Below are 56,549 nucleotides of genomic sequence, written 5' to 3' on the forward strand. Positions count from 1 at the left end.
ATGCGCTTAACCCGTTCTTGGCTCCCAACTTTAGCCATTGTTGCTACGACATCCTTAACCGGAATTAATCCTAGTTTCGGTAATAACTTAAAACCCCTTTTAAATAATCCTGAGCCGGCTCCCGTTTCAAGCGAAGCCATTGAAATTTTTGTTCCACCCCCAGAAAATAATACGTCTGGAAGTTGCTCCGCTTTAATTAAACCCGTTATTGATAACATCATCAGTCCTTATCAAAAACACTGGGGAATTTTAGTGGAAAAATTAGACGATGGGACGGTTTTATACAGCCACAATGCAGATAGACATTTTATCCCTGCGTCTAATAATAAAATCTTTACCACAGCCGCTGCGCTGCAATTAAAAACCCCTCAATCTAAAATTGGCTCAAAATCCCTACAATCTTGGGTTAATGTGACTAATGTTAGAAGTAACAACTATTATGCTGATACCCTCTTACGTCATATTGGGGGACAACAAGCTGCTCAAAGTGCTTTAGGTAAGTTAGGAGTGCCTCCTAATGCTTTTCGTCAAGTGGATGGTTCGGGGTTATCCCGTCGCAATGTGGCCACTCCTCGCTCTTTGGTGACAACCCTGCGATCGATGTATTATACTCCGAACAGAGATATATTTTACAGTTCTCTACCAGTTGCCGGAGTAACAGGGACTCTTCGCAACCGTATGAAGGGAACACCTGCACAAGGAACGGTATCTGCAAAAACTGGCACATTACGAGGCGTAAGAGCTTTATCTGGTTACATGAAACACCCTAATTTTGGTATGGTAGTTTTTAGTATCTTAGTGAATAATCCCAGTGTGTCTGGTTCTTCTATGATCTCTTCTATTGATAAAATTGTGCTGCAATTGAGTAGCACTCGTCCTTGTGACTAATGAACTGTGGGGAAATCAGTTGCTAATTATTGTCAATAAGCAAGAATTGTTGCAAATAGCTCTTAAGAAAGACTATCATATTTAATTAATAGAATTAGTATAGAGCAATTTGTTATGTCTTCCTATACAGCCAATTCCCTAAAAGCTGAATTGAATGCCAGAGGTTGGCGTTTAACTCCACAAAGGGAAAAAATACTGCACGTCTTCCAGAACCTCCCAAGAGGAAACCATTTAAGTGCTGAGGAGTTGTTTGAACTACTAGAGGAACGAGGAGAAACGATTAGTTTATCTACGATTTATCGTAGTGTTAAATTGATGTCTCGTATGGGAATTTTACGAGAGTTAGAATTAGCAGAGGGACACAAACATTATGAATTAAATCATCCTCATCCTAACCATCATCATCACATGGTTTGTATTCAGTGTAATAAAACCACCGAATTTAAAAATGATTCTATCTTAAAACATAGTTTAAAACAGTGTGATAAAGAGGGTTATCAATTGATAGATTGTCAATTAACAGTAATGACTATTTGTCCTGAGGCTATTCGCATGGGTTGGCCTTCTTCTCTTCCTAGTAATTGGATTTGTACTCGCGCTATTTCTGATGAACACAATCATGAATTTAGTGATAGTGAAGGTGAATCAGAATAACCTTTTTTCTAGACAATAATATTTCTGATTAGAGTTAATAAAAAAGCAAATTGATGGACTCGATAAACAAAAGAAAACAGATAAAAGAAAAATACAGAATTCTTTTTAAGACTTTATCAGAAATATTATTTCGTCATGATCCAATGGGAATTAATTTTCAAAAGAAAAGTATCAATCTGTAGCAAGGGATGTTTGGAAGATGTGGCAAAGATTAAAAAAAACTTGTGAGTCATAATGAATCAAGTTGATGTTCCCAATTGAAAAGCTAAAGCTTTCTTTTTCATCATCTGAAATATATTATAAAAGCCATTGGCACGGGATGGGGTTAAGCTAACGTTAAGTCCAGTTTCTTCAATAAAATCTGGGGTAACTTCTATGATTTCATTAGGCGTTAACCCATTTAATCCTTCAATTAATAAGGCTACTAATCCTTTAACTAATTGAGCATCTGAGTCTCCTTTATACCAGATTTTACCATCTTGAAAGTCTGCGGTGATATAAACCTGAGAAACACATCCTTTCACCTTATTTTCTTCTACTTTACTCTCTTCTGGCATAGCTTCTAATTTTTTAGCATACCAGAGTAATTGTTCATAGCGTTTTTTGGGATCGGAACGTCTCTTAAACTTTTCAACAATACGAGCTAAGTTAGGGGGTAAGGAGGTTTCTGGAGATGACATAGATAAAAAGTAAAAATTAGAAATAGACCTAGATTAAATCTGACCTATATATTAGCAAATTTTTTTATTTAATATCAAGGGATTACCAGTCAGTTATTAATTGTAAGTTTTTATTTATTGACTATTTTAGTATCATAGTATAAATTTAGAGAAATTTTCGTTATTGATTTATTAATGGTTAATAAAATCAACTATCAGCAAACTAAACAATTATCTCTTTTGTTAAATCCAGATCATCAAAAGTTAATTAAACCTTCTCCGGTGCTAAAATGGGCCGGAGGAAAAACTCAATTATTGCCAGAAATCAAAAAACAATATCCTCAAAAACTTCAACAAGGTAAAATCACCACCTATATAGAACCTTTTTTTGGAGGAGGTGCAGTATTTTTTGATATTTATTATAATTTTAAAGTTGAAAAGGCTTATCTTTTTGATAAAAATCCAGAGTTAATTATTCTTTATAAGGTAATTCAAAATAATGTAGAAAATCTTATTAAAGAATTATCAATTTTAGAAACGCAATATCTTGACTTAGACACTGAAAAAAGAAAAAAATTTTATTATCACGTGAGAGAAGATTATAATAGGTTTGACAAAAAAACAAATCCTAATGATTATAAAAAAGAGTGGATAAAAAGAGCATCTTACACAGTGTTTTTAAATAAGACTTGTTTTAATGGGTTATATAGAGTTAATAGTAAGGGATATTTTAATGTGCCAGTGGGTCGTTATAAAAAGCCAAAAATACTAAATAAAAGTAATTTACTTGCTGTTAACAAAGCCTTTGAAATTGCTGAAATTAAACACACCGATTTTGCAGAAGTTCTTAATTATGCTGATGAATTTACCTTTATTTATTATGATCCTCCCTATCGTCCCATTAGTGAAACTGCCAATTTTAATGCTTATAGTTCCTTAGAATTTAATGATGATGAACAAAAAAGATTAAGGGATATCTTTGTGAAAGCATCTAATCAGGGTGTATTACAAATGTTGAGTAATTCAGATCCGACTAATTATATTGATGATCTTTTTTTTGATGAATTATATCAAGACTTTAATATTAGTCGTATTTTAGCATCAAGGATGATTAATTCGAGAAGTAATAATCGGGGTAAAATAAGAGAAATCTTAGTTACTAATTATTAAAATTGTGAAATATAGTTCTATTTTCTCTGATATTATTAGTTGTTATAACTCTGATCAAGTATTTGATTATTTTATCAATAATCTCCAATCATCCATTTTTAAATGAGATTATTTTATTAATTGGGAAAAAGTTAATTGTAATTATTCGAGATACAAATGTAAAAGGTTGGTTAACAGCTAAAAAACCACTATATGATGCGTTTAATACAATTGATTATATTCTTAATCTTAATATGGTTCAATTAGGAATTTTAGAAGCATTAATTGTAGAAAAAAATATAATAACGGATGTCTAGAATTAGAAAGTTAAGGATTACCAATGAACCCAAACATTTTGGCTAAACCTCCTAATAAAGCAACAATTAAACCAATGATAACCCCACGGTTAATAAACTCTTGGTAATCTAATCGTTTGGTTAAACCTTCCACTTTTTCTTCTAGTTTTGCTTGTCCTACTTTTAGATCAGTCACATCTTTTTGGAGAGTATCTAATTTTTGATTAACATCTCTTTGGTTACTCTCTAACTTGGATTCCAACTTTTCAAATCGTTGAGTAGAAGCTTCTTCCATTCTATCGAGTTTATCATCGATCTTTGTGAGGATATCTTCTAAAGAGTATTTAACTGTTACTGGTTCATTCATGGTTTAAACTTCTATCGATTAATACTATTAATGATAGCATTTATGGATTGCCAATCAACCTGAGCATTTTAGCTAAACCTCCTAATAAAGCAACAAGCAATCCTAATAAAGCAACAAGCAATCCTAATAAAGCAACAAGCAATCCTAATAAAGCAACAAGCAATCCTAATAAAGCAACAAGCAAACCGATAAGTACACCTCGATTAATAAACTCTTGATAATCTAATCATTTGGTTAAACCTTCCACTTTTTCTTCTAATTTTGCTTGTCCTACTTTTAGATCAGTAACATCTTTTTGCAGAGTATCTAATTTTTGATTAACATCTCTCTGGAAACCATCTAATTTCTGATTAACATCTGTTTGAAGAGTATCTAATTTCTGATCAAAGTCTCTTTGGTTACCCTCTAACTTAGATTCTAACTTTTCAAATCGTTGAGTAGAAGTTTCTTCAATTCTATCGAGTTTACCATCGATCTTTTTGAGGATATCTTCTAAAGAGTATTTAACTGTCACTGGTTCATTCATGGTTTAAACTATTCATAGTATTTCTTTTATTATATGGTCAAAAAAAGAGGGTAAAAAACCCTCTCAAACAATCAATAATTATGGATAGAAAACCCTTAACGGTCAACAGAACCCATAATAATATCAATGCTACCCAAAATTGCCATAATATCAGCAACCTTAACCCCTTTAAGGAGATGGGGCAGAATTTGTAAATTATTAAAGTCTGGAGCGCGAATTTTCCAACGCCAGGGGAAGACATCATTATTACCCACAATAAAGATCCCTAATTCGCCTTTTCCACTTTCCATGCGAACATAATGTTCTCCTTCCGGAATTTTAAAAGTAGGAGCGACTTTTTTGGCAATATATTGATATTCAAAATCATTCCATTCAGACTTTTTCCCTTCCATCATGCGTTTGGCTTCGAGGTTTTCAAACGGACCCCCTGGAATGCCTTTTAACGCCTGACGAATAATTTTAACCGATTCGCGCATTTCCCGAATACGAACGAGATAACGGGCAAAACAATCTCCTGCAGTTTCCCATTGTACTTCCCAATCGAAGTCATCATAACATTCATAATGGTCTACTTTCCGTAAGTCCCATTTAACCCCAGAACCCCGTAACATTGGGCCAGAGAGTCCCCAGTTAATGGCTTCTTCGCGGGTAATGGTTCCTACCCCTTCAACACGACGGCGAAAAATGGGGTTATTGGTGATTAACTTCTCATATTCATCTACTTTGGGGTCAAACGCATCACAGAAGTCTTCACATTTATCGATCCAACCGTATGGTAAATCTACCGCTACCCCACCAACACGGAAGTAGTTATTATTAATTAAACGCATTCCGGAGGCAGCTTCCCAGAGATCATAGATCATTTCCCGTTCACGGAAGATGTAGAAAAAGGGAGTTTGTGCGCCAACGTCAGCTAAAAAGGGGCCTAACCACAGTAAATGGTTAGCAATACGGTTGAGTTCCAACATAATCACCCGAATATATTGGGCCCGTTTGGGAACTTCAATATCCGCTAGTTGTTCAGGGGCGTTAACAGTAATCGCTTCATTGAACATTCCGGCCGCATAATCCCAACGACTCACATAGGGAACGTACATGATATTGGTGCGATTTTCCGCAATTTTCTCCATCCCTCGATGAAGATACCCGATCACAGGTTCACAGTCGACTACGTCTTCTCCGTCTAACGTGACGATCAAACGCAATACCCCGTGCATTGAGGGATGATGAGGCCCCATGTTCAAGACCATGGGTTCGGTTCTAGTTTCTATTTTTGACATAGGGTGGTCACTTACACTTAACCGTCATCTTTACTATTTAGGATAACGCCTTTTGAGAAAGGAAACAGGGAAAATTCAGGAAGTTAGAAGTTCCTCACTCCGTTCCGGCGCTATCGCACAGAAGTCAGAAGTTATATCTAGTTTGGGGTGTAGGGTGTAGGTTTAAACCCTTTTTATAGCCTACTTACTTACTCTTCAAATAAATTACTTAATCTATCTACTTCACTTTGCGCTGTGTACATGGGTGAACCGGATAAAATACCAGTGACATTGCGAAAGGGTTTACCGATGTGCATTCCTTTGTTATCGATCGCAAATTCTCGAATATCTTTATCGTGCATTGAACCGCGCATTTTTAAGACAGTGATACCCCGACGCATTTCCCCATACATTTCGACGTAACGCAATAGAATAATAGAATCGGTAATGGTAGAAATATGTGCTTCTGTAATGGATGATCCGCCCAATAAAGTTGGTGTCGTCGAGGTAAATAAACCGCCGATTTCTTGCTGTTTAATGAAAGAGGTTAAACCAATAATAAATTCTCGAAATCCTTTTAGGGTAGAAACCCGTTCTAAGGCTGATAAACTATCTACCGCCACCCGATTCGGTTTAAAGGTTTCGATAGTTTCCTTCATATTGATCAAGTGATTTTCTAATCCTGTGGTTTCTGGATAACGACACACCACTTTCAACTTACCTTGCTTTTCCATTTCTTCAAAATCTACACCCCAACCCGTGGCATTGCGAAATAGTTGTTCCCTGCTTTCTTCAAAGGCAAAAATTAAACACCGTTCGTCATTAACCACCCCACCAGCCATAAATTCCGTCACCATTAAGGTTTTTCCTGTTCCGGTTGCCCCAGACACTAAGATAATGGAATCTCGGAAAAATCCGCCCCCACACATTCTATCTAGTTCGTGACTGCCAGAGGTAATGCGAATGTTAGAAGATTTTTGTTCTAATACAATAGCAGATAAAGGAATAATCACCACTCCACGACCTGGAACTATGGTAAAAGGATATTCTCCTTTTTGGTGATCGGTTCCGCGATATTTCAAAATTTCAATGGTACGACGACGCTTTTCATCCGCTAAGACGTTGCGTAAAATGACGACATTATCGGCTACAAATTCTTCTACCCCAAACCGACTAATATCCCCATATTCTTGGGTTCTTTCGGCCGTCATAATGGCAGTTACCCCCAATTCTCGTAAGGCCGAAGCTAACCGAAACAGATCGCTTCTCACTTGCGCGCTATCGCTTAAATGACTAAAAATTGCCCCTAAAGAGTCCATCGACACCCGTTGGGCGTTATACTTACGGATAGCGAATTCGATACGGGCAATCAATGCACCGAGATCGTAGTCTCCTGTGACCATTATGGGTTCTCCAGGTTGGGGAGACGCATCGACAAACGCCCATTTTCGTTCCAGTTCCCATTGAGCAATATTCCAGCCAAACCCTCGCATATTCCGTCGTAAGGCTTTGGGAGGTTCTTCAAAGGTAACAAAAACACCATTTTCCCCTCGTTTAATTCCTTCGGCTAAAAACTGACAAGCAAAAACCGTTTTGGAACTTCCGGCAGTTCCAGCGACTAATGTGGCTCGTCCTTTGGGAAGTCCACCTTCAGACAAAAAATCAAACCCTGGAATGGCGGTTTCTAATTTCTCAATATAGTCTAGTTCGTTCTCTTGAGTCATCCGTATTTTTTTTAGGGAATATGAGGGTTAATTGTTCATTGTTTATTTTGCCTGTTTCTTTCCATCTTGCCAAGAAATCTGGGTTAATTTTTATCTTGGGAAACTAAATCTAACCCTAAGAGAACTTTTTGAGTGTTAGACATATCTCCGATAATACGTTGTAAGGGTGGAGGTAACTGTTTGATGAGGGTAGGAGTAACTAAAATTTTTTCTTGTTCAGCTTGTTGAGGTTGTTCAAGGACATCGATAATTTCTACGGTATATTGGTCTTGTAATTCCTCGTGACAGATACGAAACAGATTGGCGATCGCTCTTCGAGAGTTTGCTGTATTCCCTGTAATATATAGCTTCAGTCGATATTTATTCATACAATTTACGGATAATCTTTTCTGGCCGATAAGTTAATATTACTCAGTCCGATATAATATTTACGATAAAATGAAGCTAAATAGCCCATTAATTCTAAAATCATGAGTCTTCCTTCAGCAACATAAGCTTGCGCTTTAGCCACAGAAACATCTTGACTTTTTTCTTTTAAAACTTTGGTGTGAATTTCAATGGCATCTCTAGGACTTGCTTTTAAAAACCCTAATTTATCTCCTAAGGTTCGTAGTTGTTCAGAAATATTATAGTTTACTTTAAACATTCGTTGTTCTAAAGATAAATCTAATAATTTACCATAGGCTTCTGTTAATTCTTCAAAGATATCTGGTAAGCTTTCTTTGAGAGGATAAGCTCCGAACAGTCTAGCTGTGACACTGGTTTCACGACTCGATTTAATAAGATCATCTAAATCGGCAAACTCTTGTGCTTGGCGTATTTCTTCTTGGCGTTTATTAATTTTAGCACGGTATTTTTGTCGTTCAATACTCAAGCGAATTTCATGAATTAAGAGATTACTATCAATGCTTTTTATTTCTAAATAACCATCAGCACCTAATTGGAAAGACTCCACAACCGTTCCCTCCCGTTGTCCATCCATTTCCACAATAATAGGAATATTAGCTACTTTTTCTCTTAGCTTAATTAAGGTGTCTAATCCTTTACTATCTGGTAAATCTAAGTCAAGTAAAATTACATCAAACTTGTGAGCTTCTAAGGATTTTAAACTATCACTTAAAGTTCTAGTGGAAGTAATAGGAAAAGTTAAACCTTTGGCTAGAGAACTAGGTTTGCTTTGAGATAATAAATCTTGTAATAACTCAATATTCTCTAATTTATCTTCTATTAATAAAACATGACAAGTATCCTTGGGCATTGGTTAGGATAAGCTCAACTTTTCATTTAAGTGTTTATGCTGAATAGATGCTTACATCATAAACGGTATTTTCTTTACCGTATAGGGTATTTTTCCCCATTCTATGGGTTTTGAATTATATTGTTATAAAAATGTTTCATAGCTAACACTTCTCTAAGGCATTAATTAAATATGAGTCCAATCCTTAAAAATTATTAGCTCAGAGGGGGTTAATTCGCGCCATTGGCCTGGTTTCAACCCTTCTAAGGTTAAATTTATAATTTTCCCTTTTCTTTGTACCCCTATGGCGATTCTAATCAATCTTAGGGTAGGATAACCCACAGCAGCCGTCATTCGTCTAACTTGTCGGTTGCGCCCTTCGGTTAAAGTCATCTCTAGCCAAGCAGTAGGAACGGTTTTGCGATAACGGATCGGAGGATCACGAGGAGGAACTGATGGGGGACTATCTAGCAGTTTAACCTTCGCTGGTCGTGTTTTGTAATCTTTAATCCTAACACCCTGACGTAATTGATTTAACGCCACTTGATCGGGGATGCGTTCAACTTGCACTAAATAGGTACGAGGATGAGCAAATTGACGATGGGATAAACGATGTTTTAATTGGGCATTATTGGTTAAAAAAAGTAACCCTTCACTATCCTTATCCAGTCTCCCCACAGAATAAACATCGGGGACTTTAATATAATCTTTAAGAGTGGGTCGAGGGTTTTCTAGATTGCTATTATCGGTAAATTGACATAAAACATTGTAAGGTTTATTAAATAAAAGATAATGTCTATTCTTTTTAGCCATTTTCTAGCTTGATGTTAATAACGACTTAAAATTATACAAACTATTAGAGTAGGCATTGCCTACTCTAGATTGCTTTAACCAAGCATAAGATATTTACGTAGGGAACAACTATCAATTTAAAGCACCTGTTTTTGAGTCATTATTAAATCATGTTTTAAACATTCCTTATTTAGCTTTGTTATTTTTTGTCAATACCTTTTGAGTCATCTTCTTTGCTCCAAACAAGCTTAAAACACCAAGCATAGTTAATGAGTTAGGTTCTGGAACTGATGGTGTTTGTTCAGGAGGATTTTCAGGAGCATTCTCAATAATTTCTTGAACCTTGGTGTTAATAAAGTTATCAAAGAAAGGACCTGGATTATTACGGAAATCCAAAATATTAAAAGCTGCTCCGCTAAAATCATTAGCTAAAACACCGTAACGGGAGTCAGTATTACCGACTCCAGGAACACCAATGAAATTGAATAGAGCGTTACTAGCAGTTAAAGATGCAATAGCATTATTAAATTCTGTCAGATCACTATCGTCATCTTCATCCGTAACTAAGATAACATTTCTAACCGAATTGGAGCGAAAATTAGCATTAGCTAATCCGACATTAATCGCTTCACTTCCTTGCTCAAAACCACCACCAGTAGAAATAGTCATAAAAGGACTACCAGAAGCATTGAAGGTAGAAAAAGGAACAATATCTTGTGTTAAAGTTTCACCGCTACCAAATTCAACTAAACCGTAGTAAGCATCAATGCCGTTCATCATCATTACATCGTTGAATTGCCCAATTCTGGTTTGTACCTCAGCAATATCACCTGCCATACTACCAGAAGTATCTACCAACCACAAAATATCTGCAGAAATTTGAGCATTAGCTTCTGGTACTAAACAAACCATTAAAGCGATTCCTGAACCAATAGTGAGACTACTTTTCCTTAGGTTACAGGAAACTGGTCGGGTCAAAATTTTACTAAGGTGCATACCAAGCTTTGTGTGTATATATACTTAAATGTTTACAAATCTACATATAACTTTATCTAGTATCAGCTTGTCAAGGTGTCGACATATCATGTAATGTTGGTTGAATTAAGAAGAAGATTACTAATTCGTCCTAGTTTTTTGACATTATTGATCGATTATTGTATTTTGCTTTTCTAAAAGACGACTAATGGTTTGGCTATCTAAAGGCGGAAACAAGCCATAACCTTGACCGTAACTACACTTTAAAGCTTTTAATTTATCCCGTTGTACATTAGTTTCTACCCCTTCGGCTACCACTTTCATATTTAAAGTGACAGCTAAATTAACAATCGCTTTAATCATTTCACATTTATCGTTTTCTCCCACTAATCTTTTGATAAAAGAACGGTCAATTTTTAAAATATTAAAAGAAAAACAATCTAAATAACTCAAAGAAGAATATCCAGTACCAAAATCATCTAAACAAAGTTCGATCTTCCTCTGTTTAATCTCATCAAGAATATCAAGAACTGTTGGACTTTGTTCCATAACGAAACTTTCGGTAATTTCTAATTTTAATGATTTTTCTCTTAACCCTGTTTCTGCTAGAATTTTATCTAAGACTTCAATAAAATCTGGTTTAGTTAAATGTTTACTAGAGAGATTAACACTCATGGTCAAAGGTTGAATGTTGGGGAATTGTTGTTGCCAAAGACCTAATTGAGTGCAAGCATGGCGCAATACCCACTTATCAATTTTTAAGATCGCTTCTGTTTCTTCAGCAATGGGAATAAAATCAGTCGGTGCAATTAAACCTTTTTCTTGATGTTGCCAACGAACGAGGGCTTCAAACCCATCAATGCGATCGCTTTCTAAGGAAATAATGGGTTGATAATAAACAATAAATTCTTCACGTTCAATGGCCTTTTGTAACTCATTGGCCACTTGTAAACGTTTAACAACATGAGTATGCATTGAGGGTTGAAATACTTCTGACGTTCCGGGTCCTTTAGCTTTGGCTCGATACATGGCCGTATCTGCATCCCGCAGTAGTTCAGCCACTTGATCAGGGTTATTATAAACGGGTTTTTCCCCTCCGAAAACGATCCCAATACTAACACTGATAAAAATTTCCTCGCTTTGCAACAAAATAGGTTCTTTGAGGATATTATGAATGCGATCAGCAATGGCTATTGCCTCATCAATATTGCTTAAATTCTCCAACAAAATGACGAATTCATCGCCTCCTAATCGGGATAAGGTATCTTCGGCCCGCAAACATTGACTAAACCGATGACTGAGGACAATTAAAAGCTGATCTCCTGTCAAATGTCCTAAACTATCATTGATTAGCTTAAATCGATCTAAATCTAGGAAAAGAACAGCAAAGCGTCTATTATCGTCTCGTTGACACCGTTTCAACCCTTGTTCAAGTCGATCCATTAAGAGGGTTCGATTGGGTAGTCCCGTTAAATTATCGTGTAGGGCATCGTGACGCAGTTGTTCTTTAATTTGTTTATGTTCAGTGATTTCTGTAGTGAGTCCATCAATACGAATCGGGTTTTCTTGGTTATCTTTAATCAAACGGCTACGAACTCTAATCCAATGGATTGTTTGATTTGGCCAAAGGATACGATATTCAATATCTTGTATTCCTGTTTTATAAAGGAGTTGTTGCGACTCTTTAACTCGTTGTTGATCGTCTGGATAGATAATTTCTGTCCATAAATTTAAGTTATCTAGAAAGTCTGTAATGGGACGACCATAAACTGTCTCGGTTGCATGATTAAGATAAAGAATTTGGTTAGTTTGGGGAACAATTGACCACACCACATCATCAATCGAGCCAAGAATACTGTGAAGTCGTTTTTGACTAAGCCGTAAGGCTTGCTCATTCATCCTCAGTTCTTCGTCCAACTTTTGACAGTTATGGATATCTTCTGATAGCTCAATATTAGTATGGGTTAATTGATCTAAGTGAATGGTCAGTTGTTGTAAATGTTTTTTGGCCTGATCAAGTTTTTTAGCGTGTTCAGCAATTAATGTTTCGACAGAAACTAAATGGGAATTGATCGATATCGAGTTTTCTTGTGCCATATAGATAGATAAATGGGAATAAAAAATAACACATTGTTTGAGTTAAGGAACAAAAATTAGGGAATGTAGGCTATTTTAATTATATTTTTAAATATGTCAACAATTTTCTTGTCTTTTTTCCATTATATTCTCAGCTAATTGGTGAAACATGATTTCAACATTTTTTCCTGTTTTCGCAGAGGTATGATAGATCGGAATAGTTAGAAACTGGTTATAAAATTGATGTTGTTTAAGTAAAAGGTCTGGCGAATGTTCTTCAACAAGATCAATTTTATTCATAACAATGCTGAGGATAAGCCCTTTGGGATTAATTGAACGGGCTAACTCAATATGATAGGGTATATTCGCGATGGTATTTTGACGAGTGCAATCAGCAACTATGATCACCCCTTGAGCAGCTTTTAAATAACTGGGAGAAATCTCTTGGAATTTTGTTTTTCCTTCAATATCCCAGATTAATAACTGTACTGTTTGGGGATCTTGCTTTTCAGTAGAGGATGATGCGATAACTGATTTTCGAGAAATGCTTACTCCAATAGTAGATAAATATTCTTCACTAAATTGATGTTCTACAAAACGACGAATTAAGCTAGTTTTTCCTACCCCAAAATCACCAATCAGACATATTTTTTTAGTAATCATAGACCATTGAATCTTGAACGTATCTAATTAGGAGGAATCAAAATTTCAAAACGAACACACCGACTTAGCCATAAGGGTTGATTGCTTGTTACACCAGGAGGCGGTTCAAGGCTCACAGCAGTTGTTAAGCGACTAGCATCCACTTTATTTTTTAGCAACACTCTTTTTACCTCGTTAACCCTAGCCTGAGCTAATGCTTCATTTTGTACAACTGAACCTGTTGTATCACTATGTCCTATAATTATAAGATGAACTTGGGGATGTTCAGCTAAAAATTTTTCAATAGTCTTTAGTTTTTCGTTTATATTATCAGTTTTAATACTACTAGAGTTTTGATCAAAATAAAGACGAGTTTCTAAATAAGGTTGGGTTTGAAACGTAGTAATTACCTGCTCAACTCCTGGAATTTTTTGAAAGGCTTGGGAAATTTTTTTACTTTGACTAATATTAAGGACAAATCCTGTAATAGTAACATTATGATTTTGATAATTAGTCTTAATAGCTACCCCTTCAGTTTGATTGAGAATTTCCTCGATCCGTTGCACTTCTCCTGCGATGGCTTTAGCATCAGGAGGAACATTAACGGCAACAATTTGATTATTTAGGGTCAAATGAGGGGTAACTTGATGACTGATATTTTCTGCTTGTTCTTTTAAAGCCAGGTTTGGAACTCTTCCTGTTAATATTAATTGTCCTCTTTTTACTTCGGGAATAATCCGATAAACAGATAATTCTGGCGCAGCGTCTAAGGCATTTAATACTTCTCTTTCCCAGTAATCAGTTATTTTATAACGATAAATACTTGTACCGATACTAACAATAATCAGTGAAAAAATTACTATTAAAGCAATAGGTGGCTTGGATTCTTTTGATTTAATACCAAAGTTAATTAATCCCTTGAGTTGAGGATCAATAAATTGAGGGATAGTAGATTGATCTCCATTAAAATTTTCAATTGTTCGGCCACTTTTAAGAATGATATGACTTAAAGTTTTACGAATTTGATTGAGAAAAGTTTTGGAAGTTTCTCCCTTTATAATAACGGCTAAATAGCAATATCCTGCTACTTCTAAGATAATTTTGGCATCATCATATTCAATTTCATGAAGTTCAGATATTTTTCCGTCTACAGCAACACGATCATTTACAAAATCACGAATTGCAGTTAACATTGCTGCCCATAAATCTACTTCTTCTATTGGATGAGATTCAGATTGGACTTGACTTATAATTAAACCCGATGATTTATGAATTAATAAAACAGCTTGAACCGAAAAATTAATAGATTCTTGCAAAATTAATTCTGCTTCAGATACCCCTTGGATTTTAGCTTGTATTTTTCGCCTAATCCCATCAATTGAAAGTGTATTTTCTACTTTATCATTAATAGATTTAGCTAATTCTACCATATATTTAGAAATGGTGTTACCAATGACTGGATAAAGTGCATCCACCATCGCATCTCGTTCTACTTCGATTTGATTTTTAATAGCTTGTCCCATTTCTGGTCCTAAAGTTTGGGCGATCGCTTCTCGATCTAGTTGAATTTGATTTTGAATAGCTAAAGCCATTTCTGGTGCGATAGCTTTAGCTATTTCTTGAGGAGAATTTTCAATTTCTTGGGCAATGGCTATTGGTAAAATATCGGCGATCGCCTTACTCATCTTTAAGCGATCTTGTTGAAATCTTTTTGTGATAATTTGATCAATAACAGGAGTAATAACTTGCTTAATATTTTCTTCTGATACTGAGGAAGAATCTAATAATTCGGTCATTAAAGGCCATAATATATTAATGACTTCTTCAAGGTCATTTTTTTTGTCTAATTGATTAATCTTCTGTTCTAATTGACTTAGTTTTATAGCAATAGAATCTTGACACTTTATTTTTTTTGAAATTTTTGATTTTTGAGGAGATTGATAAGATTTTGAGTATCTATTTTGTTGTTTGATCCCGTCTAATTTTTTAGTAACGCGATCTTCTGTTATTTCATCTTCTGTTACTTCATCTTTGTTTTCTTTATCTAGCACTTCTAATTCTGTTAATAATCCTAACAAGTTGTTTAATACTTCTGCGGAATTATCATCAGAATCGGGCGATGATGATGGAGTCTCAAAAGAATTCTCGTCGAATAATGCCATATCTATCAATTCTCAATCATTTTCATTTATTCTTCATTACTTTCTGATTCCAAGCTTGCTTTTTGTTCTAGTAAAAATAATTCAGTATGACTATTTTGTTCAGTATTTTCTGGAAACTCTGTGACAAATTCATCTCCTTTAATTTTGACACAAAGTTCAAATAAAATGTCAGCCAAATCAGTACGAGAAACTTTATTGTCTTTAAGATTAACTAATTCATTCTGTATAATCTCAAATAGCTCTTCTCGCAAAGATTGCATTGATTTTTGTAATTTATCTTTAGTTTGAACTAGATCGTTTCTTAATAAGTCCGTTTGTCCTGTTATATTTTGATTCAAAGATTCAATACTTCGAGAATTATTTTTAGCTGTTGAATCAAGTTCTTTTTCTAATTGATTAATTTGTTCGTGTGTCGTCATGCTCAAATATTTCAGTTTTTTGTCCAAAGAACTAGCTACTGAGCGAATTTCTGTTGTTAAAGAATCTTGAATTTGATCTAGGCGATCGCGTGTTTCTGTTTCAAATAAAGAAAAGTCTCTAGTTAATTTGCCGATATTTTGCTCACACTGTTGAAAACGCTTTTCGTATTCTCGAATTGTGTTACCAAATAATAAATCACGGATTTGTTCAATATTCCCTAGACGATCACGCATTTCTTCTCTTGTTATATCTGCCATTTAAAATACTCCGCAGTGTAATTAAGGTTACCTATGTTGTCTCATCATTGTAACGTTTTTTGACTGTACTTGAATAAATTCAGGTTAAGAATGGGGTTGACCAAATAATACTAAAGAACATCTTAATTTTTTGAGAACTTCTGTGGTGATATCGCTAACAGCTAAACCGCCGGCGGTACGACGGCGAAAAGACCTTAAAATAACGAGATCAAACTGATGAGATGCTCGAATAATCACTTGAGCCGGAGCATCATGAATAATCATTTTTATTTTACATTTTTCTGATAATTCATACTCAGTGATTAAATTAGATAAGGTCGTTTTAAATTCAGTGACTTGTTGAGTTGGTGTTTGGCGATCGCAGATATGTAACAAGGTAATAGAACCCTGATTAGCATCAGCGAATAGTTTAGCAAATCGAATTGTTTCTAAAGTAACTTTACTTAAGTTTTTAATTGGCACTAAAATTCGGTGTAAGTTCACCGGATGATCCAATAATCTCGTCACGGCAACAGGACAATGGGATGCCCAAAACACTGTATCTAAAATAGTTCCAAATAGTCTCGCTTTCAACCCTGTGTTTTCACTCCATCCCATAATAATTAAGTTAGCATTTTTTTCTTTTGCTGCACGACTAATTCCATGAGAAATATCATCATCAATTCGGATCATCGGTTGAGTATCTACATTAAATTCTTGACTAATTTCTATTGCTCGTTCTAATAACATTTGACTTTGTTTTAAGTTTCCATCCAGTTGCGGATCATCCATGTGAACACCAGCATTCGCAATGGAAACCGGCACAATAATTCCTGATTCTTTTTTGGCTAATAAAGCTCCCATTTCGATTAAATCTCGTTGTGTATGGGGATTATAAATAGGAATCACAATCGTAAAATTCTCATTCTCTCTTTCAGACTTTAATTGTGGTAACCATTCATCTAAGGTACTACCAATATCTCTATAATCTTCATTATTTTTTGCTTTTGGTAAGGGTAATTTAGTCGCGAATTGGGCAGTTAATATAGGACCCAAAATTGATGTAATTAACATTAAAACAATGACGCTATTAAAAACTGCTTCATTAATCAATCGTTCCCCTGCTGTATTTTGGACTTGATACGCTGCTAAAGCTGCTGCTAAAGTAGCAGCAACTTGGGGTAATGATAAAGACCACATGGTAAATAATTCAGGCCAAGTATAGCGATAAATAAACTTAGTACCGGTTGCAGCAAGTAATTTTGCAAGGATTAAACCTCCAACAATACCAAGCACTAAAGGTAATTCAAATTGAATGGTTTTGACAAAAGCAGGAATGTCTAATAATAATCCCATTCCTACAAAAAAGAAGGGAATAAATAAAGTCCCTCCCACAAATTCCACTTTCTCTTTTACTGGTCCATTACCAACAACATCATTGACGGCTAAACCCGCTAAAAAAGCCCCAACAATTTTATCAACATTAATAAATTGTGCGCCAATAGATGCTAAAAATACGGCTAATAAGACAAATAAAAATTGGTTACTTTCTTCATCTCCGGTTCGTCTAAAATACTCTTTTCCTAACCAGTCAAAACCAAAGAGAACAACAACTGAATAAACTCCTAAAGAAACCAGTTGAATGATCAAGCTAATCGGCGAAAAATTTCCTCGATGAATAGAAACAGATATGGCTAATACTAACAAAGCAGCAATATCAGTAAAAATGGTTGCCCCTATTGTTACCATAACGGCTTCATTTTTTACCATTCCTAACCGTTGAACAATGGGAAATCCTAATAAGGTATGAGAAGCTAAAAGAGAACCAATTAAAATAGAAGAATTCCAGCCAAATCCAAAATTAAGACCGACATAAGTTCCTATGAATAGGGGAAATAAAAAGGTTAAAATACCAAATATTAAAGACCTTTCTTTTGTTTTACGAAATTCAGCTAAATCTATCTCTAATCCCGCTACAAACATGAGATAAATTTTACCAATCTCTGCAAATAATTCAATACTTTCTGAGTTAGCATCTAAGAGATATAATCCATCTTTACCTAAAATAACACCGGCAAAGAGTAATCCTACTAACCCAGGAAGACGTAACCGTTCAAAAATAGGCGGTAACGTCAGAATAACCAATAATAAGATAGTAAAGGAAACAAGAGGATTATCCCGTAAAATAGATAACAAATTTTCCATTAAGGTTAGTCTTCGCTGATTACCTTAATCATTATAGTCTCTATTTTAAATATGAGGAGAAAGACTTAAACATAGAGATAGAATTAGATGCTCGATAATTTTATATAAACTCCATAATGAGTCAATATTATCAAATTTTCACAAACTAAAAAATATTACCCTATTTTTTTATCCAGGGGATAAATGTGCAGGAAGAACACTAATAGAAGCAATGGCAACATAAACTAGACTAAATCTCGTTTCAAAAATAGCAATTGAGTGAAAACTGGCTTGACGATACCAGTTTAATACACAATTAACAATGCCAAATTTAATTAAGGCTACCGCGAAAGATAAGGCTGTAATCAATGATAAACAATTTACACTGTACAATCCTGCCACAATTACCATTGATATACCATGATAGATTATCCCTGGTTTTAATGAATGAGTTTTTTTCTTACGTAGCTTAATAGTGTAAATAGCACTACTAAAAAATAAGCTGTTCAAAATCCATATTCCTACAGCTTCAATCGAAAGATTCCCTGTGGTTGCACCATAAGCTAAAGGTGCTGCTAGAGAAATGGCCGCAAAACTGATCATTTCGTTAACAATGGATTTGTGCTTTTGGTGAAGGACAGCAATACCATCAGCAATTAAACCTATCACCACTAAGCCATAAACGGCTAACAACATGGGTGAGTGAAACCAAAGAATGATAGCGATACTGAGCGCACTTATCCCATAGATTCCCCCCCAAATCAAAAAACGAGGTTTCCAACTTTTCCTTTGTTTTAGTTGCACGACATAGGGATGTTCCATCTGTAGAGTCAAAAAGGCACAGAGCAAAGCGAGATTCGTCCATTGATTCCAATGTTGTGCCAAAGCAGCACCGGTGAAAAAAGAACCCAACAACACCAAAAATACACCCTGTTCTGGGGCGAAGGTTGGGCGAAACCAAAGAAGTATTTTGGGTGATTTTTTGGCATTATGACTATCAGTGAGAAAGGGAAAAGAGGAGAGTGCCATGAAATCAAAGCTCATTTAATTAAGAATTATTCTCAATAATAGTGAAACATACATTGATCAATTTAGAAGAAAACTTAAGGTTTTATTTCGTTTGTAGGGGATTATCTAGAATAGGAAGATGGAGGAAAAACTGATGATTGATTCATTAATAGATATTTTTGATTCAAGCAATCTAGTTGATCTTGTTTCCAACGATTCTAAGTAGTAGTAAAGAACTAGAAAAGCGTCTTCTAAGCGAGGTTATCAATGATTCATTATAATAATCCTCGATAACGAATAAAAATTAAAATTACTGCCCAAGAACCTAAAGCAACTTTAATAGCCACTAAAATATTTAAAATAGGTATGATTCCACCACTAAGTAAGCTTCCCATTTCTCCATAGGGCAACTCTAAACCAATTAAAGTAATAACCGCTAAGATAATGAAAATAAGCACAGAAATTTTTTCCCAGGTGGCTGCTTGCCAACTTTGATAGAGTTTTTGCATCCATTCAGTGGGAGAAGTAATGGCAATCAAACCAATAGCGGTTCCTCCAGCAACTCCGGCCGCAAACCCTCCTCCTGGGCTAAGATGTCCTCTAATAGCTAATTCGATACTAACTAAGGCAGCAATAGTCGCCCCCAACCGAGCTAAAACAATAGAAGGTTGATCATTAAATTGATAAATGTGGGTTAACGGTTGTTCATTGGACATCAGAAAGCGAACACCCATTACAGCAAGAGTGAAGACAACCACCTCAAAAATAGTGTCATAAAGACGGTTACGGAAAATAATCCCAGAGACAGCATTAGGAACCCCACTATCTTGTACGATGGTTTCAACTATGGAAACATCCACCATTTCTGCCATTGGGTTAGGCATAACTATCATTTTCACATATAGGGCGATTCCTGCCACTAGATAAACCCATTTCATAACTGTTTCTCCTTGATATCTGAGGGGTTAATATAAGTAATTAAAGATGAGGATAGTTGTGGTTTAATAATCTCATAAAGCCGTTGAATTCTGGTCACTGTATGATAGGAATAATCATTATCTATACTCTCTTGGCAAGTTCCATGAATATCTCGATTTTCTAAGGCTTGGTTTAGTTCATTTTTATCTTGATAACAAACCAATTCTAAACGCAGATGATATTGATTTAAAATGGTTCTTAAATGATCTACTAATTGGTTAAACTTCTCTTGATTAGCGTCTTCCTTTTCTACGATTCCTAGACGCATTACCATAGAAGAGCGAACGGCAACCCCATACAGTGTAATAGCTAACATCGTACCCACTAAGGCTTCGGTTAAACCAACATCTGCTGCCCCAAACATTGCATAAACCAAAGCAGCGATCGCCCCTAAAATTCCCCGAATAACTAAGGCATGATAGGGGTTGACTTGTAAGACAGTTAAACAAGCAGAAAGAGGTAATAAAGCAGTGATAACATAGAGATAGATGTCATTCATTTGAAAATAAGTAAAATTAATTATTATTATTGTTGATTGTCTTCACTACTAGAACAGTAAGCTAAAACATAACCTAAAACTGTGTTCCAAATAGCCAAAGAAATAATAGCTAAAATCAATAATGGCCATTCACTGGGAATTTTTAAAAAGAGTCCAAAAATAATACTCATTGACCCTAATGTATCAGCTACAGATAAACTATGAAGCTTATATAAAACTGAGCGATCTCCCACTAAAGGAAAAGTTCCCCAAAACCAAAAGATTAGACCAACCCCGATACAAAAATAACTTAAATAGGTAATCATAATTTTAGTATTTTAACAAAAAAGTTATTAATTTTCGATTATTTTCATTCGTTTTAAGATTTGTGCTAGTAACATTAAAGAAGCGTTTCCTAAGCTAAGAATAAGAACCCCTACTACTCCTATCATCCAATCATCTCTTAAGACCGAAATAACTAAGATCATAACAGAGGTTTTAGTAGCAATACTAGCAAAAGCTAACATTTTTTGCCAAATATCGTTATCTTTACAGGCTTCATAGATGGGAATTAGTAAGGCTAAAATCATAATAATTAAAATCAAGTTCACGATGGTTTCCTCCGTTTAATACGATGCACTTCGTACCATCCTTCTTCATGATATTTTAAGACAATTGTTTTTGGGGTAAAGGTAATGATAAAAATATCTAAAAAAATTAATCCTGGGGTTCTTCGCGGTTTGACCCTTTCCATTTCTATGTATTCTTGTTTGTGAGGAAATAACATAATTTCTATAGCTTCAACGTAAGCTTGAGGAATGGCAATTAAAACTTCTACTAAGGCACGAAACCAGTCTTTTAGTTTTCCTGGAGAAGTTAGTTTTCGAGGTAATAATAAACAGATGGTTGCCCCAATAATGATATTAGCCAGACTAACATCAGAAGTCAGTAAAAACCAGATAGTCAATTTTAACAATAAATCTAAATAAGAAATCATCGTATTAGTTATCAGTTGTTTAGAATCAAAAAAAATTATCTTATTCTTAGCCCAATATCTGGGAATAAGACTAACCATAATAGAAAAATTAATGTTAAACTCATCACCCCAATTAAATGATTAAATTCTTCAGAGACACGAGGTAATTTTACAACAGCTTTTTTAAAAAATAAATGATAAGCTACCCATCCTAAGAAAATCGTGATCAAAGGTTTTATAATATTTTTGATGCTATAAGCTTCATAATAAATACCATTAGCTAGAATTAACCCACTTAATAATAAAGTCATCGCTGCCCAAAACCCTAATGTCACTTTACTATTTTCTGTTTTCCCATGAGGCAAAAAGATAAATTTGGCAAAGGATATAGAAGTTCCCAAAGCAGCAACATTCATGGCAATGACTTGCCAAGGTAAAAGGTTTTTCATGGTTAATACTTTTGCCCCAAACCCTGATAATAAAGGAAACCCTGATATAGAAAAACTAGCCATCACCAAAGCGATCCAAACTGGTGTATTAATAGGAATATGTTTTAATTCTTTGAGGTTACGACTGGGTAAAATTCCTGCGATTAAAAATAAAGCAGACTTGACTAAGCCGTGGGTTAAAGCATAAAATCCTCCTACCTCTGGGGCTGCTAAAATAAACCCTAACTGGGAAACTGTGTGAAAAGCTAACATCCGTTTACTGTCTTTTTCAAACACTGCGTAACCTACCCCTAATAAAGCCGTCCCCGCGCCAAAAATGCGAACAATGGGATCGACTTCACTCACCATTAATGCACAACGGATGAGGGGATAAACTCCCGCTTTAACCACCACTCCTGATAACATGGCAGAAACTGGGGTTTCCGACTCGGAATGGGTTAAGGGTAGCCATAAACCTGATACAAAAATACCCCCTTTAGCCAAAAGTCCCAAAAAGATCAAGGCGATCGCTTCTGGGGGTGATCCTTGTAACCCTACAAAACTAAAAGAATGATGAGACTGATAGACTAATGCTGACCCCACCAGATAAAATAACATGGCTACATTGCTGACGAAGAGATAACGCAACCCTACCCATATTGAGCGATCGCTTCTTGGGTAAGAAATGAGCAAAAAGGCTGCAATACTTATCACTTCTAGGGCAACATATAAACTAATAAAGTCAGCACAAATAAACGTAGCATTAACGCTTCCGTGTAGGATGATAATTTGAGTATAAAAAAAGGCTGTTTTGTCACTCTGCCAACAGTAAAAAAGGACAGCTAAGGTAACTAAAGCATTGGTAAGAATAAAAAAGCCACTTAAATTATCAATTAATAGAATAACCCCAAAATTATCTAGTAATTGAAACTCTAAAAGAGAATCAATATTAAAAACTTTTAAAGAATAACCCAAGGAAAATATAGCTACCCCTAAAGCAAGGTAGCGGGCTATCTTAGGCAATAAATAAATACTAAATCCAATAAATAAAGGTAGGGCTATCCAAATAATTGTTAAGGCTTTCATTATAGGGTATTATTAATTAATTAAGAGTTTCATTATTAATTTTGAAATAATGTTAATTGAGCAATTCTGAATCATTAGCCCTTTGCAGGTGTATTATTTTTTTCAATTTCCTTAGTTTCCAAAGTTGGATTATTGTGAGCTAATTTCATCGCACCAACTAACATTAATGCTTGAATAGAAAACCCGATAACAATGGCAGTTAAAATAACTGCTTGCGGAACAGGATCAGCATAATCATTATTGCTACTCCTATTCATAATTGGTGTAAATAAACCATTGCTTGACGAAATCACAACGTAATAAGCAATTACCCCTGTACTCATTACATCCATAGCAATTATTTTCATCATTAAATTCTCTTTAAAAAAGATGCCAAAGAAACCAAATAAAATTGTCGCAAAAATAAACGCTTCTAACATAATCAATAATGGGTTTATTCTTAATATTTCCTAAATAATCTCTAAAAACACTTAGTTTTGGGGAAAGGGCGATCTTTGTTCATCCTTTGTTTGTTAATTAGATTTGTGATTAATAAAGCGAATTATAGCATAACTTGCTGCTAAAGCAAGACAAGCAAAAGCCAAAGCGATCAAGTCATTTTTAGCATATTTAGTAGGATCAAAAATTATAATTTTCCTAGCTACTGCTATCAAAGCAGTTACGACAACTAACTCAACTTGAACAATATGTTTTCTTAAATAAGCTGTAATATTTTCTAATAGTTCTAAAGCAATTAAGACATTAAGAAATAATCCAAAAATTTCTATTAATGTTTGATTAAAAAATCCCACTGGTTCGGTAGAAAATAGATCTCTAGCTAACACTAGAGATAAATCAAATAAAGAAACCCCAATAACAATAACTAAAGCAACGGATAGAACTTTAGAAACGATATTCTCAACAAGATGAATGCCCACCATAAAATTATCATCTTTTAATAATCTAATTGCTTTAATAATGAAACTTTTCAACCAGTTTTTCGACGGGTTCCTTTTTGTCATTTTTATTGCTTTTACTATATCGGCTTATTAGTTTACCATGAAACTTGTAAAAAAGGGACAATATATAATTTATAATTGTCCCTTTTTTGCTTTAGTTAGCTGTATCAGCATTTGGTAATTTTTCGGCTGTTTCTGAGGGTTCTTTAAAAGCAAATCTTAATAAAGGAGGTGCTATAAATGTTGTTAGAATTACCATTACAATGATAGCAGCTTCCAAAGATTGACTTAATACTCCACTAGCTGAACCAATACCAGCAAAAACTAAGCCCACTTCTCCCCTAGGAATCATGCCAAAACCGATGGCTAAACGGTTAATTTTTTCTTGTCCTGTAACTGTCCATCCTGTAATTAGTTTGCCTATAATGGCAACAACAATTAAGAAAGTAGCAATAATTAAACCTGCTCTATTTTCAGGGACAAAGGGATTTAACACACCTAAATTGACTTTAGCTCCTACACTAACAAAGAAAATGGGAACTAAAATATCGGCAATAGGAACCACTTGTTGATCCAATTCTTTGCGCTTGTCGGTTTCATCTAATACTAAACCAGCAGCAAATGCCCCTAAGATTGCTTCCAATTGAATTACATTAGCCATAAATGCCATGAAAAAGGCAAAAATCAAAGCAGGGATCACTAACTTTCCACGGGTTTGCAATAAATCAGAAACCGCCATAAAGGACTTATTAAAGAATTTTCCTAAGAAAATCGATCCTAATAAAAAGACAGTTGCACTAACGATCAAATAGATTACATTGACAACATCAACTGTTCCTGTTTTAGCTAAACTAGCGACAACAGCTAAGACGATAATACCTAATACATCATCAATAACCGCAGCCCCGACAATAATTTGTCCTTCTTTCGACTTGAGATAACCCAACTCCGACAAGACTTTAGAAGTAATACCAATACTGGTAGCGGTTAAAGCTGCACCAGCGAAAATAGCAGGAATAGTTGAAACATTAAAGAGTAACATCAAGCCCACTGTACCAGCCGTAAAAGGTGCAACCACACCAACAACCGCCACAATAGCTGCTTGATAACCCACTTCCTTTAACTCTCTGATATCCGATTCTAAACCAATTTCAAAGAGTAGAATGATGACCCCTATTTCCGCTAAAACCGAGATTACCTCGCTTTGGGTATTAAACACTTCTGGAACCGCTTCTGGGGTTAAACCCGCTACTAACTGTAGGAAACTCATCAACACAGAGTCTGTAGCAGTGGCACCGCTTTCGGGGAACACTAATAAATGTAAGGCAGAAGCACCAACAACAACACCCCCGACTAATTCTCCTAATACGGGAGGTAAATTAAGGGCTCTTGAGATTTCTCCCCCTAATTTACTGGCTAAATAAATAATAATCAAACTGAGTAATACACCGGCTAAAATCATCGGACCAAGATTTGCAGTGGTTTCTGTGGCTAAGAGTGGAATAGGTGGATAGATGAACATGGTTTTTTAACTAAGTGGACAACTGTTTAGGAGAGATGGGGAGACATGAAGAGAGGGAAGCATTAAAACTTCTCTCCCTCTATTTGGAATGGCGATCGCTGAAGACAATACCATTACTTGAGTTGGTATCATCTTCAGGGAAATGAGAATGATTGATTCCCATCTCGTTTTGAATTTGATCGATGGTATATCCGTTGAGACTGGCAACCGCTAACTGTAAGGCTGCAACACGGGTTTTAACACGGTTTTGATGGGGAACTCGATCCAAGATATTGAATTTTTGTAGTCTTTCTTTGATTTTTCCTTCGCCCCCGATAATGAACACTTCTAACCCTTTAGCGTAAGCATCATCGATGGTTTTTTCTAAGGCTAAGGTTGCAGTAACACCTAATAACGGAACATTGGTTAAGTCAATCACCAACATCTTATAGTTATCTAAAATTGCCTGACGTTGGGTAATGGCTTTAGCAGCACCAAAACTCATTGGACCAGCTAAGTCTAGTAACAGAATGCGACCATTTGCTTCTTTCATCAAGTGCTTGGCTTCTTGGGTTGCTAAGGTATCATCTTCAGGGTGATCAATAGCTTTAACGCGATCGGCTTGAATATCGGCTAATTTTTCGATGGTTAAAATGTTCGCAACGAATACCCCTAAACCAACGGCAGTAATTAAGTCATAGAAGACAGTTAGCAACATTACCCCGTACATGATAGCTGCTGCTTTCCAAGACAGGTTATGAGCGCGTCTGAGAAACTTCCAATCAATGATATCGATACCGACCTTAAAGGCAATACCGGCTAACACTGCTAAGGGAATATTTTGAGTTAAAGGAGCAGCCCAAAGTACCACCACTAATAAGATTAAGGCACGAGATAAACCTGATAGGGCAGTGCGTCCCCCGCTTTGAATATTCACAACGGTTCCCATGGTTGCACCTGCACCGGGTAAACCACCGCATAAACCAGAGATTAAGTTACCAATTCCTTGACCAATTAATTCTTTATTGGAGTTGTGTTGCGTTTGGGTTAAACTGTCAGCGATAACTGCCGTTAATAGGGCATCAATACACCCTAACATTCCCAATACTAGGGCGTTGACAATCATGGTCTGGGTTTGTGCTAGGGTAAAGGTAGGCACGACTAAAGAAGGAAGTCCTGTACTAAACTCAGGGATGGTTTTAATGTTTTGTCCTGAGAAGAAAAACATCGAAACTAAGGTACAGCCGACTAAAGCTATTAACTGAGGCGGTACAAATTTCTTCAGTCTTGAAGGCATCAAGAATAAAACTGCTACCGCTAACAGTCCTAAAATAGCTTCGCCAGTATGAGAACTTAAGCTTCCAATAACGTCAGGCGCGTTTTTCAGTGCAGCAATAACGCCTCCTTTGGGGTTTTCCGTTCCCAATAATGGACCAAATTGCAACACAATTAAAATCAGTCCAATACCCGACATAAAGCCAGAAATTACTGTATAGGGCATCAGGGTAATATACTTACCCAGTTTCAGAGAACCGAGAATAATTTGAAATATTCCTGCTAACATGACAACAGTAAACGCCATGTATAATCCCTGTTCTGGGTCAGCAGCTGTCATTTTTGTAACAATAGCTGTCATCACCACTGTCATTGGCCCAGTCGGTTCGGAGATTAGGGTAGGTGTCCCCCCAAATAAAGCAGCGAAAAATCCGATTAATACTGCACCCCATAAACCTGCAGCCGGGCCGGCACCAGAGGCAACCCCGAAGGCGAGGGCCATAGGAAGGGCGATCACGGCTGCGGTTACCCCGCCAAATATATCACCCCTGATATTTCTAAAATGAATTCGATTCGTTATTTGCATGAAGAATTATTAAATCTTAATTAAGGTTTTTTCATATTTTGATTGTAGGTGACGAACGTCTTTTAGTGAGACATTTGCGTAAATTTACAGGGAACAGTCGATTGATTAGTAAGGAAGAAAAAGGTGAAAACTCTTTTGAATCCTACGCTTTAACTCCCTATAGGTCTAAAAGTCTGTTGCTAACTTATTTATAGACTAGATTCTATTTTTTTTAAATTAATCATAGCCTAATTACTATAGAAGACTACAACAAATATCAAAGATCCGTCAAGACCCTAGTTGTAAATTTTGTTAACGATTAGAAAAAGTCTGTTTTATGGCCGCGGATTGCCTGATAACTCTTGCTTTCAAGACAAAAAGCTCGGTAAAACCTACTCCAATTATCACAGGCTATCAATAAGAGTAGACACTCGGCAATACCCAAGAGACAATAGTGATATGGATTGTGTCCCATAAAAGCGAATTTTGTACTGACGTTTAGCCTAAACTTTGTAAACACTAAAAACATCTCGTGCTATACTTCTAAAAGTAATCTTAACTAATCAAATTTTTAGCGTAAATATTAACTAATATTTTTCTTATATTATGAATACCCCTTTAGCAATTTGCGCTCCAAATCTTGGGGCAATTTCTGAAACTTTTATTCAACGACACATGGAAGAATTATTGCCTAATAAAGTTGTTATTGTTGCTAATAATAACAAAAAACCTTATTGTGGCTATTGGACTGTAGATGCTCCTTCTTTAGTTATTAATAATATCGAAGTAACAGGTCTTAAATTAGGATTAAAAAATTATCTAGCCCGAAAATTATTTAAGCAGTCTAATCAAGAATCAATCAATTTAGCTATTCAAAACTTTTTTCAAGATCATCAAGTTCAAGTTATTTTAGGAGAATACTTAAACTATACTTTTTCCTACTTTAAAATAGCTCAAAAATTAGATATTCCTTATTTTGCTCATGCTCACGGGGCAGATGTTTCTATTTATTTACGTCAAGAAAAATGGCGAAAAAGATATAAACAATATCAACAAGCTGCCGGAATTATTACCATGAACAAAATCAGTCGAAAACGATTAATTGATCTGGGTATTGAAGAACATAAAATCCATGTTATTCCTTATGGTGTTGATACTCCGAATGAAGCGATAAAAAGACAAAAAAATGAGTTGATTCGTTGTCTTGCTGTGGGGAGAATGGTAGGAAAAAAAGCACCCATTTTATTATTAGAATCTTTTCGTAGGGCGACTAAAAATTATCCTAATTTACAACTTGATTATGTAGGTACAGGAGATTTACTGCCTGCAGTTCAACAATTTATTCGTGCCTTTCAACTAGAAGATAAAGTTATTCTTCATGGCAAGCAACCGAATGAATTTGTCTTGCAGTTAATGAAAAAAGCTGATATATTTTTGCAGCATAGTATTGTTGACCCTGATAGTGGCGATGAAGAAGGATTACCTGTTGCAATTTTAGAAGCTATGGGATACTGTCTACCTGTTATTTCTACTAGACACGCAGGAATTCCTGAGTCAGTTTTAGAAGGAGAAACAGGGTTATTAGTCGATGAAGGAAATGTTAAAGAAATGGCACAAAATATTTTAGCATTAGCTCAAGATTTTGATTTAAGACAACAAATGGGATTAGCAGGATGGCAACGAGTAAAAGAATGTTTTAGTTGGGAAAAAGAGAAGAAACAGTTACTAGAAGTGATGAAACTTGCTTGATTGACTTTAATTAATTGTTACATTAGAAGATTACTTACGATATCGTAAATATTAATCAATGAATATCCAATCAGACCTCAACTCAAATCAAAAAAGCCTTGATTTCCTTCTCCTAATGGAAAATTACCAAGGTTCCTATACAAAAGCTATCAAAAGAGATCCCCAAGTTTCTTCTCTTAACTATAAAGACTGTTCTCAAGCTTTATTTACTAAGCAGATTTACTATGGAGATACCTATCTAAAAGCATTTTCAGACCAGGGATATAATGTACAGCAAATTGTTCCCACTTGCGTACCCCTTCAATATAAATGGGCTGTAGAAAATGGCGTTTGGGTTCCTCCACAATGGTCAGATAAATCATATTTACAGTGGTATTGGCGACGTTTTTTAAAAAATAATCCTGAACCTTGGGCAATTAATAAAATTTTAACGGAACAAATTAAAGAATGGCGACCAAAATTTCTCTGGATTTTTTCGGGAGTTCCCATTACAAAAAAGCAGCTTCAAGAATGGCGAAATTATGTAAAACATATTATTTTATGGTGGGCTTGCCCTTTAAATATGGGAATACCATATAGTCATTTTGATTTAATTTTATCGGGCATTCCTAACTTAGCTAAGTATTTCCAAATTCGTGGTTTTAACGCGGCCCATATGCCCCATGCTTTTGATCAACGTATCTTACAAAAAGTATCTCTTCCGACAGAAAAAATTCCTAAAGTTGGCTTTATTGGTAGTTTATCGGAAAGTCATTTAGAAAGAATTTTATTTTTAGATCAATTATCTCGTCAGGTTGACATTGATTTTTATGGTTCAGGGGTTGATTTACTCTCAAAAGATAATCCTTTGCGTCAAAATTATCATCATTCGGTTTGGGGGGAAGAACTCTATAAAACTTACGCTTCCTATTTAATTGTGATTCATAAAAATATTGGTATTGCGGGCCGTTCTTTTTCAGCGAAAAGACTGTTTGAAGCAACAGGAATGGGGACTTGTGTCGTAACAGAAGCCAGTGACGATACCCGTGAACTTTTTAAACCAGATGAAGAAATTGTCACCTTTTCTTCTTTAGAGGAATGTGTAGAAAAAATCAAATATCTTTTAAATAATCCTCAAAAAGCTATCGAAATTGGTAAAAAAGCTCAACAAAGAACCCTCTCTGAACATACCTATGCCAATAGAGTTCAAGAGTTGACCAGTCATCTTAAAGATTTTGAATTATGGGACTAAAAATAAGCCCTATTGCTCTAGTTTTTAACCCGTTTTAATTTAGCTCCCAATTCCCACTTAATACGATTTAGGATTGAAGTTTTATCCAGGGATAATAAAATCCGTTTAACCACTGTTTTCGGTCCTTCAGGTCCCCAGGCTGCTCCATTGGCTAAATAACGTTTAGTCACTTGCCCAATGGCATAACAAGACACTCCGGCTACACTACCTTGAGTCATGGCAATGGAGAGATAGGGAAGTAAAGACAGTCCGGCTGTTGTCGGAATGACTAACCCTAACATTCCTTTAAGAGAACTCAAACCCAAAGAAGTCAAAAACTCAGTGGCACTAATACCCCCCATACTGACCCCAATTTTTTGTAAGAGTGCGATCGCTCCTTGTTGAGTCATGGGAATACCATAAAGACGAGATAACGCTAAAATCATAGCCACATCTACCACCGCTCCAGTTAATAAATCAACCACTGTCACAGGATTTAAAGCAATGGCCATGGCTTTAGTCATGGTAGCTTTATGAATTAATTGATTAGCTGCTTTTTCTCTAATTTCTAATTTACGGGCTACAATCTGCTCATTAACTTCATCAGCGTATAACATGGTATTGAGAGCCACTAAGGATTTACCTTCGCGATGCAAGATTTCTAAGATTTTTAACTTCAATGCCTCAACTTGAGCCTTTCCTCTTCTTTTTTGTTGCTTTATATTTCCCTGATTATCCTGACTAATTTCTGTCACCAATGGAGAAGCAGCAATCATGACAATTTCATCAGGAGAGAGTAATTCTTTAACGCGATCGTCTCGTATTTTTTGGTAAATAGCTAAGCGATCGGTTTCTGGATATTGATCAATTTTATTAAAGGCTAAAATAATCGGTTTTCCTGCTTCTCGTAACTGAGATAAAGCCTCAAATTCTACTTTGGTCATATCTCCTGAAATGACAAAGAGAATTAAATCCACTTGTTTAGCCATTTGATGGGCTAATATTTCCCTGGTTTCCCCATCAACCTCATCAATACCAGGAGTATCAATTAACTCTATTTGAGACTGTCCCCATCCTGATAAAGCGACTGTTTGTAAACCTTGTATATTATCATCTGGTTTTAATGTCCATGAAGCTGTATCAATGGCTTGAGTGACCCCATGAAGGGGCCCTGTTTTAAAAATGTCTTCCCCCAATAGAGCATTTAAAACGGAGGATTTTCCCCTTCCTACCATGCCAAAGGCAGCAATTTGTACCAGAGAATGCTCTAATTTCTCTAACATTTCTGTGAGATTATTTAACTCTCTTTCTAACCCTGTTTGTTCCTGAGCGGTTAAATCTAAATGATTAACTAAATTTCTCAGACTCTCTTGTGCTTGTTGATAGTTTAATTGTTCTTGAATTTCATCAAAATTAATTAGAGCTTCGTCTAAGTCGTGAAAGTTTAAAGGGTTATCATAACTCGCTTCAGACATTTTTTGTTAATGATTAATAGACTGAGACAATCATTGTGAACAATAAAGGTGACCCTTATGATCATACTACAAAGGCACTTTTATTATCAAAAAAAGGCTTTTTTCTCAAAAAATCTTTATTTCAATCTCAATCAACAAGAAACTTTTGAATCTTGAGAAAGGTTTAAAAATTGAGTTGCTTCGATATTAGTTAAGGGTTGACTTAATAAATAACCTTGAGCTTCTCGACAACCTAAATGTTGCAATAAATCAAGTTGTTTATGGGTTTCAACCCCTTCTACAATAACCCGTAAATCTAAACTGTTTCCTAAAGCAATAGCTGCTGAAATAATAGCGATAGTTTCTGGTTTGTCTATAAGTTCTTGAATACAAGATTGGGAAATTTTTAATGTACTAAAGGGAAATTTGGACAGATGATTCAGACAAGAATAACCGGTTCCAAAATCATCCATCGATAAATGAACCCCCAATTGTCTTAACGCTTGTAAAACTTGATGAGAAAGTTCTGAATTAGCAAGAATAGCTTTTTCTGTTATTTCCAATTCAAGCCAATGGGAATCAAGTCGTGTTTCTTGTAATATTTGTTTAATAATATTGACAAAATTAGGATCTTTTATTTGTAACGGAGAAAGATTAACCGATATAATAAAATTCGGTAAACCCATGTCTTGCCAAGCTTTAGTTTGACGGCAAGCCTCCCTTAAAATCCATTCTCCTATCATTAAAATTGAATCAGTTTGTTCAGCGATAGGAATAAATTTTTGGGGATTAATTTGACCTAAATCTGGATGATTCCATCGCACCAGTGCCTCAAATCCAGATATTTCTCCTGTCTTGATTTTAATTTGTGGTTGATAATAAAGTTCTAATTCCTGCTGGTTTAATGCTTGTTTTAGCGCAGTTTTTGCTTTTAATAATTTAGAGGCTTTAGGATCGATAGTTAAATGATGTTTTTTATTCGATAATATTGCTTTCTTTTTATGGTTGAATAACGCAATTTCTGCTTTTTGTAAAAAAGTGTGACTATCTTCGCCATCTTTAGAGTAAACAGCACAACCAAAACTATATTCTAAGTATAATGGTGTTTCAGATAATATTAGGGGTTGACTAACATTTTTCAAAATTCTTTGAGTGATTTTTTCAATATCATCTCCATGATTAATTTTCGGTAATAAAAGAATGAACTCATCATCTCCCCAACGAGCAACAATATCACTACCCCTCAAAGTAGATTTAAGTCGTTGAGCTACTTCCACTAGAATTTTATCACCAACAGGATAACCCCAGTTTTTATTGATGGCTTTGAAGTGGTTAATATCTAATAAAAGTATGGCCACTGATGTATGATATTGCTTGGCATTTTTCAGGGAATTAAATAAGTATTCTTTAAATAAAATTCTGTTCGGTAATTTGGTTAATGTATCTTGATATTCTTGAGCTTCAAGGGTATCTTTAGGATTAACGAGTTGAGATTCACAGTTGACATCAAGAGGAGGGTTTGATAGGACAGACTGACTATCAACCTCTGAAGAATCATTAGTTAATTGCTGAGGTTTATTTTTAGTAATATCAGTAACTGTATTGAACCATTCATAACTTTCGTAATAAGTAGCATTGACTTCACAACCAAAATTAATTAAGTCTCCGTTTTTTAACTCTTTGATCAAGCATTGTTCTCCATTAATATAAATGCCATTACGACTTTTATTGCCATCTAAATCTCCGTCAATAATCCAATAAGAATAAGTATTATTACGTCGATTTTTTCGTTTCATCAATGTACCATGACGACGGGAAGCTTGTTGAGAATGAATGACAATAGAATTCTTTGTGTGTCTGCCAATAGAATAGGTTTCTTCTTCTAAAGAAATGGTTTGCCGATATTTTTGATCTTCAATAACGATTAGATGGCGGTTTTGCTGAGGATCATTTTCATGAGTATTCATAATATTTTTAGTAAGAAGTGGGATAGAAAAAAATCAAAATTTTGATACCGATTAAGATTAGGGAAAAATTAAATATTTTTGTTGATTAAAACTGAGTAAATAATTTAATACTTCTTCTTGAGTTAGAGGATGACTAAAGAAATATCCTTGCATTTCTTCACAGTCCAATTGTTGAAGTAAGTTTAACTGTTCTTGATTTTCTACTCCTTCAGCAATCACTCTCATATTAAATCCACGACTTAGGGTCATAATAGCAGAAATAATGGATATATCTTCAGGATTTTGGTTAAGTTCTCTCACAAAACTTTGATCGATTTTTAGGGTATCAAAGGGAAATTTTTTTAAGTAACCTAAAGATGAGTATCCTGTTCCAAAGTCATCCATAGAAATATAAACTCCCATATTTCTTAATTCATGTAACGTTTGACTAGCTAAAGTTGTATTTTTCATCAATATCGATTCTGTTACTTCTAATTCTAACCACTGAGGCTCTAATCCAACCAAGTCTAATATCTTTTCTACAGTTTTAATTAGGTCTGGTTGCTGCAATTGTTGTGCTGATAAATTAACAGCAACTCTCACAGGAGGTAACCCCATTTGTTGCCATTTTTTATTCTGTTGACAAGCGGTTTTTAGTACCCATTCCCCCACAGGAAGAATTAAACCTGTTTTTTCTGCAATTGGAATAAATTTATTCGGTCCAACCAATCCTAGGTTAGGACTTTTCCAGCGAACTAAAGCTTCTAAACCGTAAACTTGACCTGTTTTAATATTAATTTGTGGTTGATAATGTAGGATTAGTTCTTCATTTTTGATAGCTTGATGAAGTTGAGTTTCTAGAGCAAAATTCTCAGCAATTTCTAAACTCATTTCTGGGTTATAAAATTGATAATGATTTCGTCCTGATTCTTTCGTACGAGATAAAGCAGCATCAGCATTTTTGAGAAGTATCTCTGCATTTTTTCCATCTTCAGGATAACAAGCAATTCCTATACTACATTTTAAATAAATTTGATTTCTTTCTATAGTTAATGGATGTTCAAAAGTCTTGAGTAATCTTTTAGCAAATTTAGCTGATTGGTCGGGATCTTGTATCTCTGAAAGAATAACTACAAATTCATCTCCTCCCCAGCGACAAACGAGATCACTTTTTCGGACTTGGGAGGTTAATCGTTGAGCAAAACAGTTTAAAATGCGATCGCCAATACCATGACCTAATGTATCGTTGATATTTTTAAAATTATCAATATCTATAAATAAAATAGCTAATAATTTATTATAACGTTCACAATTTTTTATTGTTAAAGAAATATGTTGATCAAAAAAAGCACGATTGGCTAATCCTGTTAAGCTATCATGAAAAGCATGATATTTCAGTTGCATTTCTGCTTGTTTACGCTGAGTTATATCAAAAATATAACTTCTGATGAGTTTTTCTTTGGTTAAATAATGGATATGCTGTTCAAAACTTTGATCTTTTATGTCAACTTCTCGAATGACTAAACTACCATTATTGTAGTTTGCCTTTTCAATCAATCCCTTTAGTAAAGGATGCCGAACTTGAGCTTTTTCTAAGTCAGGAAATTTTAAATTAGCGGAAGGATTCAAGTATGTAATAACTCCCTGATTATTAATTTCAATAATGGGAATAGGACTCAGTTCTACAACAGAAGCGAGATTGGTTATCTCGGATAAAGTTGGTTTTTTGATGGGATGCTCAATAATTTGTGTCTCAGTGGAAATATTTTTATAATCACAAGATGTAGCAGTCGAAAAAACATTAGGGGTTAAATTTTCAATAAATTCTTGACTTTTTTGATCAATAATATAATAATGGGCTGTTATCTCTTTCGTAAAGTAGATAACATCTCCATGTCTTAGTTCACATTGATTAATTTTATTACCATTAACCCTAATTCCATTTCTACTTTTCCCTCTCTCAATTGTCCCATCTATAATAAGATAAGAAAAGTGATGATCATTTGGAGTTTGCTTGATAAGAGTAGCGTGTTCTCTAGAAATTCCTTCAGCATTGATAACAATAGAATTTTTAGGATATCGTCCGATCAAATATTGAGGTTCATTAAGGTAAAAAACTCGCTCACCATAGGTCAAATTAAATACTAAGATATGTTGTATATTTTGTTTTTTTTCTGTTAAATAGGGCATGGGAACAGCAAGAAAGGAGAGAGGAATGGGATAATTACTTAAATCGCTACTCAAGTTATTATTAATTATGAATGATGAATTTGTCCTTTCCATTGATCGCAACCCTACTAAAAAGGTGATCTTGATCACATCAGATGTGTTATTTTAAGTCATAATTTCAGTAAATTTACTTTAATTTTTGCTGAGTTAACTCAGCAGCTAAATTGATGGCCGCTTTAAGACTGGTATCTCTAGCAATGCCTTTTCCAGCAATATCAAAGGCAGTTCCATGATCAGGAGAAGTACGAATAAAGGGGAGACCAATGGTAGTATTAATCGCTTGATCAAAAGCCATTAATTTAACAGGAATTAGCCCTTGATCGTGATATAAAGCTAAATAAGCATCGGCTGGATTCTTCATCGTTAATGTGGGTTGATCTCTAGAAGGATCGCCGGTTTGTCCCACTTTCAAAGAGTTGCCGTACCAAGCTTTGGCAGGTTTTACCCACATGGTGTCAGGGGGGACTAAGCCCAGTAATTCTACGTCTGGATATTCGCTTTTTGCTATTTCTAGCCAAGGCAATAACCAATCTTTTTCTTCTGTCCCTAATTGTCCATTTTCCCCACTATGGGGGTTTAATCCTGAGATAACAATTTTAGGATTGTTAATAGCAAAATCCTGTTGCAAACAGTTAATTAATAACTCTAACTTGAGAGACATTAATTCAGGAGTTAACGTCTGAGAAACTTGATTTAAAGGAATGTGGGTAGTCGCTAATAACGTTCTTAATGTCCAATCCGTATAAGGCGATCGCCCGACAAATAACATTCCAAAGCGATTAACTTTAGCTTTTTGGGCTAAGACTTCTGTTTGTCCAGGATAATGATAGCCGGCGGACTTCCAACAAGACTTGGCAATAGGGGCCGTGACGATACCCTGAAACTTACCCTCAAGGGTATGAGTGATCGCTGTCTCTAGATACATAAAACTAGCTTTTCCACTGGCAGCATTACCGCACCCTGGAATAATCTGGCGGATGGTCTGGAGGTCGAGGGGAATGTCTATCATGGATAAACTATCCGGATCAGCTAGGGATTGTCCAGTTGAGTATAATTGCTGATAGGTTTGATGAAGTAGTGATCGCGTTCCGATAACGGTTAGATCACAAGTTTGGGTCAGACTGGGATCAACTAATGCTTTGAGAATAATTTCTGGTCCAATACTGGCGGGATCTCCCATCGTTAAGGCTAAATGAGGACGTTGACGCTGTAGAGAGTCGGAAGATTGCATCTTGTGATTTTACCTTGGTGTTTTACAATACTTATAACGATGATGGGTTAAATTTAGCTAAAATTAATAAGCCTTTACTGTAAGGGTAACTTCAATGATAAGCTAAAACTGTCAGGCAATTATTAATATTTATCCATTTAATTAGGAGAACAAAAATGACTGCTGAAAGCATGATGTTTAACGGGGCCGTTATCTTAATAGTTTTAGTTCTTTTTGGCTTAGCTTGGGGCTTTCTCATGCTCAAAATTCAAGGAGGAGAAGCTGAGTAAGAGATAAGCATTAGGAGGAAACAAAATGAGTTTAATCTCTCGGTTTCCTTCTCTAATTTTAATTGATGTTTTTCATAAATAAAAAAAATTTACTATGAGTGATGTTACTCCTTCTATTGAATTTTTTGTGGGCATTTCTGAAGAATTAAGTAATGTTAGGTTACGACGAAGTAAACAAACAGGAATTCGTAATGTCTTAATGATTTTTGAGAATTTAAAATCGTTAGAACGGTTTAGAAGTTATACAACACAAACCTATGGAGATTTACGTTTAATTGATTCTGAGGGGGAAATTAGTGTTACACCATCTTCCTTGAAAATTATCTGGGGAGGGGATGAAGGGGATGAATTGAAAGAAGTTAGATGTGGATTTGAGATTGAAAAAGACGATCATTGGGATCGTTTTATGCGTTTTATGGAACGTTACGCAGAAGCAAATGGTATGGCTTATCAAGATAGTCAATAATTAATCATTAAAATTGATAATTAAGTAACCTTTGATTATGAATATTGCTGAAAAAACTAAACCTGAAAATGAGCAAAATTTGCCTTCTGACGATAAATTAAAAAATGAAAAATCCTGGAGTTTTTGGACTGTTTTTAGCTCAACTTTTATTACAATATTTTTAGCAGAAATGGGGGATAAAACCCAATTAGCAACTTTATTAATTAGTGCAGAATCTCAGTCACCTTGGGTGGTGTTTGCAGGGGCAGCATTGGCATTAATTGCTACTAGCTTATTAGGGGTATTAATTGGTTATTGGTTAGCCCGTCGTTTATCTCCAAAAACTTTAGATATAGCGGTAGCTTTGTTATTATTAATGATTACAGGGTTACTGATAGGGGATATTTTAAACAGTTAAAGGTAAATTAATTATGGATTGGCAATTATTAAGCTTAAGTTTTATTACCGTTTTTTTAGCAGAAATCGGTGATAAAAGTCAACTAGCAGCGATCGCTTTAGGGGGAAGTTCTAAGTCACCGCGTGCGGTCTTTTTTGGTTCAATTACCGCCTTGATTTTAGCCAGTTTCTTAGGGGTGATCGCGGGAGGAACCATTGCCCAATTTTTACCCACTAAAGTATTAAAAGCGATGGCAGCCATAGGCTTTGCTATGATGGCTTTACGTTTATTGTGGCCAGAATTAGAGGAAGACTAACGACTGTGAATATGAGTGGATGTAGCGACAAAGATTTCTTGTGATTTTTGTTCCTGACTTGATCGTAACGCTTGATAAAATATTGCACTACCAAACCCGATCATTAAGCCACCAAACACAATATAAAAATAGCCAGATAAGACTAATATAGAAATGCTACAAGAAGGTAAGACTTGAGTAAGACTTTTGGTACAGATACTGGACAAAATAGTAGACTTAGTCATCTTTTTCACACAAACATTAGAATTACTTTAGATACAATATCTATATAATATCCAGAATAAATTTGATTTCATTGTATGACTGTAAGCGAAATCACAAGTTAAGTGAGATTTTTAAACAGACTCTGAACAAGTGTCAATGAAAATTAATCTTGTATTATCTAATTATCTTAAATTCTTTAATAAAAAGACAAAGATTAAAGCTGCGATCGCAGGGTAAATTCATAATCTCCCCCAGGTTCTAATTGATAATCAGATCGTTCCAAAAACCGTCCCAAAGGTTCATAAATCAACGCACGTCCTAAAGACGGTTGTACTGATAATTGTCCCTGACGAAAATGCCATTTAAACCGCCATTGATATTCTGCGGCCCTTACTTCTCCTTCCATTTGCCCTTGTTGCCAAGATTGCTGAGTAATACGGACATAAGCGGTGGTTTTCGGTAGATTATTAGAACTCACAGTGACGTTAATCCTTTATGTCTGTAGACTTTTACCATAACAAATCTGTTTTCTATTGTCAGTCATCGCACAACTTGTGGATATTAGGAGAATATAACTTAAATAACTGAGAATAGGCAATAATAAAAAGGTTCATGGTTGTCTGAACAAAAATAAAATTATCGGTCATCAATTATTAAAGAGAATTTCTTTGATAGAAGGGAATTTATTTGAAACTTAGTTGACTTTTTTGTAGTCTTTAACCTTAAGATAGTCTGAGGAAAACAGTGATGAGGAAAAAATTTGTTTTATTGGTCTTAACATTATTATTAGCTGCCACTTCTCAAAATGCAAGTTGGGCTGGAGAAATTCTAGAAAAAATTAAAGAAACAGGGGTCATTACCGCAGGAACTCGTAAAGATGCTATTCCTTTTGCATACATCAATGATGAGGGGGAATGGGTCGGCTATTCTATTGATGTTTTAGAAATTATTCGTCAAGATATTGAAAAGAAATTAGGTAAACCTATTCAACTAAAATTAGTAGAAGTTACCCCACAAAATCGTTTTGATAAAGTTAAAAATAGAGAAATTGATATCGAATGTGCCTCGTCTACCTTTACTTGGGAACGGGAAGAAATGGTCGATTTTTCAGTTAGTTATTTTGCAAGTGGCACAAAAATATTTAGAAAAAAAGGCAGTGATTTAGGGACAATTGATTCTCTAGCTGGTCGGAGAATTGGAGTTATTCCGAATACCACTAATGAACAAGCCATTAAAATACAACAACCGGCGGCTATTCTTGTTCCTATTAAAGATAGAAATGAAGGATTAGAAAAACTGAATAATGGAGAAATTGAAGCGATCGCAGGAGATGGTATTGTTTTACAGGGATTAAGATTAGAAAATGGTAATGCTGATAAATTTGAAGTCGTCCCAGAGTTTCCTTATATGTATGAAGCTTATGCTTGTATGATTCCTGAAGATGAGTCCGCTTGGCGAGGAATGGTAAATTATAGTTTAGTTAAGTTTATGGAAGGGATTGTTAGTGATCAACCGCAACAAGTTCAAATGTATGAAAAATGGTTTGGAGAAGAAACAGGAGTAACACCTTATTCAAGAGAAGCGATTAATGATTATTTTCAGGGGATTGTTGATGGTTATGAATGGATTCCTTTAATTAGCTACTAAATCAGTGAACAGTTACCAGTTACCAGTCATCAGTTATTAGTGAACATTGGGAGTTCCCTGTTGCCCCTCTTTAAAAGGGGGGTTGGGGGGATAGGGGGAGTTAGAGGGGTATGAATAAACATAGAAATAAGTAGAAATAATGGGACATAAATAGAACTATGTAACCGTTTCCCTCGGTTTGGAGGGATTTTTTTTCCCTAAATTTTGGGACTGACATATCAAGTTTTGTGAACTTATACTAAGACCAGGTTATCCCGTATTTAATAACGCCATAAATATTGACCATATAAATTCTCTTCAAACCCCTCTTTTTTGTCCACCCACTCGTGTTACACCTTCCTCAAATTATGCCGTTAACTACGCTGAAAAAGCCGAATATCACGCTTCAATCCTTACCTAACCCCAAAAAAATCCAAAAGCTCAGAATTGCCCTTTATTCCCACGATACAATGGGTTTAGGCCATAAACGTAGAAATCTTTTAATTGCCCAAAGTTTAGCCCATTCTGCCCTTAATGCAGATATCCTCGTGATCAGTGGAATGAGTGACATGACCAAGGTGGGAACTCATCCAAACATTGAATATATTACTTTACCTGCTTTATATAAGACCAAAGACGGTCAATATCAAGCCCGTCGCTTGGATATGTCCCTCGATGATATCATTAAACTGCGATCACAGGTTATCCGTGCAACTATCAAGAATTTTCAGCCGGATGTCTTCATTGTGGATAATGTTCCCAGAGGAGCTATGGGAGAATTAGATCGTACTTTGAAATATTTACGTAACCAGGGTAAAACTCACTGTATCCTTGGGTTACGGGATATTTTAGATCAACCAGAGGTCATTATCCCAAGTTGGAAGAAAGCTAAAAATGAAGAGATGATCGCCCGTTACTATGATAATGTTTGGATTTATGGTGATCCTAATGTTTACGATCTCGTTAAAGAGTACCATTTTTCTGCTGAAGTTGCAGCTAAAATTCGTTACACAGGGTATTTAGACCAACGCGATCGCTTAAACTATGCAAAATCTGAGGAAAAACAGCCCATAACCCAAAAATCTGAACGTCTAGCCCTTTGTTTGGTAGGTGGAGGACAAGACGGTTATCAATTAGCAAAAGGGTTCGCCCAAGCAGAGCTACCCTACAATAGTCATGGAATTATCATAACAGGGCCTTTGATGCCTAGTCAACTTCGTCAACAGTTACATCATGAAGCAAAAAATAGACCTAATTTACAGGTATTAGATTATGTTTCTGAACCTACTTTATGGTTACAAAAAGCAGATTTTGTGGTAGCAATGGGAGGCTATAACACCACTTGTGAAATTTTATCTTTTGAGAAACGGGCGTTAATTGTTCCTCGTATTAAACCCAGAGAAGAACAGTTAATTCGGGCGCAACGGTTACAAGCATTAGGGTTAGTGGATATGTTACATCCTCATAATGTTAACGCTGAGGCTTTAAGTCAGTGGTTATGTCAAGATGTTGTTAAACCTAACGTCCATGAAAACATTGATTTTAGAGGATTACACCGTATTCCCCAATATTTAGGAGAAATGCTACGAGAAAATGACCCTAGATTTCTAAAAGTCAGCTAAAAAGTAGAACCTTTTTCAAACAGTAAACTTAGTGAGTGAGGAACTTAATTTATGCGTGTTGGTTATGTGGTTAAACGGTATCCCCGTTATTCAGAAACCTTTGTGGTTAATGAAATTTTAGCTCATGAAAAAGCGGGATTAAATATCGATATTTTTGCCCTGCGTCCCCCTTGTGACAGCCATTTTCAAAACTGTATTTCTCAAGTTTGCGCTTCTGTAACTTATATTCGTAAACCTATGCAGGGGCGGGTTAGTGAGTCTCTTAATAGTTTATCTCCGACGGCAGCTAGCTATTTTTGGGCAGAATTACAAGAGTTAGGTAAATTAGTTCCTAATTTCTGGAGTAAACTATCTATGGCACAAGGAGAAGCAGCTAGTACGGTTTATCAAGCTGCTTGGTTGGCCAGAGAAGTTAAATTAAGAGGAATTACCCATTTACACGCTCATTTTGGTTCAGTTGCTACCAGTGTAACCCGCTTGGCATCTCACTTTGCGGATGTTCCTTATACCTTTACAACTCATGCTAAAGATATTTTTCATGAAAGTGTAGATATTGATGATATGACCCGAAAACTTAGGGATGCTTCGACTGTTGTAACTGTGAGTGATTATAATCAACAATACTTGCAACAAATTTATGGAAAAGTGGCTGATAAAGTTCAGAAAATTTACAATGGATTGAATTTATCACAACTTAATTATCAATCTCCGAAAAATCGTCCTCCTCGCATCATTTCAGTAGGACGTTTGGTAGAAAAAAAAGGAACTTCTGTATTAATTGATGCCTGTTTTTTATTAAAACAGTGGGGTTGTGAGTTTTATTGTCAAATTGTTGGGACGGGTAACTTAGAAACAGAATTAAAGCAGCAAATTGAAATATTAAAGTTAGATAACTGTGTTGAAATTATTGGTCCGCGGCCTCAAAATGAGGTTTTTAAGCTAATTCAAGAGAGTGCTGTTTTTGCTGCCCCTTATATTATTGGAAAAGACGGTAATAGGGACGGTTTACCAACTGTATTATTAGAAGCAATGGCTTTAGGAACTCCCTGTATTGGAACGGATGTTACGGGGATACCTGAAATGATTAAACATGAAGAAACAGGGTTAATTATTCCTCAAAATAATTCAGAAGCTTTGGCCATAGCATTGCGAACCTTATTAACCAGTGAAAATATGAGAGTTCAGTTAGCAGAAAAGGCTAGAAATTTGATGGAAACTGAGTTTAATATTGAGGAAAATGCTGCAACTTTAAGGAAGTTATTTCAGTCAACTTCTAATAAGAAAGATTAGGTGGACATTGCCCACCCTACAGAAAGAATTAAGAGGTAATTAATGATGCGTATTGCTTATGTTTGTGCAGATTCAGGTATTCCTGTTTTCGGACAAAAAGGATGTTCTATTCATGTCCAAGAAATTCTTAGAGGGTTTTTAAAACAAAATCATCAAGTCCATCTATTTAGTCCTCGGTTTAGTGATGATAAACCTGATGATTTACAAGGCGTAAAATTACATGAATTATTACCCATTCCGAAAGTTGCTCAAGGGTTAAGAGAAAAAATTGCTTTATCCATGAATTCAGAAATAGACGCAGCCTTAGACTATGCAGAACCTTTTGATCTGGTTTATGAACGCTATTCTTTATGGAGTTATGGGGGAATAGAATATGCTAGAAAAAAAGGTATTCCTGGTATTTTAGAGGTCAATTCACCTTTAATTTTAGAACAACAAAAACACCGTAGTTTAGTGCATTTACAAGAAGCGGAAAGCGTTGCCATAAAAGTATTTAATGCAGCGACAACTATTATTGCCGTGTCTGATGCAGTAAAAGATTATGTCAGTCAATATGTTAACAACCCTGACAAAATAAAAGTTATTCCTAATGGGGTCAATGCTGATCGGTTTCATCCCAAAAAGATAACATCTCATGCTTATTTTACTGTTGGTTTTGTAGGATCATTAAAACCTTGGCATGGCTTACCTATTTTATTAGATGCCTTTGAACAATTTCATCATCATTATCCCCAAAGTAGACTATTAATTATCGGAAAAGGCCCCGAAAGCGATCGCCTACAAACCCAAATTAATCAGAAAAATTTAAACTCAGCAGTACAGTTAACTGGGGCTGTTCCTCCCTATGCTATCCCATTTTTATTAGAACAAATGGATGTAGCGGTTGCCCCTTATCCACCCCTAGATAAGTTCTATTTTTCCCCTCTGAAAGTCTATGAATACATGGCCGCAGGGTTGCCAGTTGTCGCCAGTGATATTGGGCAAATAAGGGACGTTATTAAACATGGAAACAATGGGTTATTGTGTCCCCCTGGAGATATTAACGCCTTATCAGAAGCTTTTATCAGGTTAATGCGATCGCCTCAACTGCGTCACCAGTTAGGCATATCTGCCCGTAAAACCATCCTTGCTCATTATACCTGGGATCAGGTGGTAGAGAAGATTTTGAAGTTAGCAAAAGGAGCAAGGAGCAGGGAACAGGGAGCAGAGGGAGAAGGGAAAAAAATAAATATTAAAGTTGCGTAGTGAGAGGTAGAAAGCAGTAATGACGACAAGCAAATCATTGAAAAGCACAATTCCCAGTTTAGGGCGAATTTTAGCCCGTTTTTGGCCTTATTTACGCCAGGAAAAATCAAGGTTAGGGTTAGCCATGTTAGCTGTGACGGGGGATGTGGTGTTACGCATTCTCGAACCCTGGCCGCTAAAATTTATTTTTGATCAGGTTCTCATCCAAGATCAATCCTCATTGCCCATTTTCGAGGCGATAAGCCCTCTTGCGGTGTTAACCCTTTGTGCGTTAGGAATCATCAGTATTACGGGTTTAAGGGCGTTTTCGGCTTACTGGAGTACGGTTTCTTTAGCCACTGTCGGCAGTCGGGTGATGATCCAAGTTAGAGAACAAGTGTATCGTCATTTGCAAAGATTATCTCTGACTTATCATAACCAGGCCAGAAGCGGGGATCTCATTGTTCGGGTGAGTAGTGATGCAAGTCGTCTGCAAGAAATTTTGATAACGGCAACGCTTCCTCTGGTTATTAGTATTATGACGTTATTGGGGACAGTGGGGGTTATGTTTTGGTTAAATGCCGATTTGACCCTATTATCACTGTTAACCTTCCCTTTATTCATTTTTGCATCTGGTCGTCTTAGTCAACGTATTCGGACTGCTTCTGTGACACAACGACAACAGGAGGGAGAAGTGGCGGCCACTGCTTCAGAGTCATTGGCAGCTATTAAGTTAATTCAGGCGTTATCCTTAGAAAATGCTTTTGCTGCTAACTTTGCCAGACAAAATAAACAAAGTTTAAATCAAAGCGTCCAAACACAACAATTATCTGCTTCTTTAGAACGGGTGGTGGATGGCATTATTGCTTTAGGAATGGCGATCATTTTATGGTATGGATCATGGTTAGTATTACGAGATGCCTTAACACCAGGGGATGTAATTGTCTTTTTAACCTACCTTAAAAATAGTTTTAAACCCATTCAAAATTTTGCCAAATATACCGGACGTTTAGCTAAAGCTGCGGCCTCTGGTGAACGTATTTTAAATATATTAGATGAAACCCCAGACATTCAAGATTTACCCAATGCGGTCGTTGCACCTTTTTTTAAAGGAAATATAACCTTTCAAGATGTTAGTTTTGGTTACAATTATTCTCATTCTATCCTAAATAAGATTAATTTAAACGTAAAACCGGGTCAATTTATTGCCATTGTGGGACAGTCTGGCAGTGGAAAATCGACCTTAATGAGTTTATTACTCAGATTGTATGATCCCGTGTCAGGAAATATTCTTATAGATGGGCAAAATATTCGCAATTATAGGTTAAACTCTTTACGTTCTCAGATGAGTGTGGTTTTGCAAGAAAGTCTCTTATTTGCAGCTACGATTAAAGAGAATATTTCCTACGGGATGGATAATATTACAGATGAAGAAATTATCGAAGCTGCTAAGTTAGCTAACGCCCATGATTTTATCAAAAAACTACCCCAAAAATACGATACGTTTGTAGGAGAAAGAGGGTCAACTTTATCAGGAGGCCAACGCCAAAGAATTGCCATTGCTAGGGCTGCTATTCGTCAAACTCCCATCTTAATTTTAGACGAACCCACCACAGGATTAGATCAAAAAAGTGAAAAAGCTGTTATCGAAGCCTTACAAAGATTAGCTAAGAATAGAACGACATTTCTAATCACTCATGATCTTTGGTTAGCCACGCAAGCAGACACAATTTTGTACATAGAAAAAGGAGAAGTTTTAGAACAAGGAAGCCATTGGGAATTACTACAGAAAAAAGGTTTTTATTCTCAATTGTATAAAATTCAATGTCATAAAAATAACCAATCTTTTGAACCATTAGCTATTGGCCAATAAACTTAATCTAATGCACTCCCCACCCTACAAATAAGGAAAAATTTATCATGAATATTCAAGTTAAGGACTCATTTAACCTACTCTCTGAACCTAATTTGTTCTTTCTAAAAGATGCTTTATGCCCGAATCAAGTTAAAAATGTTTTAAAACAATCTTTTCCTGATATCATAAACAATAATGTTTTATCCAGTATTCAAGTTATTCGTTACAAAGCAAAAAAACGCTGTTTAATTGAATATCAATTTAAGGGTGAAGAAGAATTTAGTTTACTTGGAAAAGTACGGTTTAAAGGGACTGATACAAAAAGTTATTACCTTCAAAACTATCTTTGGGAAAATGGCTTTGATGATCACAGTTTAGATACTGTTTCTGTTCCCCAACCTATTGGGGTTATTCCTCAGTGGAAAATGTGGTTACAGCGAAAAGTGCCAGGATACACTACCACCCTTTTATTAGGTAAACCAGATGGAATTGATCTTGCCGAAAAAATTGCTTATGCTGCTTATAAATTACATAAATTTCCTGCTAAAACAGATCATTATCATACTATTGATAATGAACTACATATTTTGTACGAAAAATTACCATTAGTTATTGAATTATATCCCTATTGGAAGAGTAGAATTAGAGCGATTTTAAAAGAATGCGATCGCTTAGGTAAAAGTTTATCTTATATTCCTTCTATAGGTATTCATCGAGACTTTTATGCCGATCAAATTATCATTAATCATTCTCGTTTATATTTATTGGATTTAGATTTATATTGTTATGGTGATCCAAGTTTAGATATTGGTAATTTTATCGCTCATATTACAGAATACAGTTTAAGGGTTTTAGGGGATTTTCAAGTATTACAAGATCGAGAAATAGCATTACAAGAAGCTTTTATTCAACTAACAGGAGAAGAAAGCAGAAAAAGAATTATGATCTATAAATTTTTAACCTTAGTTAGACATATTTATATCAGTACCAAAATAAAAGAACGCAATGCTTATACAGAAGATTTAATTAGGTTATGTGAAAGTTATTTAGAAATCGATGGTTAAAAAAAAGTTATGGCAAATCAAACACTTACTATTACCTGATTAATTATTTAAGAGATTTCAAAACATAGTGATCAGCAACAGAAATATCCTCACTTTTAACATAAAATTGATTAAGATAAGAATAAATATCACTAGATGTATAAAAGAAACCTTTAAACCTACCAATTAAAATTTGCTCAGGTTGATACTTTACTAATAATTCATATACTTGCGCTTGAGTTATTTGTTTAGTTTTAAGTCGTTTCATAGAAAAAACAGCAATTTCTGGAGGAACCACTAAATCAGCATAAAATCCATAAATAGGAACATCTGTAAACAGCCATTGTGTTGAATTTTTATTTTCGGACAGACGATCAACCAAGGCAAATTGTTCACTATAATCTTGTTGAAGACTAGGAATATCTTTAGAAACTTTAGGTTCAAGGTTGATCAATGCAAATATAATTAACCCTAGTGAAATAATTCCTAAAATATAATTATTAATTTTTATTTGTTTTGGCTTCAGTAAATATTTACGTTGTTTAAAAAAATTTACACAAGGAACCGAACCATAAGCTGCTAACCAAGCCATAGGAATAGCAATTAAACAATAATGATGTGGCCAAACTGGGTGATGATTAATAATTAGTAAAAATGCTGTTCCTAACCAAGCAACCGGAAATAAACCTTCCCATCTACGTTTTACAAAAACAACGAATACACCTAGAATAGATAAATAAAATAAATCAAAGTCCTTTTTTCTAATCATTCTACTTAAAAGCGAAAAACCGCTTTCACTTGAAAGTTCAGTTTTTATTTTGTCCCCAAAATGAGTTAAAATAAGCTGTTCATAGCTTAGTTCATTAAACAAGAATGCTAAAAATATGAAAACTATTACACAAATGATTAACCAAAGCAATCCATTAGCTAATATATCCTTTTTTTTGACTTGTTCTGGTTTGTAAATGATTATAAAAATCAAAATAATTGGAATTAATAATATTGTAAAAAACTTTATTTGCAAAGATAAAGCAAAACAAACGCTAGAAATGGCTAATAAATATTTTTTCTTTAGTTTTTTATAAATAAATAAAAAATAAATTGAAATTACAGCTAAAGATAAAGAGGGAATTCCAATCATGATAGCACTACTAAACCTTATAAATCCTGATGAAGCAGCCAATGATAAAGAACCAATGAAAGCAGGAAATATACCTAAATTAAGACGAATTATTTCAAAGAAAAACCAGATCAGTAAAGCTGAAAAGATTATCGTCAAAAGACGAGCCGATAAAATAGATTTTCCAGATATAGTTAACCAAAATGAAAGTAAAGCTGGGAAAAGAAAAGGTTGATCACTCCAAATCTCTACATGAGGCGCATAACCTTCACCGTAAAGTAAAGCCCTCATCAATACCAGTCCTTCATCAAGATTAAATTGAAATTCTTCTTTAAGAGGAACGATCATCGGAACAATAACTATTGCTAAAACCAGATAGACTAATAGGAGTGCAATATAGATTAATTTTTGTTTATTAATTATTTTTAAAAACATTTTTATTAAATTAGAAAAGAATTAGTTAATATTTATAGAGTTTAGATTAATAACTATTTTTTGACAATCTAGATAAGTAGAAAAATAGTAAACAGTCAGTTCCTTCGTAAAATCCCACGGTATAGATTATAAGCATAGTTATACTTCAAAGCTTAATTTTGTGTAATAACTTACCTATCTTCAAAAAAGTTCTCGTTAAACTAGAGACTATCGAAGGAGCCAAGAAGAAGCTTATGGTAACGCTGTTAGAAAACCCATTTCGCGTTGGACTACGCCAAGAAAGAACCCCAGAACCCTTAATACTTGTCATTTTTGGAGCATCCGGCGACCTCACCCAACGTAAACTCGTTCCTGCTCTCTACAAAATGAAACAGGAACGGCGACTCCCCCCAGAATTAACTGTGGTTGGAGTCGCCCGTAGAGACTGGAGTCATGATTATTTTAGAGAACAAATGCGTGAGGGGATTGAAGAATTTTCCGACGGCATTGGTAACGAAGAATTATGGAATGATTTCGCCGAAGGATTATATTATTGCTCAGGAAATATGGATGATCCTGAGAGTTATCAAAAATTAAAAAGCTTTTTAGAAGAATTAGACGGCAAACGAGGCACTAGAGGTAATCGTGTTTTCTATCTCTCGGTCTCTCCTAAGTTCTTCCCCCCAGGTATCAAACAGTTAGGGGCTGCAGGAATGTTAAGCGACCCCATGAAACACCGTATCGTCATCGAGAAACCCTTTGGAAAGGACTTAAGTTCGGCTCAAGTTCTTAACCGCATTGTGCAGAATGTGTGTAAAGAAGAACAGGTTTATCGTATTGACCATTACTTAGGTAAAGAAACTGTCCAAAACCTGTTAGTGTTCCGCTTTGCCAACGCTATTTTTGAACCTCTGTGGAACCGTCAATTTGTCGATCATGTTCAAATAACTGTAGCCGAAACCGTCGGGGTTGAAGATAGAGCCGGTTACTATGATACTTCTGGGGCCTTGCGAGATATGCTGCAAAACCACCTCATGCAGCTATTCTGTCTCACTGCGATGGAACCCCCCAATGCCTTAAATGCTGATAGTATCCGTAACGAAAAAGTTAAGGTCTTACAAGCGACCCATCTCTTTGACGTTCATAACCTCGAAAAATCAGCTATTCGGGGACAATACAAAGCAGGATGGATGAAAGGAAAGCCTGTTCCAGGCTATTTAGAAGAACCGGGCGTAGGCGAAAACTCCTCTACGCCTACCTACGTTGCCATGAAACTGATGGTAGATAACTGGCGATGGAAAGGAGTGCCATTTTATCTAAGAACAGGAAAACGTCTACCCAAAAAAGTCTCTGAGATATCCATCCAATTTAAAGATGTACCCTTACTCATCTTCCAGTCAGCAGCCCATCAAACCAATGCTAACGTCCTCAGTATGAGGATACAACCCAACGAAGGCATTGCCCTCAAGTTTGAAGCCAAAATGCCAGGGTCTGAACTGCGAACCCGCTCAGTAGAAATGGACTTTAACTATGGTTCCTCCTTTGGCATGGCCAGTGCAGATGCTTATCACCGTCTCTTATTAGATGCGATGTTAGGGGACCAAACCCTGTTTACCCGCGCTGACGAAGTAGAAGAAGCCTGGCGAGTGGTTACTCCTGTGCTATCCGCATGGGACGGGCCAGCCGAACCCAACAGTGTTCCCCAATACGAAGCAGGAACCTGGGAACCCACCGAAGCTGAATTTTTAATTAACCGTGATGGTCGTCGCTGGCGACGTTTATAGAAGTTCCTCACTCTGTTGCGGCGCTATCGCACAGAAGTTAGAAGTCAAAAATCAGAAGTTTGGCTTCTATGACTTCATTAACTTATTTCTCAACCTCCCTAAATAACTAAACCATTATGACTACCCAAACTCCCCCCTTAGTTTCTCTACAAGACCCTAAAGATGTCTCTATTGATGTCATTGAATCAGAATTAAGCAGCATTTGGCGAAGTTACAGTGATAATGACGATGGTATCGTTGCCACTCGTGCCACATCGTTTACCTTCATTGTCTATGAACCTGAACCCACTCAACACTTATTAGCAGCTTTGGGTTTTTATACCGGTCCTATCGATGGTATTGCCGGTCCCCGTACCGTTGCAGCCATTAAATCGGCACAAAAAGCCTATGAGATGGAGGTGACAGGTAAATCAAATCAAGATTTTATCCATAAATTACAAACCGAGTTTGAACAGGCAAAAGCTAATGGCCAACTTAACGAAGAACAAAAAGTGGCCGCTGGTTCCTATTCTCCAGACTTAGAAGGCACCGGCTTAGCGGATAGTATTGCTGCATCCAACCCCTGTCGTATTATTACCCTCTGTCCTACGGTTGGAGAAGACAAAGGCGTTAAAGCACAGGTTTCAGCTTATTGTCCTATCAATAAGCGCAGTCAAAACACCCTTATTTGTTGCGAATATATTACCCTCAGAGGAACGGCTGCAGCTTTAGAGAGAGTTGGGGGTATTATTTCAGAATTAACCATTAGTGGTTTGCCTACCTTCGTTTGGTGGAAAGCCAGTCCCGAACCTGAATACGGACTATTTAAGCGGTTGGCTTCCCAAGGAGATACGTTAGTCGTTGACTCTAGCAACTTTAGTGATCCCGAAGCCCAGTTATTACAACTCGGTCAAATGTTAGAGCAAAATATACCCCTAGCTGACTTAAACTGGGCTAGACTCAGTCCTTGGCAAGAATTAACGGCTGCTGCGTTTGACCCCCCAGAACGTCGCAGTGCCGTGTTAGAAATTGACCGTGTTACCATCGACTATGAAAAGGGAAATGCTACCCAAGCGTTGATGTTTTTAGGATGGGTGGCTAGTCGTCTGCAATGGAAACCGGTTTCCTATGAACAAGAAGGCGGTGACTATGATATTCGTCGGGTTAAGTTCCTCAATGATGAACAAAAAACCATCGAAGCTGAACTAGCAGGGGTTCCCTTAGCTGACTGGGGCGATGTCTTAGGAGACTTGATTAGTATTAAGTTAAGTTCCACTAACCTGCAAGCAGACTGTTGTACAGTGTTATGTTCTGGGACAACTGGATGTATGCGTATGGAAGCATCAGGAGGCGCACAAGCTTGTCGTATTGAACAGGTAACTCCTTTAGGCGATCAAAAAACTGAACATTTAATCGAGAAACAATTGCAACGTTGGGGTCCCGATGCGTTGTATCAAGAAAGTATAAATGTGACAATGGGAATTCTTAAGTTAGCAGAGAATAACTAACTAGAATTGTCATGATTTTTAAGGCGGGTTTTAGGGTGATAGTTGCCTTAAAACTCGTTATCTTTGCCCAAATAAAGAATGTCCACTGACCATGAAACAGGAACCATACTAGCCTATGTTTTAGGACAAAGAAAAGATCAAATGTTTCTCAAATTAAAAAGAATGCTGAAACCCTTCGGTATTAACAAATTCTATACAGATAATTGGGAAGTTACGAGCGTCATTTGTCCAATGATGAGAGAACAGTTAGTAAATAGACAAAGCGTTTGCTGATGAATTTCCGAAAAATAACCCCTGTCGGTGAAACTCACTAAAAACAGTGTTGAAAAATGCCACCTTACCTAAACGAAATAAAAGATTCAATCATCATAAATTACCAAGCACTGATTGGTTTTTGTGGTTTTTTACTTTTTACTTATTTAGGAGGTTCTCTAAAAGATCATAGTTTTGAGAAACTTTCCCTGGAAGAAAAAGAGAAAGTATCCAACTTCTCTAAAAGAATCATTAATCAAAAGTTCATAATTGTTGTTATGGTTTTGATGGTCATATCTGTTATTAGTTTGGTTTTAATAGATGATGCTAATAGCTTATCTGATGAAGATATGAAAATTGGAGTTCTAGGAGGAGGTATTTTTGGTCTTTTATTAATTAACTTACTTATCTACAAAGAACTAAAAAGCTGCAATATTGCCCAAGACTATATTAACGCTTGGATAAGCTGTGCAATACTTACATCATTAGGTTTTGTAATATGGATGATTGTTATTTAACCAACTGATAAATGTCTCACTAAAGTAGTACGATCGCCGATTTTGTAAGTTGGGTTAAGGGACGAAACCCAACAATCATAACTTTTTTGTATATTTAATGAATAAGCAATGAATAGCGATCGCCTTTTTTGTAGGTGCATTACACTATGGTTAATTCACCAAATGTTTAATAATTAATAGATAAATTCAAGGGTGGATTACGTTTCTCTAATCTACCCTACATTTTATTTGATAAGATAAAGATTATGTTTATATATTGGCTGGGTATGATGAAGAAATAGAGTTTCAGATAACACCAAATGGATAATTTGCTGATGAGTCAAATTAATTATGATGCAATGTCAACCACTGAGTTGAAACAATATTTTATCAAGCATCGTGGAGATCATGCTGCATTTCAAGCTTACTTAGATAGAATTAATCAACGTCCCCTTAAAATTATAGCTAGCCTTGATGATTCTGATTTTGATGAAAAGGTTCAAGCAGCAATTCGCCAAAAGTTAGAAACAGCAAGGAACAAGAATGATAAAGGATCTCAATGATCGCCTTGTTTAAAAAATTTTTATTAACTTATTATTATGTTGGAATTAAGTAAAGAATTTAACGAAAGATTGGAGTTAGCAATCCCTTTTTTTACTTTTTTTAGTCTATTAATTGAAACTCCATTTTGAATATGATTGTTCTGTGATTTGATCACTAGCTCAATCTCGTGACTCCCAATAACATAACTGATTACTGCTCACTGATTAACTGTTCACTGACAAAAACTTGCTTACTTTACATAAACCAGTTAAAATAGCCATTAATTTTTGTGAAGGTTATAATATACCCTGCAAAGGAATAGCCTGAAGCAAAGCTACCTAAGGAGGCACGTCATGCACCAACTCAAGCAATATTGGGTTGCTGAAAGACTTGACAAAGACTTAGGAGATCCCTGGACTCCTGAGAGCGTAATGTCGTTTAAGCAGGTCGTTGAGATCGATGAGAAAGAGGAATTTCCTCACTCAGAGATCGAATGGCTTTACAACTGGAAACTGCAACATTACTATGTTCCGGCGGAGTGTGGTGGGGAGTTTACTTCTTTTGAGGAATTTTTAGCATTTGTTCGTGTTTTGTGTCGTCGAGATCAAACCATAGGGATCGCATTTACAACCCTATTTTGGTCTTTTATCACTTGGATGGCAGGAACCGATGAACAAAAGCAACAGTTAGCCAAATACATCAAAAACGAAAACGGAGCGATGTGTTTAGGCTATTCTGAACGAGAACATGGGAGTGATCTCGTTGGCGGTGATTTAACGGCGAAAAAAGTCCCAGGAGGATACATCCTCAACGGGGAAAAATGGCCGATTAACCGCGCTACCATTTCGGGGATAACTTATATTTTGGCCAAAACCGATCCAGAGGGGGGACCAAAATGTTTAACCCTGTTCATGGTAAATAAAAGTCAATTAAACCCTGAGAATTATTACAATTTACCGAAAATCTTAACCCACGGTATTCGCGCATCGGATATGAGTGGGATCGGCTTTAAAGATTGTTTTGTGCCTGACTCAATGCGGATTAAAGAGGAAGGAGACGGATTAGAATTTGCTTTGAAAGGCTTTCAAGTGACTCGTACCTTCTGCGCTGCTTTTTCTTTGGGTGCGGCCGACACTGCTTTAAGAACTACCTTGAATTTTGCCACAAAACGGGTTGTTTATGGAAAAAAAGTCATTGATATTCCCCAACCCCGTAAAGTGCTGGTAGATGCTTTTTTAGATATTTTAATCTGTGATTGCGAAACCATTGGCGCAGCGAGAGGATTTCATATTATCCCTGAACAATTTAGCGTCTGGGCCTCGGTGACTAAATATTTCGTTACCACCCAAATAGAAACCATGATCAATAGCGTTTATACAGTTTTGGGATCACGGTTCTATATGCGCGAAGAACATGACTGGGGTATCTTCCAAAAGGTACTACGGGATAACTCCATCATTAGTATGTTTGATGGTAGTACGGTGGTTAATTTACACGCGTTGATGCTTCAGTTTCGTCAGCTAACTAAACAACGATCCCGACGCAAACCAGAAGCGATCGCAGATTTACAAAAACGTTTAGAAGCTATTTTTTCTTTAGAGCAACCCTTACCTTCCTTTCACGGAGAGAAACTCGAATTATTTGGTCGAGGGGCCGATGATCCTTTACAAGGGTTGGAAATAGCCTTACAACAGTTAGAAGCGTTAAAAGAAACGACAGATATAGATGAGGAAGTGTTAGAAAAAGTCATGGTTTTGGGTAGTTTAGTCTTAGAAGAATTAAACGCCCACGACGAGTTAATTGCTAACTCAAAGTTTGAATATGGCCATGATCAATCCCCAGAATTGTTTGAAGTTGCCAAAACATATTGTACCCTTCATGCTGCGGCCTGTTGTTTACAGATGTGGTTATACAATAGAACAATTTTAGGGGACTTTTTTGCTCAAGGGGAATGGTTAGTTTTAAGCTTACACCGACTCTTAAGAACAATAAGACCCTTACCCTATAGCATTTCTGACGCTTATGTAGAAAATACCGCCCAAGAACTGCTAAAACTTTATAAAGAAGATAAACTGTTTTCAATCGTTCCTTTTCAATTAGCTCATTCACCGATAAACGAGGATCGCTCTTATGCAACTTCAAAGCTCCAGCTACAAGCTTGATGACCAAGCAGCAGCAACTACCACACCAGTCGAAACTGTTCAAAATTGGCTGATTAAGCAGTTAGCTGAGCAGTTACGTCTTGACCCTGCTAGTATAAAAATCACCGAACCTTTTACCCGTTATGGCCTAGACTCCATCGACGCTGTTACCTTAGTCGGAGACTTAGAAGACTGGTTAGACTTAGACCTTCCTGATACTTTATTTTGGGATCATCCGACTGTAGAAAAATCAGCAAAGTACCTCGAAGAAAATTATGATCTTGCTGATGCAGTCAATAAGATTGAATCAGAAGAAACAGTAACCGAAGCACCCATTAATGAAACTCAAGATAATAACAATGATAAAAAAGGATGGGGCAATCTTTTTGGAAGATTCAAATAAAAGATAAACCATAAAACTATCAATAGGGTTAGCCAAGGATAACACTTGACTAACCCTTGTTCTTAGTTAGTAATTAGAATCAGCGAAAAAAGCTCACTTATAGGGATAATCAAGCAAAATTTACTCCTTTTAAGGATGTCCTAAACGTTACTTCACCTGGTATAGTATTAAAAATTCTATCCTTTGTTTCCCATAACTCAAGTCTTATATTTACTGGTTTAAATTTAATTAATATATGTATGAATTACTCTGATTTTTCATTTTGGTGGATTTTAATTTTATTTAGTGTTCCCTTTTTGACCATTCGCTATATCGCGCA

At 35.8% G+C, this 56,549-nt stretch carries 57 protein-coding genes; 23 read left to right on the forward strand and 34 right to left on the reverse strand.

Annotated features, from left to right (window positions below; genetic code table 11):
* Together CY0110_RS17610 and CY0110_RS17615 are read left to right on the forward strand one after the other, a co-directional pair.
* Positions 1–888: D-alanyl-D-alanine carboxypeptidase (locus CY0110_RS17610; RefSeq protein WP_008276864.1), on the forward strand; the 888-nt coding region annotated here is incomplete at its 5' end.
* A 114-nt stretch (positions 889–1,002) separates the two neighbouring features.
* On the forward strand, positions 1,003–1,542 hold the full coding sequence (locus CY0110_RS17615) for a transcriptional repressor (protein ID WP_008276865.1): 540 nt from the start codon (positions 1,003–1,005) through the stop codon (positions 1,540–1,542).
* 239 nt (positions 1,543–1,781) lie between these two features.
* Here CY0110_RS17615 and CY0110_RS17620 read toward each other — a convergent pair whose 3' ends face one another.
* The gene (locus tag CY0110_RS17620; RefSeq protein WP_008276866.1) at positions 1,782–2,222 is read right to left on the reverse strand and encodes a SufE family protein; all 441 of its coding nucleotides are present in this window, start codon (positions 2,220–2,222) and stop codon (positions 1,782–1,784) included.
* Between the two features lie 174 nt (positions 2,223–2,396).
* Between CY0110_RS17620 and CY0110_RS17625 the strand changes: the two genes are divergently transcribed.
* Together CY0110_RS17625 and CY0110_RS17630 are read left to right on the forward strand one after the other, a co-directional pair.
* Complete coding sequence (locus CY0110_RS17625; protein WP_008276867.1) at positions 2,397–3,371, forward strand: DNA adenine methylase; 975 nt, start codon at positions 2,397–2,399, stop codon at positions 3,369–3,371.
* A gap of 62 nt (positions 3,372–3,433) precedes the next feature.
* Complete coding sequence (locus tag CY0110_RS17630; RefSeq protein WP_008276868.1) at positions 3,434–3,667, forward strand: DpnII family type II restriction endonuclease; 234 nt, start codon at positions 3,434–3,436, stop codon at positions 3,665–3,667.
* Positions 3,668–3,677: 10 nt separating this feature from the next.
* Here the strand turns inward: CY0110_RS17630 and CY0110_RS17635 are convergent, their stop codons facing one another.
* From CY0110_RS17635 to CY0110_RS17750, 25 genes are all read right to left on the reverse strand, one after another.
* The gene (locus tag CY0110_RS17635) at positions 3,678–4,013 is read right to left on the reverse strand and encodes a DUF4164 family protein (RefSeq protein ID WP_008276869.1); all 336 of its coding nucleotides are present in this window, start codon (positions 4,011–4,013) and stop codon (positions 3,678–3,680) included.
* 40 nt (positions 4,014–4,053) lie between these two features.
* Positions 4,054–4,197 carry a hypothetical protein gene (locus tag CY0110_RS30455; protein WP_008276870.1) on the reverse strand — a complete coding sequence of 48 codons (144 nt, stop codon included), beginning with the start codon at positions 4,195–4,197 and terminating at the stop codon, positions 4,054–4,056.
* A gap of 42 nt (positions 4,198–4,239) precedes the next feature.
* The gene (locus CY0110_RS30460) at positions 4,240–4,539 is read right to left on the reverse strand and encodes a hypothetical protein (RefSeq protein WP_008276871.1); all 300 of its coding nucleotides are present in this window, start codon (positions 4,537–4,539) and stop codon (positions 4,240–4,242) included.
* A 95-nt stretch (positions 4,540–4,634) separates the two neighbouring features.
* Positions 4,635–5,819: an NAD(P)H-quinone oxidoreductase subunit H gene (locus tag CY0110_RS17645; RefSeq protein WP_008276872.1), complete on the reverse strand. Its 1,185-nt coding sequence runs from the start codon at positions 5,817–5,819 to the stop codon at positions 4,635–4,637.
* Between the two features lie 188 nt (positions 5,820–6,007).
* Complete coding sequence (gene kaiC / locus CY0110_RS17650) at positions 6,008–7,522, reverse strand: circadian clock protein KaiC (RefSeq protein WP_008276873.1); 1,515 nt, start codon at positions 7,520–7,522, stop codon at positions 6,008–6,010.
* Positions 7,523–7,605: 83 nt separating this feature from the next.
* The gene (locus CY0110_RS17655) at positions 7,606–7,890 is read right to left on the reverse strand and encodes a circadian clock KaiB family protein (RefSeq protein ID WP_008276874.1); all 285 of its coding nucleotides are present in this window, start codon (positions 7,888–7,890) and stop codon (positions 7,606–7,608) included.
* 5 nt (positions 7,891–7,895) lie between these two features.
* A complete protein-coding gene (locus CY0110_RS17660; protein WP_008276875.1) occupies positions 7,896–8,780 on the reverse strand; it encodes a response regulator in 885 nt (294 codons plus the stop codon).
* 165 nt (positions 8,781–8,945) lie between these two features.
* A complete protein-coding gene (locus CY0110_RS17665; RefSeq protein WP_008276876.1) occupies positions 8,946–9,572 on the reverse strand; it encodes a pseudouridine synthase in 627 nt (208 codons plus the stop codon).
* A gap of 165 nt (positions 9,573–9,737) precedes the next feature.
* Positions 9,738–10,529: a vWA domain-containing protein gene (locus CY0110_RS17670; RefSeq protein ID WP_232285749.1), complete on the reverse strand. Its 792-nt coding sequence runs from the start codon at positions 10,527–10,529 to the stop codon at positions 9,738–9,740.
* A gap of 162 nt (positions 10,530–10,691) precedes the next feature.
* On the reverse strand, positions 10,692–12,623 hold the full coding sequence (locus CY0110_RS17675; protein ID WP_008276878.1) for a putative bifunctional diguanylate cyclase/phosphodiesterase: 1,932 nt from the start codon (positions 12,621–12,623) through the stop codon (positions 10,692–10,694).
* Positions 12,624–12,719: 96 nt separating this feature from the next.
* Positions 12,720–13,265, reverse strand: a complete 546-nt coding sequence (locus CY0110_RS17680) for a Rab family GTPase (RefSeq protein ID WP_008276879.1) — start codon at positions 13,263–13,265, stop codon at positions 12,720–12,722.
* 23 nt (positions 13,266–13,288) lie between these two features.
* Positions 13,289–15,406 carry an OmpA family protein gene (locus CY0110_RS17685; protein WP_008276880.1) on the reverse strand — a complete coding sequence of 706 codons (2,118 nt, stop codon included), beginning with the start codon at positions 15,404–15,406 and terminating at the stop codon, positions 13,289–13,291.
* Positions 15,407–15,432: 26 nt separating this feature from the next.
* On the reverse strand, positions 15,433–16,083 hold the full coding sequence (locus tag CY0110_RS17690; RefSeq protein ID WP_008276881.1) for a hypothetical protein: 651 nt from the start codon (positions 16,081–16,083) through the stop codon (positions 15,433–15,435).
* An 84-nt stretch (positions 16,084–16,167) separates the two neighbouring features.
* Positions 16,168–18,267, reverse strand: a complete 2,100-nt coding sequence (locus tag CY0110_RS17695; RefSeq protein WP_008276882.1) for a cation:proton antiporter — start codon at positions 18,265–18,267, stop codon at positions 16,168–16,170.
* A gap of 168 nt (positions 18,268–18,435) precedes the next feature.
* Positions 18,436–19,275, reverse strand: a complete 840-nt coding sequence (locus CY0110_RS17700) for a YwiC-like family protein (protein WP_008276883.1) — start codon at positions 19,273–19,275, stop codon at positions 18,436–18,438.
* A gap of 254 nt (positions 19,276–19,529) precedes the next feature.
* The gene (locus CY0110_RS17705; RefSeq protein WP_008276884.1) at positions 19,530–20,192 is read right to left on the reverse strand and encodes a Na(+)/H(+) antiporter subunit B; all 663 of its coding nucleotides are present in this window, start codon (positions 20,190–20,192) and stop codon (positions 19,530–19,532) included.
* Positions 20,189–20,731, reverse strand: coding sequence for a DUF4040 domain-containing protein (locus CY0110_RS17710; RefSeq protein ID WP_008276885.1), 543 nt, complete (start codon positions 20,729–20,731; stop codon positions 20,189–20,191). The genes CY0110_RS17705 and CY0110_RS17710 overlap by 4 nt, the downstream gene beginning before the upstream one ends.
* A 26-nt stretch (positions 20,732–20,757) precedes the next feature.
* Positions 20,758–21,036, reverse strand: coding sequence for a monovalent cation/H(+) antiporter subunit G (locus tag CY0110_RS17715; protein WP_008276886.1), 279 nt, complete (start codon positions 21,034–21,036; stop codon positions 20,758–20,760).
* 27 nt (positions 21,037–21,063) lie between these two features.
* Positions 21,064–21,321, reverse strand: coding sequence for a hypothetical protein (locus tag CY0110_RS17720; RefSeq protein ID WP_008276887.1), 258 nt, complete (start codon positions 21,319–21,321; stop codon positions 21,064–21,066).
* Complete coding sequence (locus tag CY0110_RS17725) at positions 21,318–21,707, reverse strand: Na+/H+ antiporter subunit E (RefSeq protein WP_035799844.1); 390 nt, start codon at positions 21,705–21,707, stop codon at positions 21,318–21,320. Before CY0110_RS17725 ends, CY0110_RS17720 begins: the two co-directional genes overlap by 4 nt.
* A 35-nt stretch (positions 21,708–21,742) precedes the next feature.
* A complete protein-coding gene (locus CY0110_RS17730; protein WP_008276889.1) occupies positions 21,743–23,200 on the reverse strand; it encodes a cation:proton antiporter in 1,458 nt (485 codons plus the stop codon).
* A gap of 74 nt (positions 23,201–23,274) precedes the next feature.
* Complete coding sequence (locus CY0110_RS17735) at positions 23,275–23,619, reverse strand: NADH-quinone oxidoreductase subunit K (protein ID WP_008276890.1); 345 nt, start codon at positions 23,617–23,619, stop codon at positions 23,275–23,277.
* Positions 23,620–23,712: 93 nt separating this feature from the next.
* A complete protein-coding gene (locus tag CY0110_RS17740; RefSeq protein ID WP_232285751.1) occupies positions 23,713–24,120 on the reverse strand; it encodes a phosphate-starvation-inducible PsiE family protein in 408 nt (135 codons plus the stop codon).
* A gap of 172 nt (positions 24,121–24,292) precedes the next feature.
* The gene (locus CY0110_RS17745; RefSeq protein WP_008276892.1) at positions 24,293–25,660 is read right to left on the reverse strand and encodes a cation:proton antiporter; all 1,368 of its coding nucleotides are present in this window, start codon (positions 25,658–25,660) and stop codon (positions 24,293–24,295) included.
* A gap of 79 nt (positions 25,661–25,739) precedes the next feature.
* Positions 25,740–27,500 carry a SulP family inorganic anion transporter gene (locus CY0110_RS17750; RefSeq protein WP_008276893.1) on the reverse strand — a complete coding sequence of 587 codons (1,761 nt, stop codon included), beginning with the start codon at positions 27,498–27,500 and terminating at the stop codon, positions 25,740–25,742.
* 585 nt (positions 27,501–28,085) lie between these two features.
* On the opposite strand from CY0110_RS17750, the gene CY0110_RS28020 reads away from it, so the two are divergent.
* Positions 28,086–29,228, forward strand: coding sequence for a glycosyltransferase family 4 protein (locus tag CY0110_RS28020; protein ID WP_008276894.1), 1,143 nt, complete (start codon positions 28,086–28,088; stop codon positions 29,226–29,228).
* A 115-nt stretch (positions 29,229–29,343) separates the two neighbouring features.
* Positions 29,344–30,459 (forward strand): CgeB family protein, encoded by a 1,116-nt coding sequence (locus CY0110_RS17760; protein WP_157464606.1) that lies wholly within the window; start codon positions 29,344–29,346, stop codon positions 30,457–30,459.
* 17 nt (positions 30,460–30,476) lie between these two features.
* Here CY0110_RS17760 and CY0110_RS17765 read toward each other — a convergent pair whose 3' ends face one another.
* The 4 genes from CY0110_RS17765 to pdxA form a co-directional block, all read right to left on the reverse strand.
* On the reverse strand, positions 30,477–31,913 hold the full coding sequence (locus CY0110_RS17765; RefSeq protein WP_008276896.1) for a GTP-binding protein: 1,437 nt from the start codon (positions 31,911–31,913) through the stop codon (positions 30,477–30,479).
* Between the two features lie 131 nt (positions 31,914–32,044).
* Positions 32,045–33,859 (reverse strand): EAL domain-containing protein, encoded by a 1,815-nt coding sequence (locus CY0110_RS17770; RefSeq protein WP_008276897.1) that lies wholly within the window; start codon positions 33,857–33,859, stop codon positions 32,045–32,047.
* Between the two features lie 57 nt (positions 33,860–33,916).
* Entirely contained in the window at positions 33,917–36,028 is a 2,112-nt protein-coding gene (locus tag CY0110_RS17775; RefSeq protein ID WP_035799846.1) for an EAL domain-containing protein, read from the reverse strand.
* A gap of 166 nt (positions 36,029–36,194) precedes the next feature.
* Positions 36,195–37,298: a 4-hydroxythreonine-4-phosphate dehydrogenase PdxA gene (gene pdxA / locus CY0110_RS17780; RefSeq protein WP_008276899.1), complete on the reverse strand. Its 1,104-nt coding sequence runs from the start codon at positions 37,296–37,298 to the stop codon at positions 36,195–36,197.
* Positions 37,299–37,453: 155 nt separating this feature from the next.
* Here pdxA and petM point away from each other — a divergent pair, with 155 nt between their 5' ends.
* From petM to CY0110_RS17800, 4 genes are all read left to right on the forward strand, one after another.
* Positions 37,454–37,567, forward strand: a complete 114-nt coding sequence (petM, locus tag CY0110_RS17785; RefSeq protein ID WP_008276900.1) for a cytochrome b6-f complex subunit PetM — start codon at positions 37,454–37,456, stop codon at positions 37,565–37,567.
* Between the two features lie 94 nt (positions 37,568–37,661).
* Positions 37,662–38,033, forward strand: a complete 372-nt coding sequence (gene psb28, locus CY0110_RS17790) for a photosystem II reaction center protein Psb28 (protein ID WP_008276901.1) — start codon at positions 37,662–37,664, stop codon at positions 38,031–38,033.
* 37 nt (positions 38,034–38,070) lie between these two features.
* Positions 38,071–38,430 (forward strand): TMEM165/GDT1 family protein, encoded by a 360-nt coding sequence (locus tag CY0110_RS17795; protein WP_008276902.1) that lies wholly within the window; start codon positions 38,071–38,073, stop codon positions 38,428–38,430.
* A 13-nt stretch (positions 38,431–38,443) separates the two neighbouring features.
* Positions 38,444–38,725, forward strand: a complete 282-nt coding sequence (locus CY0110_RS17800) for a TMEM165/GDT1 family protein (RefSeq protein ID WP_008276903.1) — start codon at positions 38,444–38,446, stop codon at positions 38,723–38,725.
* Here CY0110_RS17800 and CY0110_RS17805 read toward each other — a convergent pair.
* Both CY0110_RS17805 and CY0110_RS17810 read right to left on the reverse strand, forming a co-directional pair.
* Positions 38,722–38,949: a hypothetical protein gene (locus CY0110_RS17805; RefSeq protein ID WP_008276904.1), complete on the reverse strand. Its 228-nt coding sequence runs from the start codon at positions 38,947–38,949 to the stop codon at positions 38,722–38,724. The two genes, CY0110_RS17800 and CY0110_RS17805, sit on opposite strands and share 4 nt — an antisense overlap.
* 194 nt (positions 38,950–39,143) lie before the next feature.
* Positions 39,144–39,407 (reverse strand): DUF3146 family protein, encoded by a 264-nt coding sequence (locus tag CY0110_RS17810; protein WP_008276905.1) that lies wholly within the window; start codon positions 39,405–39,407, stop codon positions 39,144–39,146.
* A gap of 269 nt (positions 39,408–39,676) precedes the next feature.
* Here CY0110_RS17810 and CY0110_RS17815 point away from each other — a divergent pair, with 269 nt between their 5' ends.
* The 6 genes from CY0110_RS17815 to CY0110_RS17840 all read left to right on the forward strand — a co-directional run bounded on the left by CY0110_RS17815 (position 39,677) and on the right by CY0110_RS17840 (position 47,610).
* Positions 39,677–40,576 (forward strand): amino acid ABC transporter substrate-binding protein, encoded by a 900-nt coding sequence (locus CY0110_RS17815; RefSeq protein ID WP_008276906.1) that lies wholly within the window; start codon positions 39,677–39,679, stop codon positions 40,574–40,576.
* Between the two features lie 326 nt (positions 40,577–40,902).
* Positions 40,903–42,177, forward strand: a complete 1,275-nt coding sequence (locus tag CY0110_RS17820) for a glycosyltransferase family protein (protein WP_232285750.1) — start codon at positions 40,903–40,905, stop codon at positions 42,175–42,177.
* Positions 42,178–42,228: 51 nt separating this feature from the next.
* Complete coding sequence (locus tag CY0110_RS17825) at positions 42,229–43,467, forward strand: glycosyltransferase family 4 protein (protein WP_008276908.1); 1,239 nt, start codon at positions 42,229–42,231, stop codon at positions 43,465–43,467.
* A 42-nt stretch (positions 43,468–43,509) separates the two neighbouring features.
* Complete coding sequence (locus CY0110_RS17830; RefSeq protein ID WP_071943872.1) at positions 43,510–44,712, forward strand: glycosyltransferase family 4 protein; 1,203 nt, start codon at positions 43,510–43,512, stop codon at positions 44,710–44,712.
* A gap of 19 nt (positions 44,713–44,731) precedes the next feature.
* Complete coding sequence (locus CY0110_RS17835; RefSeq protein ID WP_008276910.1) at positions 44,732–46,564, forward strand: ABC transporter ATP-binding protein; 1,833 nt, start codon at positions 44,732–44,734, stop codon at positions 46,562–46,564.
* 47 nt (positions 46,565–46,611) lie between these two features.
* Positions 46,612–47,610: a phosphotransferase gene (locus CY0110_RS17840; protein WP_008276911.1), complete on the forward strand. Its 999-nt coding sequence runs from the start codon at positions 46,612–46,614 to the stop codon at positions 47,608–47,610.
* Between the two features lie 43 nt (positions 47,611–47,653).
* Here the strand turns inward: CY0110_RS17840 and CY0110_RS17845 are convergent, their stop codons facing one another.
* Positions 47,654–49,144: a glycosyltransferase family 39 protein gene (locus CY0110_RS17845; RefSeq protein WP_008276912.1), complete on the reverse strand. Its 1,491-nt coding sequence runs from the start codon at positions 49,142–49,144 to the stop codon at positions 47,654–47,656.
* A 233-nt stretch (positions 49,145–49,377) separates the two neighbouring features.
* Between CY0110_RS17845 and zwf the strand changes: the two genes are divergently transcribed.
* The 4 genes from zwf to CY0110_RS17865 all read left to right on the forward strand — a co-directional run bounded on the left by zwf (position 49,378) and on the right by CY0110_RS17865 (position 53,164).
* On the forward strand, positions 49,378–50,907 hold the full coding sequence (gene zwf / locus CY0110_RS17850; protein WP_008276913.1) for a glucose-6-phosphate dehydrogenase: 1,530 nt from the start codon (positions 49,378–49,380) through the stop codon (positions 50,905–50,907).
* 116 nt (positions 50,908–51,023) lie between these two features.
* On the forward strand, positions 51,024–52,394 hold the full coding sequence (opcA, locus tag CY0110_RS17855; RefSeq protein ID WP_008276914.1) for a glucose-6-phosphate dehydrogenase assembly protein OpcA: 1,371 nt from the start codon (positions 51,024–51,026) through the stop codon (positions 52,392–52,394).
* 78 nt (positions 52,395–52,472) lie between these two features.
* Entirely contained in the window at positions 52,473–52,667 is a 195-nt protein-coding gene (locus CY0110_RS17860) for an IS1 family transposase (RefSeq protein ID WP_008276915.1), read from the forward strand.
* Positions 52,668–52,723: 56 nt separating this feature from the next.
* Complete coding sequence (locus CY0110_RS17865; protein WP_008276916.1) at positions 52,724–53,164, forward strand: hypothetical protein; 441 nt, start codon at positions 52,724–52,726, stop codon at positions 53,162–53,164.
* Here the strand turns inward: CY0110_RS17865 and CY0110_RS30015 are convergent.
* Positions 53,161–53,304 carry a hypothetical protein gene (locus CY0110_RS30015; protein ID WP_157464607.1) on the reverse strand — a complete coding sequence of 48 codons (144 nt, stop codon included), beginning with the start codon at positions 53,302–53,304 and terminating at the stop codon, positions 53,161–53,163. The two genes, CY0110_RS17865 and CY0110_RS30015, sit on opposite strands and share 4 nt — an antisense overlap.
* Positions 53,305–53,478: 174 nt before the next feature.
* Here CY0110_RS30015 and CY0110_RS17870 point away from each other — a divergent pair, with 174 nt between their 5' ends.
* From CY0110_RS17870 to CY0110_RS17880, 3 genes are all read left to right on the forward strand, one after another.
* Positions 53,479–53,706 (forward strand): DUF6887 family protein, encoded by a 228-nt coding sequence (locus tag CY0110_RS17870; RefSeq protein ID WP_035799863.1) that lies wholly within the window; start codon positions 53,479–53,481, stop codon positions 53,704–53,706.
* Between the two features lie 333 nt (positions 53,707–54,039).
* A complete protein-coding gene (locus CY0110_RS17875; protein WP_008276918.1) occupies positions 54,040–55,848 on the forward strand; it encodes an acyl-CoA dehydrogenase in 1,809 nt (602 codons plus the stop codon).
* On the forward strand, positions 55,817–56,230 hold the full coding sequence (locus CY0110_RS17880) for an acyl carrier protein (protein WP_008276919.1): 414 nt from the start codon (positions 55,817–55,819) through the stop codon (positions 56,228–56,230). Before CY0110_RS17875 ends, CY0110_RS17880 begins: the two co-directional genes overlap by 32 nt.
* The last annotated feature ends 319 nt before the right edge of the window (positions 56,231–56,549 follow it).

The sequence above is a fragment of the Crocosphaera chwakensis CCY0110 genome, from assembly GCF_000169335.1.
Classification (GTDB): domain Bacteria; phylum Cyanobacteriota; class Cyanobacteriia; order Cyanobacteriales; family Microcystaceae; genus Crocosphaera; species Crocosphaera chwakensis.

Coding starts and splice junctions, on each gene's coding strand:
- CY0110_RS17615 (WP_008276865.1), top strand. CDS start 1,003: ATGTCTTCCTATACAGCCAATTCCCTAAAAGCTGAATTGAATGCCAGA.
- CY0110_RS17620 (WP_008276866.1), bottom strand. CDS start 2,222: ATGTCATCTCCAGAAACCTCCTTACCCCCTAACTTAGCTCGTATTGTT.
- CY0110_RS17625 (WP_008276867.1), top strand. CDS start 2,397: ATGGTTAATAAAATCAACTATCAGCAAACTAAACAATTATCTCTTTTG.
- CY0110_RS17635 (WP_008276869.1), bottom strand. CDS start 4,013: ATGAATGAACCAGTAACAGTTAAATACTCTTTAGAAGATATCCTCACA.
- CY0110_RS30460 (WP_008276871.1), bottom strand. CDS start 4,539: ATGAATGAACCAGTGACAGTTAAATACTCTTTAGAAGATATCCTCAAA.
- CY0110_RS17645 (WP_008276872.1), bottom strand. CDS start 5,819: ATGTCAAAAATAGAAACTAGAACCGAACCCATGGTCTTGAACATGGGG.
- kaiC (WP_008276873.1), bottom strand. CDS start 7,522: ATGACTCAAGAGAACGAACTAGACTATATTGAGAAATTAGAAACCGCC.
- CY0110_RS17655 (WP_008276874.1), bottom strand. CDS start 7,890: ATGAATAAATATCGACTGAAGCTATATATTACAGGGAATACAGCAAAC.
- CY0110_RS17660 (WP_008276875.1), bottom strand. CDS start 8,780: ATGCCCAAGGATACTTGTCATGTTTTATTAATAGAAGATAAATTAGAG.
- CY0110_RS17665 (WP_008276876.1), bottom strand. CDS start 9,572: ATGGCTAAAAAGAATAGACATTATCTTTTATTTAATAAACCTTACAAT.
- CY0110_RS17675 (WP_008276878.1), bottom strand. CDS start 12,623: ATGGCACAAGAAAACTCGATATCGATCAATTCCCATTTAGTTTCTGTC.
- CY0110_RS17680 (WP_008276879.1), bottom strand. CDS start 13,265: ATGATTACTAAAAAAATATGTCTGATTGGTGATTTTGGGGTAGGAAAA.
- CY0110_RS17685 (WP_008276880.1), bottom strand. CDS start 15,406: ATGGCATTATTCGACGAGAATTCTTTTGAGACTCCATCATCATCGCCC.
- CY0110_RS17690 (WP_008276881.1), bottom strand. CDS start 16,083: ATGGCAGATATAACAAGAGAAGAAATGCGTGATCGTCTAGGGAATATT.
- CY0110_RS17695 (WP_008276882.1), bottom strand. CDS start 18,267: ATGGAAAATTTGTTATCTATTTTACGGGATAATCCTCTTGTTTCCTTT.
- CY0110_RS17700 (WP_008276883.1), bottom strand. CDS start 19,275: ATGGCACTCTCCTCTTTTCCCTTTCTCACTGATAGTCATAATGCCAAA.
- CY0110_RS17705 (WP_008276884.1), bottom strand. CDS start 20,192: ATGAAATGGGTTTATCTAGTGGCAGGAATCGCCCTATATGTGAAAATG.
- CY0110_RS17710 (WP_008276885.1), bottom strand. CDS start 20,731: ATGAATGACATCTATCTCTATGTTATCACTGCTTTATTACCTCTTTCT.
- CY0110_RS17715 (WP_008276886.1), bottom strand. CDS start 21,036: ATGATTACCTATTTAAGTTATTTTTGTATCGGGGTTGGTCTAATCTTT.
- CY0110_RS17725 (WP_035799844.1), bottom strand. CDS start 21,707: ATGATTTCTTATTTAGATTTATTGTTAAAATTGACTATCTGGTTTTTA.
- CY0110_RS17730 (WP_008276889.1), bottom strand. CDS start 23,200: ATGAAAGCCTTAACAATTATTTGGATAGCCCTACCTTTATTTATTGGA.
- CY0110_RS17735 (WP_008276890.1), bottom strand. CDS start 23,619: ATGTTAGAAGCGTTTATTTTTGCGACAATTTTATTTGGTTTCTTTGGC.
- CY0110_RS17740 (WP_232285751.1), bottom strand. CDS start 24,120: ATGGTGGGCATTCATCTTGTTGAGAATATCGTTTCTAAAGTTCTATCC.
- CY0110_RS17745 (WP_008276892.1), bottom strand. CDS start 25,660: ATGTTCATCTATCCACCTATTCCACTCTTAGCCACAGAAACCACTGCA.
- CY0110_RS17750 (WP_008276893.1), bottom strand. CDS start 27,500: ATGCAAATAACGAATCGAATTCATTTTAGAAATATCAGGGGTGATATA.
- CY0110_RS28020 (WP_008276894.1), top strand. CDS start 28,086: ATGAATACCCCTTTAGCAATTTGCGCTCCAAATCTTGGGGCAATTTCT.
- CY0110_RS17760 (WP_157464606.1), top strand. CDS start 29,344: ATGGAAAATTACCAAGGTTCCTATACAAAAGCTATCAAAAGAGATCCC.
- CY0110_RS17765 (WP_008276896.1), bottom strand. CDS start 31,913: ATGTCTGAAGCGAGTTATGATAACCCTTTAAACTTTCACGACTTAGAC.
- CY0110_RS17770 (WP_008276897.1), bottom strand. CDS start 33,859: ATGAATACTCATGAAAATGATCCTCAGCAAAACCGCCATCTAATCGTT.
- CY0110_RS17775 (WP_035799846.1), bottom strand. CDS start 36,028: ATGCCCTATTTAACAGAAAAAAAACAAAATATACAACATATCTTAGTA.
- pdxA (WP_008276899.1), bottom strand. CDS start 37,298: ATGCAATCTTCCGACTCTCTACAGCGTCAACGTCCTCATTTAGCCTTA.
- petM (WP_008276900.1), top strand. CDS start 37,454: ATGACTGCTGAAAGCATGATGTTTAACGGGGCCGTTATCTTAATAGTT.
- psb28 (WP_008276901.1), top strand. CDS start 37,662: ATGAGTGATGTTACTCCTTCTATTGAATTTTTTGTGGGCATTTCTGAA.
- CY0110_RS17795 (WP_008276902.1), top strand. CDS start 38,071: ATGAATATTGCTGAAAAAACTAAACCTGAAAATGAGCAAAATTTGCCT.
- CY0110_RS17800 (WP_008276903.1), top strand. CDS start 38,444: ATGGATTGGCAATTATTAAGCTTAAGTTTTATTACCGTTTTTTTAGCA.
- CY0110_RS17805 (WP_008276904.1), bottom strand. CDS start 38,949: ATGACTAAGTCTACTATTTTGTCCAGTATCTGTACCAAAAGTCTTACT.
- CY0110_RS17815 (WP_008276906.1), top strand. CDS start 39,677: ATGAGGAAAAAATTTGTTTTATTGGTCTTAACATTATTATTAGCTGCC.
- CY0110_RS17825 (WP_008276908.1), top strand. CDS start 42,229: ATGCGTGTTGGTTATGTGGTTAAACGGTATCCCCGTTATTCAGAAACC.
- CY0110_RS17830 (WP_071943872.1), top strand. CDS start 43,510: ATGATGCGTATTGCTTATGTTTGTGCAGATTCAGGTATTCCTGTTTTC.
- CY0110_RS17835 (WP_008276910.1), top strand. CDS start 44,732: ATGACGACAAGCAAATCATTGAAAAGCACAATTCCCAGTTTAGGGCGA.
- CY0110_RS17840 (WP_008276911.1), top strand. CDS start 46,612: ATGAATATTCAAGTTAAGGACTCATTTAACCTACTCTCTGAACCTAAT.
- CY0110_RS17845 (WP_008276912.1), bottom strand. CDS start 49,144: ATGTTTTTAAAAATAATTAATAAACAAAAATTAATCTATATTGCACTC.
- zwf (WP_008276913.1), top strand. CDS start 49,378: ATGGTAACGCTGTTAGAAAACCCATTTCGCGTTGGACTACGCCAAGAA.
- opcA (WP_008276914.1), top strand. CDS start 51,024: ATGACTACCCAAACTCCCCCCTTAGTTTCTCTACAAGACCCTAAAGAT.
- CY0110_RS17860 (WP_008276915.1), top strand. CDS start 52,473: ATGTCCACTGACCATGAAACAGGAACCATACTAGCCTATGTTTTAGGA.
- CY0110_RS17865 (WP_008276916.1), top strand. CDS start 52,724: ATGCCACCTTACCTAAACGAAATAAAAGATTCAATCATCATAAATTAC.
- CY0110_RS30015 (WP_157464607.1), bottom strand. CDS start 53,304: ATGCACCTACAAAAAAGGCGATCGCTATTCATTGCTTATTCATTAAAT.
- CY0110_RS17870 (WP_035799863.1), top strand. CDS start 53,479: ATGAGTCAAATTAATTATGATGCAATGTCAACCACTGAGTTGAAACAA.
- CY0110_RS17875 (WP_008276918.1), top strand. CDS start 54,040: ATGCACCAACTCAAGCAATATTGGGTTGCTGAAAGACTTGACAAAGAC.
- CY0110_RS17880 (WP_008276919.1), top strand. CDS start 55,817: ATGCAACTTCAAAGCTCCAGCTACAAGCTTGATGACCAAGCAGCAGCA.